32 protein-coding genes and 1 pseudogene (1 of these 33 only partly in view) are annotated in these 57,671 nt (G+C 43.6%); 11 read left to right on the forward strand and 22 right to left on the reverse strand.

The features are described 5' to 3' along the window. Positions 1–320: 320 nt before the first annotated feature. The 15 genes and pseudogenes from AACT52_RS22965 to AACT52_RS23035 all read right to left on the reverse strand — a co-directional run bounded on the left by AACT52_RS22965 (position 321) and on the right by AACT52_RS23035 (position 22,753). A complete protein-coding gene (locus AACT52_RS22965; protein WP_073627247.1) occupies positions 321–527 on the reverse strand; it encodes a hypothetical protein in 207 nt (68 codons plus the stop codon). A gap of 139 nt (positions 528–666) precedes the next feature. Then, positions 667–969 (reverse strand): hypothetical protein, encoded by a 303-nt coding sequence (locus AACT52_RS22970; RefSeq protein WP_073627249.1) that lies wholly within the window; start codon positions 967–969, stop codon positions 667–669. Between the two features lie 99 nt (positions 970–1,068). Next, a complete protein-coding gene (locus AACT52_RS22975) occupies positions 1,069–1,302 on the reverse strand; it encodes a hypothetical protein (protein WP_073627251.1) in 234 nt (77 codons plus the stop codon). 533 nt (positions 1,303–1,835) lie between these two features. After that, positions 1,836–2,618, reverse strand: a complete 783-nt coding sequence (locus AACT52_RS22980) for a peptidylprolyl isomerase (protein WP_073627252.1) — start codon at positions 2,616–2,618, stop codon at positions 1,836–1,838. Between the two features lie 40 nt (positions 2,619–2,658). Beyond that, positions 2,659–4,212 (reverse strand): HlyD family efflux transporter periplasmic adaptor subunit, encoded by a 1,554-nt coding sequence (locus tag AACT52_RS22985; protein ID WP_073627254.1) that lies wholly within the window; start codon positions 4,210–4,212, stop codon positions 2,659–2,661. Between the two features lie 92 nt (positions 4,213–4,304). Continuing rightward, positions 4,305–7,373 carry a peptidase domain-containing ABC transporter gene (locus AACT52_RS22990; RefSeq protein WP_073627256.1) on the reverse strand — a complete coding sequence of 1,023 codons (3,069 nt, stop codon included), beginning with the start codon at positions 7,371–7,373 and terminating at the stop codon, positions 4,305–4,307. Between the two features lie 2,021 nt (positions 7,374–9,394). After that, the gene (locus tag AACT52_RS22995; RefSeq protein ID WP_073627260.1) at positions 9,395–10,126 is read right to left on the reverse strand and encodes a peptidylprolyl isomerase; all 732 of its coding nucleotides are present in this window, start codon (positions 10,124–10,126) and stop codon (positions 9,395–9,397) included. A gap of 977 nt (positions 10,127–11,103) precedes the next feature. Continuing rightward, a pseudogene (locus AACT52_RS23000) lies at positions 11,104–11,600 on the reverse strand (HetP family heterocyst commitment protein). Positions 11,601–11,742: 142 nt separating this feature from the next. Continuing rightward, the gene (locus AACT52_RS23005; RefSeq protein WP_073627262.1) at positions 11,743–12,705 is read right to left on the reverse strand and encodes a hypothetical protein; all 963 of its coding nucleotides are present in this window, start codon (positions 12,703–12,705) and stop codon (positions 11,743–11,745) included. A gap of 1,239 nt (positions 12,706–13,944) precedes the next feature. Continuing rightward, entirely contained in the window at positions 13,945–17,109 is a 3,165-nt protein-coding gene (locus tag AACT52_RS23010; RefSeq protein ID WP_198940818.1) for a cysteine peptidase family C39 domain-containing protein, read from the reverse strand. A 351-nt stretch (positions 17,110–17,460) separates the two neighbouring features. Beyond that, positions 17,461–19,983, reverse strand: a complete 2,523-nt coding sequence (locus AACT52_RS23015; protein ID WP_073627264.1) for a GH116 family glycosyl hydrolase — start codon at positions 19,981–19,983, stop codon at positions 17,461–17,463. Positions 19,984–20,048: 65 nt separating this feature from the next. Next, positions 20,049–20,237 carry a hypothetical protein gene (locus AACT52_RS23020; RefSeq protein WP_073627266.1) on the reverse strand — a complete coding sequence of 63 codons (189 nt, stop codon included), beginning with the start codon at positions 20,235–20,237 and terminating at the stop codon, positions 20,049–20,051. 754 nt (positions 20,238–20,991) lie between these two features. Continuing rightward, positions 20,992–21,405, reverse strand: a complete 414-nt coding sequence (locus tag AACT52_RS23025; protein WP_143172703.1) for a hypothetical protein — start codon at positions 21,403–21,405, stop codon at positions 20,992–20,994. A 390-nt stretch (positions 21,406–21,795) separates the two neighbouring features. Next, the gene (locus AACT52_RS23030; protein WP_073627270.1) at positions 21,796–22,341 is read right to left on the reverse strand and encodes a GIY-YIG nuclease family protein; all 546 of its coding nucleotides are present in this window, start codon (positions 22,339–22,341) and stop codon (positions 21,796–21,798) included. An 82-nt stretch (positions 22,342–22,423) separates the two neighbouring features. Next, the gene (locus tag AACT52_RS23035; RefSeq protein WP_073627272.1) at positions 22,424–22,753 is read right to left on the reverse strand and encodes a hypothetical protein; all 330 of its coding nucleotides are present in this window, start codon (positions 22,751–22,753) and stop codon (positions 22,424–22,426) included. Positions 22,754–23,233: 480 nt separating this feature from the next. Here AACT52_RS23035 and AACT52_RS23040 point away from each other — a divergent pair, with 480 nt between their 5' ends. Then, complete coding sequence (locus AACT52_RS23040) at positions 23,234–24,307, forward strand: threonine aldolase family protein (protein ID WP_073627274.1); 1,074 nt, start codon at positions 23,234–23,236, stop codon at positions 24,305–24,307. 697 nt (positions 24,308–25,004) lie between these two features. Here the strand turns inward: AACT52_RS23040 and bcsA are convergent. The 5 genes from bcsA to AACT52_RS23065 all read right to left on the reverse strand — a co-directional run bounded on the left by bcsA (position 25,005) and on the right by AACT52_RS23065 (position 36,271). Next, positions 25,005–27,602, reverse strand: a complete 2,598-nt coding sequence (bcsA, locus tag AACT52_RS23045; protein ID WP_073627276.1) for a UDP-forming cellulose synthase catalytic subunit — start codon at positions 27,600–27,602, stop codon at positions 25,005–25,007. Between the two features lie 105 nt (positions 27,603–27,707). Further along, positions 27,708–30,104, reverse strand: a complete 2,397-nt coding sequence (locus AACT52_RS23050; RefSeq protein ID WP_073627278.1) for a cellulose biosynthesis cyclic di-GMP-binding regulatory protein BcsB — start codon at positions 30,102–30,104, stop codon at positions 27,708–27,710. 161 nt (positions 30,105–30,265) lie between these two features. Further along, positions 30,266–31,534 (reverse strand): glycosyl hydrolase family 8, encoded by a 1,269-nt coding sequence (locus AACT52_RS23055; RefSeq protein ID WP_073627280.1) that lies wholly within the window; start codon positions 31,532–31,534, stop codon positions 30,266–30,268. Between the two features lie 103 nt (positions 31,535–31,637). Then, on the reverse strand, positions 31,638–34,145 hold the full coding sequence (locus AACT52_RS23060; RefSeq protein WP_233153780.1) for a tetratricopeptide repeat protein: 2,508 nt from the start codon (positions 34,143–34,145) through the stop codon (positions 31,638–31,640). Then, positions 34,142–36,271: a carbohydrate porin gene (locus AACT52_RS23065; protein ID WP_073627282.1), complete on the reverse strand. Its 2,130-nt coding sequence runs from the start codon at positions 36,269–36,271 to the stop codon at positions 34,142–34,144. Before AACT52_RS23065 ends, AACT52_RS23060 begins: the two co-directional genes overlap by 4 nt. Positions 36,272–36,487: 216 nt before the next feature. Between AACT52_RS23065 and AACT52_RS23070 the strand changes: the two genes are divergently transcribed. From AACT52_RS23070 to AACT52_RS23085, 4 genes are all read left to right on the forward strand, one after another. Next, positions 36,488–37,240, forward strand: a complete 753-nt coding sequence (locus AACT52_RS23070; RefSeq protein ID WP_073627284.1) for a hypothetical protein — start codon at positions 36,488–36,490, stop codon at positions 37,238–37,240. A gap of 410 nt (positions 37,241–37,650) precedes the next feature. After that, the gene (locus AACT52_RS23075) at positions 37,651–37,791 is read left to right on the forward strand and encodes a hypothetical protein (protein WP_233153781.1); all 141 of its coding nucleotides are present in this window, start codon (positions 37,651–37,653) and stop codon (positions 37,789–37,791) included. A 623-nt stretch (positions 37,792–38,414) separates the two neighbouring features. After that, positions 38,415–38,723, forward strand: a complete 309-nt coding sequence (gene rpsT / locus AACT52_RS23080) for a 30S ribosomal protein S20 (protein ID WP_073627286.1) — start codon at positions 38,415–38,417, stop codon at positions 38,721–38,723. Positions 38,724–38,804: 81 nt separating this feature from the next. Further along, positions 38,805–39,590, forward strand: coding sequence for a TatD family hydrolase (locus AACT52_RS23085; RefSeq protein WP_073627288.1), 786 nt, complete (start codon positions 38,805–38,807; stop codon positions 39,588–39,590). Positions 39,591–39,854: 264 nt separating this feature from the next. Here AACT52_RS23085 and AACT52_RS23090 read toward each other — a convergent pair whose 3' ends face one another. Continuing rightward, on the reverse strand, positions 39,855–40,022 hold the full coding sequence (locus tag AACT52_RS23090) for a hypothetical protein (protein ID WP_158054492.1): 168 nt from the start codon (positions 40,020–40,022) through the stop codon (positions 39,855–39,857). 82 nt (positions 40,023–40,104) lie between these two features. On the opposite strand from AACT52_RS23090, the gene AACT52_RS23095 reads away from it, so the two are divergent. The 6 genes from AACT52_RS23095 (at position 40,105) to AACT52_RS23120 (ending at position 53,152) form a co-directional block, all read left to right on the forward strand. Next, complete coding sequence (locus AACT52_RS23095) at positions 40,105–40,272, forward strand: hypothetical protein (protein WP_233153782.1); 168 nt, start codon at positions 40,105–40,107, stop codon at positions 40,270–40,272. Positions 40,273–40,290: 18 nt separating this feature from the next. Further along, entirely contained in the window at positions 40,291–43,590 is a 3,300-nt protein-coding gene (rpoB, locus tag AACT52_RS23100; RefSeq protein WP_073627292.1) for a DNA-directed RNA polymerase subunit beta, read from the forward strand. Between the two features lie 147 nt (positions 43,591–43,737). After that, entirely contained in the window at positions 43,738–45,615 is a 1,878-nt protein-coding gene (locus AACT52_RS23105; RefSeq protein WP_073627294.1) for a DNA-directed RNA polymerase subunit gamma, read from the forward strand. 98 nt (positions 45,616–45,713) lie between these two features. After that, complete coding sequence (locus AACT52_RS23110; protein WP_073627296.1) at positions 45,714–49,796, forward strand: DNA-directed RNA polymerase subunit beta''; 4,083 nt, start codon at positions 45,714–45,716, stop codon at positions 49,794–49,796. A gap of 934 nt (positions 49,797–50,730) precedes the next feature. Then, a complete protein-coding gene (locus tag AACT52_RS23115; protein ID WP_073627298.1) occupies positions 50,731–51,444 on the forward strand; it encodes a hypothetical protein in 714 nt (237 codons plus the stop codon). Between the two features lie 130 nt (positions 51,445–51,574). After that, positions 51,575–53,152, forward strand: coding sequence for an NAD(P)-binding domain-containing protein (locus tag AACT52_RS23120; protein ID WP_073627300.1), 1,578 nt, complete (start codon positions 51,575–51,577; stop codon positions 53,150–53,152). Between the two features lie 48 nt (positions 53,153–53,200). Here AACT52_RS23120 and AACT52_RS23125 read toward each other — a convergent pair whose 3' ends face one another. Beyond that, positions 53,201–57,671, reverse strand: partial view of a trifunctional serine/threonine-protein kinase/ATP-binding protein/sensor histidine kinase gene (locus AACT52_RS23125; RefSeq protein ID WP_073627302.1) — the 3' portion only. It continues 1,226 nt past the right edge of the window; only the last 4,471 of its 5,697 coding nucleotides appear in the window; its start codon lies off the right edge, out of view; the stop codon is at positions 53,201–53,203.

Here is a 57,671-nt window from a genome sequence, read left to right on the forward strand (position 1 = left end):
CATTAATTTTGACATGTCGTAGGGGTCAGATCCCCGACTTCGTAAAAGTTGTCGGGGATCTTGTAACCCATTAGAATTAATGAAACAGACCACTAGGTTTCGTTGCTCAACCTAGCAAAAGACCAAATCCTACTTTTAATCCCTTGAAAGTTATATACAGCCCGCCTGCGCGCGCTTTGTTTGTTTAGCCCTAGTAGTCTATCGCACTAGTTTTGATTGGTTTGTGTATCATCCAAACCCTGTAGAGACGTTGCATGCAACGTCTCTACAACCCTTTCAGCAATTTCTACAATCTACTGAGTACGGCGTTCAACAAATCTTTAGCTATTAGAGCCAGAGATAACATTCGAGTAGGAGGATGCATTGGTATAAGTTGTGGTAAAGGTGATAGCAACATTGTTACCAGATGCATATGCATATGCATATGCATTTGCATTTGCCTGCGAAGGAGGATACTGAAATCCACCTTGAACTTCTTTTGCTTCTTCAGCAATAATTTCTAACTCAGACAGGTCATTGATAATCATGATATTGTTCTCCTGAGAATTAGTAGTTGATTTGTCTGAATTGGTGTCAACATAACAGAAAAGCTATTGAATAAAACCACGTACTTTGTCGAGGCTTATACTCAATAGCGTATTGAACTAAAACTTGTGTTACCAAGTTTTATGAAGCACTTGCATTTGTATAGGTAGTGCTGTAAGTAGGTCCATTACCAGCAGCACCAGCAGCAGCACCAGCGACAGCATATTTATATCCATAGCCAATGTTATAGCTATATGCGCCAGTAGCTGGGTTAAAGGAATAAGTTACATTGGAACCTGAACTTGAATCAGAGGCAGCAAAGGTTGAGACACTACTTGTAGGTGAGTTGACAGTAAGTCCAACTGCAAGTCCGCCATGCACTTGATTATCACTTGGAAGTTCAGTTTCAAAAAAGCTTAGGTCAACAACTTTTAATCGGCTCATAATTTCCCCCTTTTCCAAGTGGATATATCGCTGAAAGCTGTTTAACAACTTTCAGCGATTTTTACTTTCTAGTTAGTATGCCTCTTGGCAAAGTTGTGCCTATGCAGCAGTTGAGTTAGAGGATGAGCTAGAGGAAGCACTATTGGGGCTGTAGTAGTAGGGGTAGTAGTAGGGGTAGCCAGAATTAGCACTGGTATAAGTGTTGGTATTTGTGGTAGCGAAGTTGGTACCGTTAGCGTATGCACCGGAACTTGCACTTGCTGATGCAAATCCACCTTGAACTTGATTGTCTTCAGCAGCAACTTCGATGTGAGAGATATCAGAAATAATCATGGTATTGTCCTGGGAATTACTTGTTGTTTTTCGTTTTATCTTTGCAACCAAACTTATTTTTGGTTACATATATAACTATAGCATTCTATTTTAGATAATCCATATTTTTAAGATTATTTTTATTTATTATTTTTTTGAATATATGGCTATTTACGTAAGTTTTTCTTATTAAAAAAGAGCATTAAAAATCAAGCATTGCAATTGTATGAGCTATTTTCTTTTGTAGGAAAAAGCCCATAAACTTCTGCTTTAACTTCTCGTTAAAACGTCAAATTAAACTTTTTTAGAAGTATTTAATATTCAGTCAATTTTCATAAAAATGACCTCCTGTTGGTCAAAAAGTTAGTAAAAAAAGTTGGATAATTCTTGAAGCTCTAAATACAAAAATCCTTTTTAGCAATACTCACCCTGACCTAATCAGTTATCAGTTATCCTTTTTCAAAAAAATGGTTAAATCTAACCCAATTTATTTGTATGTAAATAAACAAATTTTAAAATCTCCTAACATCATGGAGACTAACTGAAAACTGAACTTAAGCCTGCATCAACACATCCTCTGATGCTTGAGGATGAGTATCGGAATCAAGCAGAGTCAATATCTCCAGTGTTTCAAATTGTTGCTGTAGCCATCCAGAAAACAATTGTTGCTGGATCGCAAGGCGCAACTCCTCATCTAATTTGGGTTGAATGATTTCTTCAACCCAAATTAGATGGACTCCTTTTGGAGTCACAATAGGCTTGAGTATTTCTGGTGGACTGGCAGCAAATACCGCAGCAGCAATATCCGGTCGAAAATCTGTGCGTCGTCGGGTTCCTTGATATCCACCAGCACGACGGAGTTCTGGCTGTTGAATGTATTGGCGGGCGATTTCTTGGAAAGTAATTTCGCCTTCTTGGAGTGCATAAAAAAGTTCCAATGCCAAGTCCCTATCTTCTAAGATGACCTCGTAAGTGACACCAGCAACATAATCAAGTTGGTGTTCGTAAAAGAACTGTTCGACCTTATTAGCAAATAGATGGTGCGCCAACTTTTGAGAAAGTATGTTGTTGTGGGCTAATTCTTCAAAATCATCCAGAGACAGGTGATGTTTCTTCAGCCATGTCCAGGTGTCTTGAGCTTTAACAAGTTTCTTAGCAACCCGCAGTTTATCTCCTTCTTGCTGTAGTTCTTCTGGTGTGACTGTAATACCTGCCTCTTGTGCTGCTTTAGTCATAATTTTTTGAAAAGCGATCGCCTCTACAACTCCAGGTATTTGGCACGAGAGTTTGATGTGGTGAATGACGTCTTCACGAAAAATAGTCAAACTGTTTGGCATGCGGCAATTCCTCCAAAGATTTTAGAGTTTGGATTTTTGACTAAAGGTCTAACCCGCTTTTTTGCAGTTTCTTAAACGGGTCTAAGATGTAATCAATCAAACGACGCTGACGGACAATCACCTCAGCAGTGGCTGTCTGTCCAGGAGTTAATGCAATACGTTTATCGCCGTTCTGGATATATGGCTGATTCAAAGCGATTTCTAACTCAAAACTTTCTATGTTGCCTTGAGGTGTTTGAGTAACTTTAGAGTCTGGAGAAATCCTATTCACTTTCCCAGCCACGATGCCATACTCCTGGAAAGGATAGGCATCAAACTTGACTTTGACCGGCATACCCACTTTCAAGAAGCCGCTTTGCTGGTTAGGCATACTAGCCTTGAGTATTAAGCCAGCACCTTGAGGTGCAATTTGAGCAACTCTCTGACCAGGTTGTAGGACGGCTCCTGGCTTGGTTATGGGCAACTCAAAAATGACACCGTTAATAGGCGATCGCACGACTCGTTGTCTTAACTGAATCTTTAAGGATGTAACCTGACTCCCCGTCTGGGCAATTTCCGATTGCAGGGATTTGATTTGTGTTTGCAGTTCTTTGAGTTGTTCGGAGGCTTTGAGTTGTGCGAGTTGACCTGTATGAATCAGGCTTTGATAGTTACGCTGTTCTTCTTGTAAGCGCAGTTGGGCTTGCTCGATTTCCGAGTTAGCCTGATGAATCGTCTTCTGGTAAGTGCTTTGTTGCTCTTTAAGCCTCGACTCAGCCTGAGAAATATCAGAGCCAGCTTGCGCAAGGCGTTCAGAGTCTTCTTTTGCCGTCTGTTCTACTTCCTTGAAGCGGTCAAGTGACATGATTCCGTCTTCATAGGCTTTTTGATAGCGTGGGACTTTTTCTTGAGAAGCTTGCAAACGAACGGATGCTAATTTATAAGCAGCCTTGCTAGACTCAAGGGCTTGCTGCATCTGGTTAACTTTAGCCAGTTTTTCCTCTTTGTTTAAGTTATAGACAGCTTTGAGAGCATCAAGATTCTGTCGCGCCTGCTGTACTTGAGACTGTTTTGCCAATTGTTGAGCCTGGTTTTGTTGCTGTTGAGTACTCACACCAAGCGTCAATTGATTTTTGAGTAGTTCTAAGGACTCGCGCCGATTCTGTAGCCCGTCGAGCTTTGTCAGAATCTGGTTGAGTTCAGTTCTTAAGACATCTGACTCTAATTCCATCAGAACCTGACCAGCCTTTACGGTTTCGCCTTCTTTGACCCTGACAACAGTGACGCCCCCGCCCACTGGACTGTCTAATTTTTGGGTAGCACCTTTCGGTTCAATACGCCCTCTAGCGCTCCCTGTCTCATCAACTTTCGAGACCATTGTCCAAGGTAAGACAATCCCTGCAAAGGCTACCAACACGTATAGCAAAGAACGCGTCCAGACTTTAGGTAAAGCATCTAGCAGTTCCTCCGTGCCGTAATACCAATCGTTTTCCTCGCTTGTCGCGTTGAGTGCTTTCTCAGTATTTTCCGTAATTATAGTGTCATCTTTATTTAGATAATCATCCGGCTCGCTTCTGGCAAGCGCAGATTGTGAATGACGAGATGGGTGTGGCATAGTATCACCTGAAATCGAGAGGTGGAGGGAGTAGGGGAAGACAAGGGGACAAGGGACAAACTGTAACCTGTACCCTATAACCGACTCCCAACTCAACCAGCTTGGGGAAGTTGTTGCTGGTTGAGGTAGTAGTAATGTCCTTTTTTGGCGATTAATTCGTCGTGTGTCCCGCTTTCTATCAAGACGCCTCGGTCTAACACCAGAATCAAGTCGGCATTCCGTACGGTGGAAAGGCGATGGGCAATAATCAGACTGGTGCGTCCAGTCAGAATGGTTTTCAGGTTGTTCTGGATGATGCGTTCTGACTCCGCATCTAGGTTGCTGGTGGCTTCATCAAAAATTAAAAATCGGGGATTCCCTAGCAATGCGCGGGCTATAGCTAGACGTTGGCGTTGTCCGCCAGAAAGCATCCCACCACCTTCACCGATTTGGGTTTCGTAACCCATTGGTAGTTGCACAATAAACTCATCCGCCCCAGCTAAACGCGCTGCCTCGATAATCTCTTCTATAGAGGCTTCTGGGTGGGCAATGCTGATATTTTCTCGAATCGTACCGCCAAACAAAAAGTTATCTTGGTCTACGACACCAATTTGAGAACGCAGTGATTTTAGAGAAATATTACTGACATCTTGACCGTCAATTAAGACTTTGCCCTCTGTCGGGGGATATAAACCTAAAATTAACTTTGACAAAGTCGTCTTTCCAGAACCACTGCGCCCGACCACTGCGACTGTTTGTTCAGGCTGGATTTCAAAGCTAAGATTTTCTAGGACATTATTCTCGCTTTCTGAGTGATAGCGGAAAGTGACATTGTCAAAGCGAATTCTCCCTTGAAGTCTCGTTAAAGACTGACGGGGTGAGGAGAGCAAGTCTTCTTCTGGTTGGGCTTCTAGGACATCGTTAATCCGTTCAACAGAAACGATGACTTCCTGCAATTGATTCCACAGCACCGCCAGTCGCTGGAAAGGATGAATGACGTTGCCTAATAACATATTGAAAGCAATTAATTGCCCAATGGTCAGCTGGTTCTGAATGACCAGCCATGCTCCGTACCACAGTAATCCTGTATTGATTAAAGTTTCAATACTTGCACTGATAATTTGCAGGCGGTTGGAAATAACTTGAGCCGTAAAACTTTTTTTGATTAATTTGTTTAAAAGTTCCTCCCAACGCCAGCGCACGGTTTGTTCAATCGCCATTGAGCGTACAGACCGAATACCTGTCAGGGATTGAATCAGGTAGCTGTTTTCTTCAGCACCAGCAGTAAAAATCTCTCGGGAGATGCGACGTAAAATACTCGTGGTAAACAGTGCTAGCAAGAAAAATGGCGGCACAATCAACAGCACGAGCAATGCCATCGAAGAGTTGTACCAGAACATTAATCCCATATAGATAAATACTGTCAACAAGTCCAAGCAAATTGACAGTGCTTCGCCAGTGAGGAAACGTTGAACTTTTTGATTCTCTTGGATGCGAGAGACAATATCGCCGACGTAACGCGACTCGAAGAACGCCAACGGCAAGCGGAAGGTATGTTTGATAAAACCCACCAGCAGTGCTACAGAGACACGATTTGCCGTGTGGTCTAGCAGATATTGCCGCACGCCGTTCATCACGATGCGGAACAGACCAAAGATCACCAATCCCAAACCGACAGCGTTGAGAGTCAGGGTACTGCCTTGGACAATGACTCGGTCCAACAGCAGCTGAGTCAAGAGTGGCGTGACTAGTCCAAAAACCTGAATCACGACTGAAGCAATAAATACTTCCAGCAGTACCTTGGAGTGAGGTTTGACTATCTCAAAAAACTGCCAAAATGATGCACTTGCTTCTTCAGCCTCTTTAAGCAGCGCTGTGGGTTGCAACAGCAATGCATACCCAGTCCACTTAGCATTGAACTGAGCATGGGTTAGGCTTAGTTGACCGATCGCGGGATCACAGACAATGACCTTATTTCTGGTAATTTCATAGACGACAATGTAGTGTTTGCCTTCCCAGTGGGCGATCGCTGGTAAAGGTTGTTGAGCAAATTTGTCAAGACTGGCTTTGACTGGACGGGTAGCAAAGCCCATGCTTTCGGCAGCAGCGGCTAAAGCACGCAGTGATGCACCAGAACGGTTAACGTTGGTTAACTCCCGCAGTCGATTGACACTCAAGCGCTTGCCCCAATAGCGCCCAATCATCACCAAGCACGTAGCACCACAGTCAGCGGCGCTTTGTTGTGCCATGAAGGGATAACTCTTACTCCACTGTCCCCACACCTGCGCCGCTTTTACCTTCGGGCTGGGAAAGTAGGGGCGTGATTTTTTTGGCTTTTGTGTTGACGTTAAGGAACGTTGGGGAAAGGGTATGACGTTTCCAGAACTGGCTATTCTTTCTGGTTTTGACTTACTAGGACGTGGCTTTTGGTCTTTAATGACGGGTGGACGTTCTTGGGGATCAACGAATTGTGCCAATTGCTGCCAGTGTTCACTAACTGCCTGCCATTGAGAATCCTGGAGAATGTAGGCGATGCTTGGTTGTGTCGCCTGCCAAATACCCTGTTGTGGGTGTGCCACAATTTTCCCTGGTGTCAGCCTGTGACCCTGAGTATGCCGCAGTTCCCCTTTGTACAGCAGCCACAAAGCATCTGGTGGTGCGGATATTTCCTCATTGGTGTCCAGGGTGTGCTGTTCAAATAGCGATAAGGCTTTGAGTATCCCTGGTACATCTGATGGCTGGCACTCTAGTTGCGAGTTTTGCCGATATATCATCACCAAATCCCACAATTGTGCTTTTTTGGAGAGGTAAGTGCGAATATTGGGATATTTCTCCATCAATGCTTGCAATATCTCTTGTTTGAGATAGCAAAGCTTGACGTTGCTTGATGCTCTAGCGGCGTATGGCACAAAGTCTTGTTGTGCAAACAGTGTTGCTTCCCCAAATGACGAGCCAGGACCAAGAGTTGTGATTAAGTTCTCCGCACTATCCAACAGTCTGACTTTGCCAGAAAGAATTATATATATTCCGGGACTATCACCTGAAAACCAGAACTGCTTTGTGGGTGCAGGCTCCACGATTTGTGCTTGTGTGAACCACTCTGCCAGTTCCTGTTGTGATGTCTCACCCAAAGCTGTAGTGAGTTGTTGATATAGCTGTTGTTGCGAAATTTTTGATGGCATTACCTTTCCTCCACCGAAACAATTCGTCTTTGGTCTCAACTCGATGTGATGACCAATGGAAATTAGTTTTCGGTTGGATTACCAGTTGCGGATAGTAATGCCCGCGTCCGTCACAACTGCCCCAAAAGCTTGCTGCTGACGAAGTTGCGGCTTTACAAATGCTTGTGTTTGACCTGATTGGTATGACATAATTGTTACCAGTTGCCGTTATATACGAATTGTGGGCATATGAATCCGCTACAGCTGTCGCAAGTTCCTGAGCAAAGGATTGACAGCTGTATATTTAATTAGCTGTGGGAAGCTAATTAAGTGAGTATATGATGTGCTGCTAACCCTGGAAGTCGCCCTCCTAGTTTTATGGGGTTTAGGGGGGTTATTCCTGGGTTAAGCGACTTCTTGGTTCCCTTATCTGAGCACGTTTATGGGGTAAACCTGAATCAATACGGTCGTCCAAGAGTTGCAGACACATCAAATTATTTTTTGTTTCTCTCATAAATCAAGAAGCTGTACATACGCATCAGCTAGCAAAAATCCGCAGAATCTTGCTAGCGAACGAATTATGCAACTTGGGTTAGATACGCGAAAAAGCATGGTGGCTGTGTCCCTGATAAACAACAGTATCTTGCTCAATTTATGTCATCTATTATACATGTTATTTCGTTTACCACTTCCATCACAGACAGGAAGTATGAAATAGGGTGGTCCTGATTTGAACCCTTATTGATTTATCGGAAGTTGGCTAGGGATTTTACGCAGCTTCTCAAGAAATTTATTTTTCTTTACATTATTCCTTGATTCAGCAACGCCCTCCCTGTAGTTCCAAGGGGTTACCTCAAATCTGCTGCAACAAAATCACTGTATTCTAACCTCTATCAAAATTTGATAGAGACGTAAGAACTCATAGGGAAATAGCGGCGTCGAGTCACGAATTCTGAGGGCTTGACTGAACTCTCTCGAAAGGATTAGCAGCTAATCTCAAAATGATTGAACTAATTAACCCTTTTAAAAAAAGTTTAAATCCTGCTTTAAGGCTGGATTGTTAAAAGTCAGTTCACACAGGCTAGATCACTACGTATACCTGTTAACTAGCTACAGCTAGTTCTTTTTATTAATCCAGGAGATTGCTATATGAGTAAAGTTTCCTAAGATACTACTCCAATACTTAATTTAACATGATCCTCTTATACAGTACCAAATCCATTAATTAGTAAATTCTCATACCTTTTGTCAAGGCTTTTTAATAAAATCTTCATTTTTTCCTCATGTTTCATAAAAACTTTACAATAGGTTTACTGAGAAAATAAATTTCATTTAATTTATGTTGAAAGCCTAGTTAGAAAAAATATAAAGCATATATATGAAATTGTTATATTAATTAATTTTTTTTATATAAAAGCGATAAGTCAAGTGAACACTACTGTAAATAAATCTGTAAAGAAGAAAAAATATAGCACCAATTTGAGTAACTGATATATAAGTATATTTTATAAAAACAATGAAGTATGAATTAATGTTAAAAATGTATTCGTGCTGACAGCGTGAGCATCTGCCCAAAAAAGTAATATGCTCCTAAGCGAGTTACCTTGTTTACCAAGAAGGGGAAATGGGTTTGCGGGAAAAGGGTAAAGGGGGAGAACAAAAAGCTTTTCCCCACGGGTAGGTTGCCCCTATCTTAATTGCGGAGAACAAAAAAAGAAGATTTTTTCGGCACTATGTGCGATAAAAATCAGCGTCCATGCTTGAAACCCCTGATGGCTGCGTGGCTGGGGTTCCCTTTCCCCTTTCCCCTTTCCCCTTTACCCCTCTTCTTCATCTAAAACTAGTGTTAAGAGAAAACGAATACTTCCATTGGGTGCTTTTTTACTATGGACAGAAATCGAAGTCGGGCGTTAGGGCAACACAGGATCATGGGGAAATGGATAAAAATTGGTTAACGAAGTTATAGTTGCTTGAACAACTACGAATAAATCTACTTCTAGGCAAAGCATTTGCTTAAAGAGGTGTCATTGCTTTATCGTTTGTTAAGAGAGAAGCATATGATCTAGCTCAGTAGCTAGCCAGTGTTTGAACATCTTATTCAAAATTTCTTGATATCTTTGGGCTGTTAACTCCGCTGGGATAAACTCTTCAACCATCAAAAGATGAAAACCTTGCTCGGTTTTAAGAGGACCCATCAACTGATTTTGTGGTGTACTAAAGACTACAGCAGCTATCTTAGGCTCTAACACCCAACGATAGATTTTTCCTTCATAACCACACTTGTGTCTGCGATCGCTATCAATATCATGAAGGTGAGCAGCATCATAAAAACTAATTTCACCTTCCTCAATTTGATAATAAAGTTCTTGAGCAAGTTTTTCATTGGCAACAACGATTTGATACAAAATGACTTGCTCAAATTCCAAACGATTTTGGACAAAAAACTTTTCTACGTCCTGAGTAAACAACACCTCAGCTAACTTTTGTGCCAGCAGATGATTCTGAATTCCGACTTCCCACTCGTGTGGAGTCATAAACTGCTCTCCCAACCATAAGAGCGTATCCGCAGCCTTTTCCAAACCCCTTTCGCGACGCTGGCGGTTCGCCTCAGCCTCAATTTCTTCTGCTGTTACAGTTATTCCTCTTTCCCTTGCAGTCTGACTTATCACTCTTTGATACAAAATTTTCTGGCATACTTCCTTATAACTCATTTCACTTTTAAGGAAGTTGATAATTTCTTCAGTTTCAATAACTATTTTTGAAAAGTCCTTCATTGGAATTTACGGACGTCTACACTGTTTCTCAATCCAAGTTACGATGGTTAAATTTTACCTATAAGTAAGCGGGCGAAAATTAAACAGAAAATACATTTCTTGCAAAAATTACCTTTTAGGGCTATTTGGAACCGCAGATGGACGAAGCACTGCGTTGCTCTAGTTACTAGCAGTGGAAGCAAATGCCGTGCAGGGAAACACACATAAATTATCTGCGCCCATATGCATCTATCTGGAGTTTCATATACAAAAGAATGAACTTATGCAAGAAGTTTAATGAGCATTTCTTTCTGCCCACGTACTTAGCACCCTCACTATTAACATCAGTGGAATTATCATTTCAGTAGTTTTTCAAACAAAAACTGGAAGCTTATTTGTTGTTTTAGCTTCCAGTCATTTATGCATAAATTGCAAGTTTACTAAGCACTCATCATCCTATTTTGGGAGGACTAGGATGACAATCATTAAGAGAGAACCGAAAGAGCTATAAGTTTTACCAGCCAAGATAACAGTTTAGCGTTGCTTTTTCATTTTCCACACTGAAAGTTCTGGAGAGCGTTGCTGCAACCTACACCGACTAGATAGCAGCCGTGGAAGTTTGGATTGGGGGAACAGACCCCTCCAATTTCTCTTTGCTCAGACTTTGTGGGAAAAAGAACCACCATAAGCAACGTTGGATCTGTCAATCTATCTATAGGAGTTCTCTACTCCAGTGGGTACTGACTGCTTCAGCAATCATCCCAATATGTTTTACACTCAAAAATAATTATTTATAGTCATTTCTTCTCTCCTTTAGAATGAACTTTAATCATCATTTTTTTGATGCTATTAATAATTTATACAAAACTATTAGTATAAAATTGCCATTTTGGCAGATTTTAAATAAAAAATATAAAATTTTTCGGAAAATAAAAAACTGCCATGCTGTAGATATGAAATCAGCATGGCAGACACTAAGCAACAAAATCAACTGTCTATCAGTATCTATTGACTCCAACGAGTTTGTAATTGAATTCACAGAATTTTAAGGAAAAATATTGATTTTTTCTGGAGCCATTTCAGGATTGGTGGATTCATACTCATGAACTTGTGTTGTTAACCACTGTTCCAAATTACCACCACGGATTTCTGTTTTTTTCTTGCCAACTACCTCAAGATAAGCTAAATCTTTAATTTTGCTCAGGCAGCTTGCTGGTGTCACATGGCTTTGGGACCTTTTGTCGGAGGGTAGCTTAGCAATTTTGATATTGTCGTTTTGCTGTTGATTTGACCTGTTAACGTGGGTATTCTCTTTGAGTAGCCGATTGTAGGTGCGGTAGGGAATGTAGTGTAGAGGATTGTAGCCAGCAAAACGTAGCATGAGAACACAAGCCCAGGAATACTTACCAGCAAGAATCGCCTCAACGACTTGGTCAAATTGTTCTGAAGGAAGTTTTTTATCTAAGTTCCTAGCGCTCGAAACATCTTGATTCATAGTGTTCATATTGTGGTGGAAATGAATGAGTTTATCAGTTTGTTAGGTTGTTTGTAGCCCAATTGACGGTTTATCAATTGTTCTCTGCATGCAAAGACGGAAATTCTCTGAAAGAAAATATCAGCGATTCGACGGTGGGGAATTATTTTGCAGTGGCTGTTTGATCTGCTTTTAATTTGATGATTTTTCTCTTATTTGTGATATCTTTACCAGCCAATCCAACTTTAAATCGATCTATCTGAGCCAATTTCTTAAGGGGTTTAGCAGTTGGAAAAATAGATACGGCTGTTTTTGAACTCGTGCTGAAATCCCGCTTTACAGATGTATCGAGATGAGTTTGCACTTTTTGAGCTTGCAAGTGAGTCATTCCCTTCGCCAATTGTTGAATCTCCCTTGGCTTTAGTCGTTCTGATGGCTGTACTGGCATTTCTGCATTTTGTGGTTCGAGCGTGTCTAATGCTCCTAAGCCAGCTTGTTTTTCTTGAGCCTTGAGTGAGGCGCTCCTTTGAGCCAGCATTCGAGTCTGAGCCATCAAATCTTTGATGTGCTTGAACTGCATTTGGTCAGCTGCTAAATGTTGCGTTTGCACTTCAACTTCTGCACCCAAGAGTCCACTGTCTAATTCTGCGACGACTTCACTCGTTTTCAACTGTTGAGCGTCTTCTACCCCAGTATTAACGACTTTACCCAAATGTTGTAGCTGAAGTTTCTGAGGCTCGCTTAATGCTACAAATTTTCCTCGAATTTGATTGACCTGTTCAATCTTTCCTGTCCACGCCCAAACGACTACAACCGTAAAAAAAGCTATGCTCTTGGGCGTGACTAGATGAGCAAGGGTTAAGGGTAGTTGCTCGAGCAATGGCTGTAAGGATGTAGACCAATACCCTGTATTCTTAGAGGCTGTTTCAGAGTTTGTAACTGTGGCGGTATGTGTATCTGTAGATGCTTTTGGTAAAGCAGCTTTTGTTGAAGCTACATGACTGGAGTAGATGAAACCCTTTTCAGAAACCAAATCACAGTAGGAATACAAGTTCTGAAAATTCATCCCTGAATTCTCTGCTTGGCTTGAGGTTTCGATTGCATTTAACCTGATGATACTGTTCATGCTCTGTCCTGATGATCCCAAACCTGACTTTCTATTCAAGTCTTTTTGCTGCTAAGCCGGAATGATGTTATCTCGCTATCAAATGCAGCAGCTAATTTGTAAAAAAGCAATGTATACAGACGGATACGATACAAGTGAGGGTGATGACTCTTATGAGTTTTCTTTGAATACCGCTCAGTTGCTGGTGACTGATCGACTGTAACTTTTGCTCAGCGTTGCCACAGGCTTAAATTTACTTTCTCTGTGTCATATGTCTGAAATGAAAAAGTCTTCGCCTGGCTTTCAGTAGATGCTTTTGTGTCTGATTCAAATTTCACTTACTCCTAATCTAATGTCTTTTTTTTTGGTAGATTTCTATTCCAATTTTATACCAAATAATTAGGAGCTATTAAGTAAAATCGCATACTTTTTAGGGTGGTGGAGAAAAATTGCTCATCCCTAATCGTTAATAACCATATTCGTATTTATACTATTTTTTTTTGTAAATGTCATCTACTCCATCTGCATTTTTTCAAGGAATTTTACTCAAGTGTTTCTATATTTACTTAAGTATTATCCCGTTTACGTTTTGTCCCTTAGTTGTTAAATATTGGGGGTTTGACCCCTCATCCATAATTGCTCTAAAGGTTTTATATTCCCAAGACTTATGGATTTTTTTACCGTTACTAAATGTCCTACTACTTTAAAAATATATCAGCAGAAGTAGCATTTAGACAATCTTTACTAAAGCCAAATCATAATAATCCTTTTTACCATTTCCGGAAAATGTCTTCTTTTCGTTATCTGAGTTAATCTGCACGCAAAGTAAGGCTTTGCTTTTCCTATGTGATTGCAAATTTACAATGAATCTGTTATGGATTTGGCACAATAATCAATTCATTCAATACTGGTATTAAGTTGTTTCATTACATTTGTGTGGTATAATTTCAAAGATTTTGCAAGTAGGGTGTTTTGAATATAACAAAACACTTCTTCAGGGTTTTTAACAAAGCAAAAGTAGCAGATTGCAACTGTGCATAATTATTTACTTTATTCGGATAAAAAAAGAAAGGTTGCCTAGGATGTTCCTAAGTAGATTTAGTAAATATTTGCGCCTATTTTCAAATCTAACTGACACAGAGCAGTAGAAATATAAGGGTATAAAGGTGTGGGGTATGAGCCTGTAGAGGCTTATACCCTGTCTTCTCGAATACTGTGGAAACAAAGCAACTTTGTATGAGGTTATAGATATAATTGCTGCTAGATGAAGTGGTTATAAAGACCGCCAATGTTCATTAACTCTTGATGGGTACCATGCTCAACAAGACTACCTTGGTCTAAAACAAGAATGCAGTCAGCATGGCGAACAGTAGAAAGACGATGGGCAATGATAAAGGTAGTGCGAGCTTCACTAGGAGCAGCAACACTGACGCGACTAAACCGAGCTATGTTTTCTAGAAATTGAGGCTCAGATTCTATATCTAGTGAACTCGTGGCTTCATCCAAAATCAAAATTCGTGGGTTTTTCAGAAGGACACGAGCAATTGCTATTCTTTGTCGCTGTCCACTCGAAAGCGTTATTCCCCCTTTTCCGACTCGGGTATTGTACTCCAGAGGTAGCGATTGGATAAAGGTGTGCGCTTCTGCTAGTTGTGCAGCGGCTATAACCTGCTCTAGGGTATATTCTGAGCTATAAAGCGTGATGTTTTCTAAAAGAGTTCCGGAAAACAAAAAACACTCTTGTGGTACCACCCCCAACTGACTTCGCAATGATTGAGGTGAAACATGAGCAATATCATGTCCATCAATCAAAATACGTCCGCTGTTGGGACGATATAAACCAGCAAGCAAGTTGACTAGAGTGCTTTTCCCTGAACCGCTGGAACCGACAATACCAATGGTTTGCCCTGCTTTGATTTTGAAGGAAACATTTTGCAGGGTGTTGGGTTGTTCATCTTGACTAAAACGGAAAGTGACATTTTCAATACAAACATCACCGCGAATTGGGGGTAGCACCAGTAGTGGTTTTTGAGGATTTTCTTCTGGCTGAGCAGTTAAGACATCGTTGAGCCGTTCCATAGAGATGAGCATTTCTTGGAACTCATCCCACAACCCTAGCAACGCTAGAACAGGGTTGATTGCACTGCCGATGAGCATATGAAAAGCGACAAATTGACCAACCGACATCTGTTGGTGAATCACCAAGGTTGTTCCATACCACAACACCGCTGTGTTCCTAAAGTGATTGATCATGCTCTTTGCAAGTTGGAACTTATGAGCCAGTTTTTGAGAGTGAAACCGCGCTTCCAGCATATCCGTGAAGCGCTGCTCCCAATGCCAACGCGATCCTTGCTCAGATGCTGCTGTTTTTATTGTGGCAATACCAGTAACTATTTCAACCAATGAGGAGTTTTGTGCTGCTGATTTGTTATAGGTTTCCCGCGACGCTGTTTTGAGAGATGGACTTATCCCCAAAGTCAAAACGATTATTGGTACAAGCAACACCAACACCAACAGAGTGAGTTGCAAGTTGTAATAAGCCATCAATCCCAGGTAGACAACTGCGATCGCACCATCCAACACAGTACTGACCGTTTGACGGGTAAGAAACAGTTGGATTTTTCGGTTTTCCTGAACGCGGGTGATAATATCCTCTACCTGACGGGATGCAAAAAATTGCAACGGTAATCGCAGGGTGTGACTAATAAAGCTACCCATCAATGTTGTGTCGATGCGGTTGGAAAAGTAGTTCAGTAGGTATTGACGTACTGCTGTTAAGGCAATGCGCCAGATACCAAAGATCAGGAAGCTGACAGCAAGGACATTGAGAGTGGCTAGGCTTTTTTGTGACATGACTTGGTCGAGAACCACCTGAGCATATATAGGTGTTGCCAACCCAAACACCTGCAGCAGCACTGAGGCGAGAATGATTTGCCCCAGTAAAATACGGTGTTGCCAAAAAACCTGCCAAAAACCCAAAAGGGAAATTTTTTCGTCTTTGAACGCCTTGAAGCGTTCGGTAGGGGATAAGCAAAGACCATATTGTGTCCAATTCTCTTCAAACTCTTGGCGAGTGAGCGATCGCTTCCCAATTGCTGGGTCACAAATCAACACGCGATCGCCTTTGACTTGCCAAACGACAACATAGTGAATTCCTTGCCAGTGAGCAATCCAGGGACGCTTTTGCAACTCCAACACATTCAAAGAAGCCCGCACTGGTAGCGCTTGATATCCCAAATTTTGGGCTGCATCTGCTAAGTCTGAAAGCGATGCACCTAGACGGTTTGTCTGAGCTAAATTCCGCAACGTGTTCAGACTAAAACGTTTACCCCAGTAGCGGCTAATCATCGCCAAACACGCCGCGCCGCAATCTGATGAACTTTGTTGTTGAATGAAGGGTCTTCGTCGCCATAACCGCGTTATTGAGCGGTGGGGAGGAATTCCTTCTTGAGAAAAGTGAATATCTGCTATGGTTTCAGCAGCTTTTAAACCCTCTAACTCTGGGTTGAGCCCAGGTGGGACTGTGGGTAGAGATTTTAGAATTTTGTTCGCGTAGCGTGTCCGCAGGACATATTTTGAATTTTGTAGACGTCCCTTGTCCTCTTCCTCGCACTGAGTAGGAGATAATTCAGGGGCAATCGCCGTTGCTGACTCCCAATGTTCTACGCTTAGCTGGTAGACTTGCAAGTCCGTTTCAGCGCTCCAAGCTGGTAACTGCGTCTCAGGATATCCCCAGCTATTTCCTACCACTGGTGGCTTTTCTGCTTCTTGAGTAGAGATTTTTCCACTCATCAGCCAAAAGCGCCCTTCTTTAGGGGGAGTCACTTCGGTTAAAGATGAGCCAGCATCTATCTTTTTTTGTACTAAATAAGGTAGGAATTGCCGCAGAGTATAATTTTTTTGCCAGGATAACTCAGTGCAAGTTTTAAAGAAAATTAACGCTTGACGCTCAAAAACGACTTGCTGTAAATGCTTTTGCAAATTAGGTATTCGCTCTAGCCAAGACACGAGGTTAGGAATGGTAACTTGCGCCACACAACCAGCACTAGCTGCAATTGCCCGATATGGTAAAGGTTGATTGCAGAATAAATGGTCTGCTCCAAAAGTTTGCTGAGCTAAAAGCAACTGAGTTGATACTTCTTTTCCAACGGTTGCGTCAAACCCAAGCAGTCGCACTCGACCTTGACAAACTAAGTAAAGAACATTGTTCGTGTCTTGGGTTTTTCTATCGAGATTATAGGTAGTTAAATCGTCACCTAGCTGAAACTCACGCACAACCCAAACTTTACTAAAATCTGATACTAGAGTCGTATCCTCGACAACTAGCCTCAAAAAGTTGAGGATACTAGGGCTTGCTGTGGGACACTGCTGTTGACTTGTGGAATTCTGCTCGGTTTGAGCTGTTAACGACGAAAAGGAGTTCATCGTTTATCAGTGGGTTTACAAAAATTTTGAATTGAAATAAACTGATTTCTTAGATTGTCAGTAGTGAACATTTCTTTTCTTTGGATTACTAGTTGTTTGTGTGTCTAAAACTAGCAGTATTTAGATTGTTCAACAAAAAATTCCTTACCCTGAGTTCAGAAAACTCAGGGCTCTTCGATATATTCTATGATGACTCCCAAATATTATTTCTGTAGTTAGTCGCTCAAGTCCGGAAAATAGACGAAAGAAATATTATATGACAGATGAAAACGACTTGAGTTATTAGGTGCAGAATCTTAATTTTACATAATAGATAGGGAACAGTTGTAGGTTGCGTTTGGAGTTTATCGATTATCCGAAGCGTGTTGGCACTGGGGGAGTAGGGGAAGATGACTCATCACTCATCACTAAATAAATTGCCCAAATTGCCATAGCCCGGAGGTAAGTACTGGCGCGGAAAGTCCCCACAGCAGTGATGGCTTCAGGTGTGCGGAATTGTAGCCCATTGTCATAAACTTGCTGCACTACAGCATCTGCCATTCTAAAAGCCTCATCTTTCATTCCCATTTGCACTAGAATTGCAGCTAAGCCAAAATTTATCCCTGTCCAAATTTCCAAAGGATGAGTTGCATTGGGGTTTTCGGGTGAACCGTCAGGACGAACACCGTTAGCCGCACCAAACTTGCCATTGTAAAACTTGAGGAAGCAAGCATCGTAAATTGTTTTTAAGGCAGAGAAGGCACACTCAACAGGTACAATATCTGGCAACGCCAAGAGACGAGCATAAAATTGCCCACATAATTGGTCTGCCATCACCACATCAGATCCACTCTCACTATCGAGTCGATAGTATTGCCCATTCCAAAGTTTTTCTTGGTAAATAGGGCGAGATTGTGCAAGCCAAGTTTCATAGATGGATTTTTGAACCGCCAAGCCTGCCCTCGAGCGAAGCGAAGGGACGCCAAGATCGCCAAGAAGAACCTTGCTGTTTTGGTGGTTATTTAGTAAAACATTACAAATCGCGATCGCCGCCTCCAACGCCGCCAACCACAAACCGCCACAATATGCACTTACTCCCAGCAAGCGCCAGTCGTCAAAAGTTTGGTCAGGCGCACCGGAATTTTCCGGAATGCCATCCCCATCTTTATCAAACCTCTTGAGGTAGTCTAGAGTTTGCACAATAGCATTCCAACACTCTGCAAGGAATTCCACATCATCAGCACCTGTCAGTAGAAAGTCTCGGTATACTTGCAACACAAAATCACAACTTAAATCTTTCCACAGGTTGCAATCTTGATAACTTGTATAATTTGTTTTTTCCCAAACGTGTTCGTTGGGTGCGCCTAAGTCGTGAGGCGTTGCGCCTGCAGCTTTACGGACTGCCATTTGGCTTTCCGCACCGTTTGTGTAATAGTAGCCAATAACACGAGGAGTTTCGTCACTTTTAGGTATTGCCCGTGCGAAGGCACGAATCACCGCCTTTTCCAGTTCTGGAAACAGCATCAGCAGGGCAAAAGAACCGTAAAGCCGCACATCCAAACTTTCATACCAGCGGTAATCTAAGCACTCTAGCACGGCGAACTGACCAACTGGGTCACGCTTTGTTGCCGCACTCCACAGAGTTCCACCACTGGTGAGGTCATAAAGTTCATTGAACAAAGCCATTTTGAACCAGTCGGGTAAGTCTTGGCGATCAAGAATCGGCTGTTGCCAAGATTGAATCTGCTGTTGCCAAGTTTGGTATTGAGCTAAAGCAGAGCATGCGATCGCCCAAGCATTCTTACCACTTCGACCAAAAAAGTCGGTATATCTGCGGTAATATGTAATCTGGGATGCAAATTCTGTAACAGGAAAATCCCAAGCAAGCGCGAAGGGGATTTCGAGAGTTTCGCCTGGTTGGAGAGTGAAACGTAAAGCAACAGCCACCCCTACCTGTTCACCCTCGCAAGAAGGAGTATCATCAACGTAATTGGGCAAAGAGCCATCTTGGGCAAAGCTTTGCCACACATCATCACCCGTACCTATAGGGTTCCACCGGGTTTGGTAAAATAACTCCACTTTGGGATGTTTGGGCGTGGCAATACACCACTGTCCCTCTCCTTCCTGCACTGGTTCAGTGACACCAACCCGAGCCAACTCAAAGCCAATAAATTCACTATTTTCAACTATCAAGTTAAAATTACCTTTACTTTCGCCTAACCGCGGTTGGTATTCATAAACTGGACTACCATCATCGCGCAAGCGAACCTCAGGAGATTTTAGAGCATTGGTGAACCAGCCCACCATATTTTCCCAGGTGAGCATGATACTAAGAGCGATCGGTGCATCAGTAGGGTTGTGTGCAGTCCATACAAACACTGCTACTGGGTAGCTCGTTTCTTGATAATTTGCCGCCCAAATAGGAGAGAACTGCTCGCAGGTTAAGTTTGCTTGAAAGACTCCTTCATAAACAAACCAGCTGCGAGGGTACAGGGCGTGATAAGTTCCCGTCAAAAATTGGGATGATGAAGTGAGATTTTTCTCCCCACCTCCACTTGCTGGATACCACTGCCATGATTTCAAGCTGCCATCTTCAGGAGGTTCAGTACACAAAGCATATGCTTGCGAGGATGAGCCAAATGATTCAAACACACTGAATTGACAGGCGGGGATGTTTTGGAAAATATGTTCACCGCCATCAATGTGCCACAAATTAAAGTCTCCCCGCGAGGAACGACCAATACAACCTGCACCAAAGCCGCCTAAAGGCATTCCATGCCAAGGACCATCATCAATATTGCTGGCATAGCGGACTGTGTAGGGTTTGTCCCAGCCTAAACCGATGGGACGACTCCAAGTGCAAGAGGGAATGACGGAAGATGGCAGTTTTGTCATCATTTAATTATACAAGGTTCAGTGTATCCGTTCCTACATTCGTAACTGATACTCAAATTTCTAGATTAATCTTGATCCATGTCAACAATGACTTGTAAATCAGCTTCTGGCATCAATCGCCGTAATATAGCAAGATGACCATCCGCATCGCTGCGACTGCGGAATCGATTAATCACAGTTCGCTCAGTGGGTGAAAACCAACGCACAACAGCCCAAGGTGCAAGTGCAGTACGGTATGTTTTAGTTTGTCGCATCAATCAGAAAACCTCGCTTTTATAACCACCACAGCAGTTGACATTGCAATCAATAGATTGATGTCTGTTTTTTTTTGGATAGATAATAGTTAGCAGATGCTTATGACTAAACATCAGCTCAATCTCTGCATTCTGCGGTAACAAGACGCAGCGCACTTCTCCAAGCTTCACTCTGCTCGCGCACTTCATAGTTGCGTGAGGCAAGCGGTTAAAATATGGCTCTAAGGCAAATATCTATGAGAGGCGTTAGCTGGTAATGCCTGCCTTACGATTATCTTTCAACTCACACGAAGAAGTGTTAATAATTTTGTATGTGAATACATCATGTGAACACTTCTGTGTTAATATATCTATGACCAATTAACTAAAATCACCAGCGAAAACTTTCAGGGGAAAGCCTTGATGTTACTCATGGAGAGTTGAGTCGTCGGCTTGATCCAAGTTTTCATATTGTTCGGTGATTGGGAAACTAAGAAGAAAGTCCCCGCACTTTGATCATTCAACTATGTTTGCTCGTGAGCTAAAAATTTCCCTTAAAACCCTTACTAAAGTTACTTGAGCTTTTCTTTGTAAATGTTAAGGGCATTTCTTACGAGCCAGTATCAAAGCGACGCTTCATAGCAAACCGCTCTGCTTAGATGTCTGCATCAAACCAAATAGAACCTTAAACCAACCAGAAAGCTACTGAGTGGCTAGCGATATACAACAGATGATTATGTAACCATTTGCAAACACAAACGCTCCGATGAACTTCTTAAATTGATTGTAGACCCAAATTGTTTGTACAAGAGAGAGGGGTTTCAACCCACATTTGTATCTGCAAAAATTCCACAACCAATGCTGAAGCACTTGAATGACCTGTAAAGGTGGCTCGGATAGCTGCTAGATTTTGTTTGACGCTTTGCCAAGCAGACAATATTATTCCCGCTTGCTTTGAGTGCAAATCATGTGGAGTGGAAATTTGCTGATTTTGCAGTCGAGGGGATGATGTTTGCTCTTTGCTAGAAATGGCGCTGACCTTAATTGCAAAACCACAATCCCAGATAGATGCTTTCTTGCTCAAGTGTTGATTAGCTAATGCCAATATCTTTGGGCAGAATCTTCCGCTGCCGCGTTCATCATTGATGCTCACACGATGCTCCCCGATTATCTGAATTCGCTTAACCACATTTACATCCCTAAAAAAGAAGAACAGGAAAAAAGGAAGTTAATCAAAAAACCAACATTCGTACTAGTGAAATTCTGTAGTAGTTAAAGCTCTCAAAGAAAGCCCCAGGTGAGAAGCCTGGGGAGGATGCAAACCACCAAGGCATAACGATGAGCGCTCTGACGGTGCGCGTGCAGTACTAGACCCAGTCGTTAGCTGGGAAGAGGAGGTTTTAGCCTTGTGATGTGTGCTTTTTGGTGCAATAACCTATTAACAGATACCATACTCCTTAGAAAATGAATAGAGTTGCCAAAATGCCAAATTAAGGGATACGGGGCGTAAGTAAAAATGTGGGTAATGACCCCTACACCCCATACCTCTAAATTCAGTTACAGTAAATGTGCAGCGGTCTTATTTCAAATCCAGTAAACCGTTTTCTTTCAATTTAGGATTGAAGCGAATTTGTGTTTGTAAACCACGTACTTCTAAAACTGCTATGATTTCAGCCTCGACTCGCCTTGCCACATTTTTAATAATTTTGGTTTGCGCCATTTCATCATTTACAGGATTGTGATAATTTGCCTGTTCTTCAGCCGTCATGACTACTTTGACATCTATCGGCTGTGTCCATTTGTCCTTGCTATCTGCATTTCCTGGAGGCACACTGCCATTTTCAGCAATCCAAGCATGCTCGATGTTTTCTAAAACCGTACGGCTGGGACGTTCAATTGTTTGAGCTTTCACCCAATAGCAGTATTGTGGTTGACGTACTAAGTGCTGCTTGAGGCTGAGATAAACATCACGGGAATATCCTACAAATTGTAGCACTTTTTCTTGGTCAAAAATTGCATATACCCCAATTTTTCCCTGTAATTGTTCGGGTAATTGACCGTTATCGTCAATGAATGGAATGTATTCCAAACTTGCTAAAGCAGGAATATTAGTTTCTGTGGTCATAACTTAAATTCACAAGCAGGAGTCTTGATAATTTTGAGGAAAATGTTAGTTGGTAGTCGTGATGTATGCTAACGAGAATCAACTAATAACTAACAAGTTTTCGATAAATTGCACAAAGGCGACTGGGTTTGAAAATCTTCGCTTGGAACATGAAATTTTGCGGTACATTAATGATGGCGTACTCATCAGAGTCATAATATTTTTCAAATTCCGCTGGCATACCTTTAGGAGTTTGCGAACTGTAAGGAACAGGTTGAAAAAGTAATTCTGTCCATTCAAGCTTTTCACACTTCAAGTGTTGATTAAGTTGGTTTAAGAAAGAAACACCTGTCAATAGTTTGAATAATGTTTCTTTGGCTTGTGGTTCGAGAGTAAAGCTCGCATCGAAATTTTCAACAATTTTTAAAGGCATTTGACTTGCAATGATTTGTTAAGATCTGAAAGATGATAGGGCATTGGAGACATTTTAATACGTCGTTAGCCTTCAATAAAAAGCCACGAGCAGACAAACAAAGTTGCTCACACAGCCTAACACTTAGGAAATCAAGCCCCTGTCTCATATCCTAAGTCCTATTTTGAGGGTCAAAAACCATATTGATGAATACTTTTAGCCAGTTTTAACCGACTCGAACCACTATCTCTGCAACTTTTTAGAGGGCTGTTGCTTGCGCTCCGGGCACGGAGTGCCCGCGCCCGGAGCGATCGCCTTGTGAGTAGCGTAGTCTGTCCGTAGAACTTACGGCGCTGCGATCGCACTCGTAGCACACTGCCCAAAGGGCGATCGCTTGCAATTGAGAAGTCGGATCAGCCTGTCACTTTGTGTGAAGTTAGCTACCATGTGGAGTATCTAGTTTTGCGAGGATTTCTCTCGTAACTTTCTGTAATCAAAGTAATGAACTTCTGTAGCGATAACGTTGTGGGTGTATCCCCAGAAATCATGGCAGCGCTTTTGGCAACAAGTCATGGGGTTGTGATGCCCTATGGAAATGATGATTGTACCCAGCGCTTGAATTCTCTGTTCTCAGAATTATTTGAAAAAGACGTTTTAGTCTTTCCTGTAGCTACGGGTACTGCTGCCAACGCCCTTGCTCTGTCAGTGATGACGCCTCCTTTCGGAGCAATTTACTGCCATCACCAATCCCATATACATACTGATGAGTGCGGTGCCCCAGAATTTTTTACAGGGGGAGCAAAACTAGTGACGCTACCAGGAGAGCATGGAAAAACTGACGCAATAGATTTAGCCGCAGCACTCGCTCGCGCAGGTGCAGGTGTTGTACATCATGTTCAACCTGCTGCTGTCAGTTTATCTCAGGCAACTGAATCTGGAACTGTTTATAGCATTGATGAAGTTTCCCAAATCGGTGAGGTGACTCACGCTCACGGGTTGAACCTGCACATGGATGGTGCGCGGTTTGCTAATGCTGTGGTTAGCTTGGGATGTTCTCCTGCTGACATCACCTGGCGTGCTGGGGTAGATGTGCTGTCTTTTGGAGCCACTAAGAACGGTGCTATGGCTGCAGAGGCAGTCATATTTTTCAATCGAGATTTAGCTCAGACATTCCGATATCGCCTAAAACGTAGTGGGCATCTGTTCTCAAAAATGCAGTTTTTGTCTGTGCAGCTAGAAGCCTACATCAAAAACGATTTGTGGCTAAAGAATGCTACCCATGCCAATAACATGGCAAGGCAGCTAGCTCAAAAGTTGACAACGTTGCCAGGAGTGACGCTTTGCAATTCAGTAGAGGCAAACGAGATATTTATTCAAATGCCTCAACAAGTCATTGTAGGTCTTTTAAATGATGGCTTTAAATTCTACAGCTGGGATGGAGAAGATTCTACAACAGTCCGGTTAGTCACTGCCTTCAACACTCAATACGAAGATGTGACAGCGTTTTTAGAAGCTGCTCAGGCACATTGTACTCGTCATCTGTCATCAAATCTTTTGCACGAGTCAATTTTGTGATATAGCGGTTCGGGAGTTGAGTGCAATACATCAAGTTAGGAGAACCACAGATGGACACAGATGGACACAGATAAATAATTATACCAAATCCGGCTCTAATACCCCCTTGATAATTTAGTCTGCGTAGGCGGTGAGACCAGTGCTGTTGGCGGAAGCCTGCCCTACGCGCATAGGCTGCGGCGGGTCTCCCAACAAGCGGCAACTGGCGTAAGTCCAGAGGATAGGCTCCGCCAACGCGCAGCGTCTCCGTGCCTCCTGCGGAGGTTGCACGGTACAGCCCTTGGCGTGCCGCAGGCATAGGAGATACCCGAAGGGACGAGCGTTTGTGTGCCCGTAAAGTCCGCGATTACGAACACCGCCTGGGCTAAAAAAGGGTTAGAAAAGCGGATTTGGTATTACTTCATCCAAACGAGAAGCGCTATATAGCCCTTCTCACTTGGATGAAATACATATTTTGTGGGGTGGGCATCCTGCCCGCCCTCAATTTAAGACCAGCGCCAATCCCATCCCACAATCCAAGGTTGTATTGCACTCAATTCCCGAACCGCTATAGTCAACCACGGATAAACACAGATGCACACAAATAATTTATCTGTGTGCATCTGTGTGCATCTGTGGTTCCAAATATCTTCTGCAGCTTCTTACCGTTCAAACGGCACACAAATCAATTGCCTTGCGCAATCAAATGTAAATCTATTTACAAAACCTGCAAAAGCTGCTTGATTTTGGGACTTTGGCGTTGCTTGAATTGTGTTGGAAAATTCAAATCAACAACAATCTTGCCATTAGTCTCTTCTTTCGCCCCAGAAATTTCAGCAAGCAACTTACTAGGTGATGGGTTCCCCTCCTCTCGACTCAAGAGCAAACCAACGAGTGGTTTGAGACTGCACATTTTGTGCAAGTCCTCCTGTCCAAGTACTCTCTCACCTGATTTAGCTTTTTTGCGCGAGATTTCCAGCTGTAAACCTGTTACCCCTAGTTCCGTAGCAATTCCAGAGAAGAAATGACCATCCCAGTAAAGTTCACCGACGGCGTTCACCTGTTTACGTACCTGTTTACGGGTAGTGGGTTTGATATCTCGAAAAGAGCGAGTCAAACTCGTGGCAAGGAACCCAAGCGAATGGAATGGTTGATCTGAGTTTTGACGCTTTTGGGAATACCATTCTCGCACATCAGAATACGAAACCAGGATTAAGTTATCGATTTGCGAGCGGCTGGGATTGACAAAGTCAATTGCCAAAAGCGTTTGCGTATCACTTACAGGCGAGAGTCGCACAACCCGCGCTGTTAGAGAGACGCGAGCAGTGGAGTCTCCCATAATCTCAACATCGATCTCATCTGGTAAATTGGGCAAAGATTCCAAAGAAACCAACGCCCCAGTTTCTGAAATGTTGACTGTTGTCCCCTGGAATGTCTGATTGGTAGTAGAAATAACAACTCTGAGGCGTCGCTGCAAACGGTGGGCGGCACGCACCTGTGGCTGCTCAAACCCCACTAATAATGCGGCTATCAGCAGAATCAAATTAAAACCTGACCATAAAGTGTTAACCAAGACCGCTTGCCAATCTTCTGGACGAAGCAGCAACCAGTAGGGAACGGCAAATAAGGAAGTGAAAACGAGTGCCGCCACGACCATAAGACCACGCATTGACCGCCAGTCAAAAGTACGTTTAGCAATGTTTACTCCTTTATCAGTGACGTTAAACGAACCAAGTCTGGGGTTAAGCAGCGCCAACATCGTCACCCACCCGGATTGGAAAGCCATCACAAATTCAAAGATTTCGTTCCAAAAAGAAAAACGGACGTTCTTGTAAATCAGGTGGTTGGTAAATAGGGCGAGGAGAATGTGAGGTACGGCGTAAGCCAGAGTTTCCAAACCTAAGCCTCGGATGGGGTTAATACCAAACAATAAGAACAGAGTCGGAACAATTGCATAAATCAGCCGAGGATATCCATACAAGAAATGCGAAGTTGCACTGAAATAACAAATCCGTTGAGGAATCGTCAGTTTCAGCCTTGGATTAAACAAGGGGTTTTCCAGTCGCAAAATCTGCGCCATACCCCTTGCCCAACGGACTTGTTGACCCATATAGGAAGAAAACGTGTCTGGCGCTAAACCAGCCACCATGATTTTGTCGTAATAGACGGACTTGTAACCGCGAGAGTGCAACCGTAGTGCTGTGTGACAATCCTCTGTTACAGTTTCGACCGCAATTCCCCCAACTTCTAAAGCGTGGGATTTGCGAATAATAGCCGCTGAACCACAGAAAAAGGCTGCATTCCAAAAATCATTGCCTTTTTGGAGCACTTTATAAAACAGTTCATTACCCGCAGGGATTCTACCGCCTGTGAGCAAATTACGCTCGAACGGGTCGGGGTTATAGAACCAGTGCGGGGTTTGGACAAACGACACCTTTGGGTCAAAGAAAAAGCCCACTGTATCTAATAGAAATTGGCGCGATGGGATGTGGTCGCAGTCCAAAATCAAAACCAAGTCGCCGTCAGTTTTGTGAAAGGCGTTGTTGATATTACCCGCCTTGGCGTGGTTGTTGTTGTCCCGCGTCATGTGGATGCAGCCAATGTCCTCACACATTTGCCGTATCTGTTCGCGTCTTCTTCGGAAACTTTCTCGGCGCGGGTCGTTTTCTTTATACCTTTCTGGACGACCATCATCTAAAACATAAACCGTTTTTTTCCCACGAGCATAATCGCAAGCTATTGCTGCTAACGCCGTCTTACGAACAATTTCAACGTCTTCGTTAAAGGTGGGGATATAAATATCAACATTAAACCATTCTTCTTGAGGAATTGTCGCAAGATCAACTGGCTGACGCTCTTTAATTCTTAGGGTTTGAAAGTATGCCAGTGCCAAGGTGAGAACAGCGTACAGCTCGGCACCGTACAGCAGTACGCAAGCAATGCTGTTGAGCAAGCCATCAAAGTTAAGAGTGTAGCTTGTGCGGTAGTATAAATACCGCAGTGTTGTTACTAAACTTAACCACACCATAAACAAGTGATAATACTGACTTATTTCAGTAGAAGACTCTTGCTCCTCGGCTTCCATAATGAATTGACCGATTATCACTAAAAACAAGGCAATGACTGCTTGCTGCCATATTCGTAACGGGGTAATGATCAGTGGAACTGACAGCAGCAGCAGCAGCAAGACAAGCCACTTAAACTGTTTCAGACCCAGATTTTGTAAAGCACGGTCAAAAAATCGGGGCGTGGTATCAGTGAGCCATCTACTTAAGCTGAAACGCCCTCTTGGAGGAGAATTTAATGAAGAAGACATTTTTGATTTGGGATTTTAGATTTTAGAATTGGGATTTTAAGCGCAGATAAACGCAGATAATCATCTGTTAGACTGACGTGTTTTTACTTGCCTGTTTAGTAAAAATTAATTCCTATCAGTAACAGCAAGGCGCTTGAGATACAACTGGACAATACCATAAAGTAAAAGTGAGATACCTAAAATACCGATAGGTAGCAGTAGCCAGTTTTCTTGTAGGAAGCGCGTTGTCTTACTCAGTAAGTTGGTATTTTCTACACGATTCCTAGCACCACTGCGGAAAAACTCTAGTTGATAAGCGTCTGGTTCGTAGGCAACTGGATTGTTCTGATCGCTGCCAATCAGGACTGTATCCTGTTTGAGTTGGAAGAACAGTGGATCTCGATTTAGCACTTGTCGCACTCGCTCTAAGCCTGTTTGTGTCTGAGCTGTTAAAGCCAGAATGGTGCGTTCGTTGCTCCAAGGAGAGATAATTTGCTTAATCAAACCTTGTGAATCCTGTGGAGTTTGAATTCTACCTTGAGCTGATACGCGGGAGAATGTTTGACTTAAATTAAAGCCAGCGGATTTAAAGACTTCTGGGAAAGGAAACTTGTCACGCGTACCAATTCCTACAAGATGCTCATTCTTACGAACTGAATCAGGAATTGATTCTGGCGTATAAACCTGGAGTTTAACGGACTCTGCTTGACTCAACCGTCCTAAGCGTTCGCTAAACGCAAGTAAAGTCAGGATATCTGTGCTAGATGGGTTTTGTGGTAAGGCGATCGCCGTTTTAGATAAATCTTGAGGTGCACCAAACGGAAAACCAAATTGCAACAAACCCAAATCTGGCAGTTGTACGGAAGTTTCCCGTTTTAAATCGAAGCTAGTGTCAGCATGAAGTGTACCTATTAATTGTTCGTCTGCTGCGCTAATACACTTTTGCCTGTCAAATGGTTCTTTGGAATTCATTCGGAAGTATATCTGGAGTTGAGAGTTGGGGCGAATCAAGTGCGGTGGTAAATCAACTCTCAAGGTTTGGCGAGTTTCTCCAGAATCTGAAGTGAAACGTGCGCCACCGATATATCTGCCGTCGAGTAACACTTCCAGAGCAGAAGTTCTCGGGTTCATCTGCGCAGCATAGCTGTAAACTAAGTTCATGGAACTGCCACGCACAAATCTATCGTCAGGTAAGGCGTGTAAATCAATTTCAATTGGCGGTGCTGCTGAACCACGTACAGTCACATCACCAAATGCCTCACCATTGAGCGAGCTTTTCAGTTCAGTCAGTCTAAAAGTATTTTCCTCTGGAATATAACGAGGCCATTCTCGAGGTCCCGGTGGTGCCACTTCCTTAACTTGATTGACAAAAACGACTGAACCTGTACCCATTTTTCGCAAGTCTGGCTGTACCAAAAACTGTACTGCCTTAGCCACACCTTTTGGTCCATTACCAGTCGCGATTAAAACGGGAGTACCACCTTCTTTTTTAGTGGTTGTCGCAATTAATACTCCTGTCTCTTCTGGTACGAGCCTTTGATTGATATCAAAAATTTCATTACCAGCAACAGAAAGGGGCAATTTTAAGGATGATAAAATCGGCTGATCACTGGGAGTACCAATAATCACCAGCCGTTGTTCAGGCTTCACACCCTTTATATCAGACACCAAGCTCGTCTCTATTGGGCGAAAATCTGCAAGTCTGCCAAATGCCGCCTGCAAACGAGCTGCTGCTGTTAGCCAATATTGACTCGCCTGAGTTGGTTGCAAGTAAACAATCCGGTTCGTTTCTAAGCCGAGTTGATCGAAAAAGGGATAGGGATAGCGGCTAAAGTTGGGGGAGATTGGCTGACGTTGGAAACTGAAAATTAATTTAGAATCTGGCAGAATCTCCGTCCACAAACTCGGATCATGAGGGTCGGTACATTCTTGTAAGCTATGATGCTGCGCTACAAGCTTGATTTCGTTGTAGTCCTGAAGCAACTTGGGATTGATATTCAACAACACTTGACCCACTTGGGACTGTTTGCGGTTGAGTGATACGCTGCCTACAGCAGTGTCATTCACAAGTACCGTCAAGTTAGAACGTTTAGCAAAAAGAGATGGTGAGTGCTGGAACCGAATTAAAGCTTGAACTTTTGCGATTTTCCAACCACGAGGACGGTTAAAGCCAAGGCGACCTTCCGCATGAATTCCTCGTAAGCGCATACGGTTGCCCACAATCGGACTGCGATTAAATTCCAGGTCGTACGTTATCAGGTTTTTCGCATCAGCAGCCTCTTCTTTGTCTTCTTTGTCTTCTTTGTCTTCTTTGTCTTCGCTATTAGCTTTCTTGTTAGTTGCTTGAGCTAAGAACAGAGTTTGCTGTTGCCCTAGATACCTAGAATTTTGCAAATCCTGGTGTTGCAAATCTTCTTCATTTTGAGCATGAGCGCTGAGCAATGAACCAGGAAACAGTAACAAGCAAGAAGTAAGAATAATTGCTTTTGTACTGATTTGGGAAAAGAGAAACAACGGCTTCATATGACAGTGTGATTATTAGGGATAGTGCGGAATATTTCACTTTTTGGTTGTAATCTTTGTGGTTTTTGCTAGCTATATTTACCAAGATTAATTTTGTTATTTTTTATAGCTCAAAAATGAACATAATTTTTCTCATTTTACAAAATATCAATAAAAACCTTTCACGGCTTTGCTTTTAGGAGTTGCGGAGGAACCACTGAAGGAGGCAACATACCTAACCAAGCCAAATTCTGTGTATAATAAGCAGATTTGTCATCCCAAATGCCCTGTTTGTATTGAGGTAGCAATTTTTTCTCAAGCAACTCCTTCGCTAGTCGTGGTTCTACCAACTCCCAAGCGGCGTAAAGCATAGCGTATTGTGCTGTCGCCTCATAACCCACCAATTCTTTGCCTTGTAGATCGATGCGTGCTGGTAAACGCGATCGCTCGCGCCACACCTTTTGCAAATATCTACTGTATGTTTGGAGATAACGCCGCGCTTCGGGTGAATTGAACCATGCCACATCCAGTGACAAGCGCCACCAAACCCGATAAGCATCAAAGCCATACAAAGTTTGAAGTTGGCTTGTCTGCGGCAAGGGTTGGTATTTTCCTGTTTTAGTATCTTGAACTACCCAATCACTAGGTAAACCTACGGCAGAAAGTGGCGCTGATTTTTCTAGAACTTCGTAGCTGGTATTAACCAAACTCAACCAATCATGTTGTGGATCGACTTGGGCAAATAGCCGAAAAGCATAAGGAGCGAAATAAGACGGGTTGAGGTAAATGGTTGAGGCATTCCCAACAAAGGCAGCCGCCGGACCAGGCAGCAAATAAAGCTTACCTCCGTGTCCTACTATGATGGAAAGATTCCATAAATCTTGCAGTTTAGCTTTCGCCAGTTCTAGGTATTCAGGACGATTCCAACGCCTTGAGGCAAGAATCAAGGCAGTAATCGCATCAATATCACCGTCACTGGCAAAATTGCTATCGATCGCACCCCACTTTCCATCTGCATTTCGTCCCCATTGCCATGCCCACAGCTTGTCTGTACGTTTACCGTTCGCTTGTCGTTGGAGGTTATTTTCTCCCCAGTTCAAGGTTAGGGCAAAAGTTGCAGCGTCATCGATCAGGACTGCTCGCAGCATCGCATATGCTTGACCCTCACTTGTAGAGCGATCGCCCGCCTCATAATCAATGACTCTGCCATCACCCTGGATAAATCTCCGACGGTACGTTTCCCAGCTTTGCGCTAGTAACTCCCGGTTAGGAACGGATTTAGGTAAAGCAGCAACAAATACTGATGTACTTTCGCTACTATCCAATGGCATAGCTTTTGCCACTGGAGTTTTGTCATCCGATGTTTCTGTCTTTGTTACTGAGTAACTTAAATTACAGGAATTGAGAACAATCATGCTAACAATAACTGCCAACTTTGCTAGGTACTGCATTCTTACAAGAAGACAAGGGAAAGTAGGGGAAGATGAGAGAGTAGGGGAAGCACGCGAGCAGGGGAGAAGGGAGAGACTCGTTATGAGCGAATTTTGAATTGATTTATCTCTCCCTCCGCTCATAGCTTTCCCAGGGGGGCTGAAAGCCACGCCGTTGCAAAAAATCTTCTTGTATTTCCTGCCTCTGACGAGAGGCTTCTGTATCGGTTGTGCCTTGGGAAATTTGTTCTAGTTCCAGTTGCTCAAGCTGTGTAAGCGCTGTTAGCGGTTGGTCAGCAATAGCACTTAAACCAGCAAGGGCGCGCCGTGCGTCTTTATCTTGCGGTTTTTGCGCTACAACTTGCGAATAAATTTGCTGTGCTGACTCAAAGCGCCGCTGTTCAAAACGAATTCCTCCTAAAGCGGCAAGAGCATCTATATTATCTGGTTGCTGTGCCAAGATATTTTCGTAAGCCTTGCCAGCCAAATCCAAATCACCTACTGCTCGTGCCAACTCTCCTTGCAACTGATACGTGTTCGCATTGTTTGGCAGGCGAGCAATCAATTGTTTCACCCGTGCTTGCGCTTCGGTAGGATTGCGTTTTGCGATAACTTGCACCAAGCGCAGTTGCAGTGGTAGGTAACTGGGGTCAACTTGAAGTAAGTAATTGTACAGAGCCTCACGCTGTGGTTCGGCAGGCAATACTCCCACTAAACTAAAGAGTTCCGGAGGTGCATTAGTGGCAGGTTGTGTGGCTAACCAATTGTTGAGAACTGCTTGCGCCTCTTGTTCAGAAATCTTCTTTGCTTGATAGGCGATACTTGTACGCCCTAACTGAATTGTCAAATTTTGCGGTTGACGGGCTATCAATTGGTCATAAGCTGCCAAAGCTTCATCAAACCGCCTTTGTTGTATGCGCACACCTGCTAGTCCACGCAAAGCACCATCCGTAACGTCATCACTTCCTGACTTTGTTGCCAATACAGCCTGAAAGCGTTGGGCGCTGGCTTCTAAATTGCCCTCCCGTCGTTCAATTTCTGCTGCTAGCAACTGAGGTGCAAGGCTTTTGGCTCCTTCAGGTGTTGCTGTATAAGCTGCTAAAGCTTGTCTTGCGCCATTCGTATCATTTAGTTGTAGATAAATCTGAGCGATTCGGAAATTTAAAAATGGTACGTTTACCTTGGGTGAAATAGTTTGATACACAGACAGGAATTGAGGATCAGGAGCATCAATGTCTGCTAGGGCAAGAGCTATCTGTTGCAATTGCACCGAATCTGAAGGTAAAGGTTCAAGTTCCGCAACCAATCGCTTTTGTAAGTCACTTTTGGCAAGCAGCCCCAGTTTATTTTCGAGGGCTAACTGGCGTATCACCAAACTTTTATCATTCGGTAACTGTGAAGCTGCTTGACGATAAAGCTGTAGTGCTGTTTGCTCTCCTTGGGGTAAGCCAGTGAAAACATCACCTGCTTCTCGCAGAAGTGCAGGCGAGGGGTTGGGAGTGTTGGTAATTGCTCGACGGTAGAGAGTCGCGACTTGCTCTGCTACGCCGGGGTTATTAGTTGAAGTGCGAATTTCATTGAGATAACGTGCTAAAGGTAAAATCGCCTCTGGTCTGTTTTGTATTGGCTCTAAGATTGCCACAGCTTGTGCTGACTGTTGATTAGCAACATACGCCTTGGCAAGTTCCGCACGCGTCTCAATAGCTAAGCGATCAAGAGTCTTGGAACGCTGCAACTGTCCTTGTAAAACCTGTACTGCTGCTGTTGGGTTGCCCGTTTCTCGCAGGCTGCTACCGTAGGCGATCGCAGCAAATCCAGTGATCGGTTTGCCAGTTGCTCGATAGCGGTTGAACAACTCCAAGGCTTTTTGGTAATTGCGGCTATAACTATAAGCTTGAGCAGCACCAAGGATAGCTTCTGACGTGGGATTCTTTTCCAAGACTATTTCGTAGTCTGCTAGCGACTCGCTTACCTTTCCTTGATAGGTGTACAGTAATGCGCGGTAAGAACGAGCTTGTATATCGTTGGGATTTGATTTTAATAAAGTATTGAGTGCTTCAATTCCCCGTACTTGCCACTCTGGGCGGTAAGTACCCATAATCCCGACAATTTTGAGCGCACTTTGGTTGTTGGGATCTTGCGCTAGCACCTGTTGATAAGTATTCCAAGCCTCGTTAATACGTCCGGCGCGGTTATAGGAGATTGCTAACCCGATCTTGGCTTGTAAAGATTGCGGATTTTGCTTGATAGCTTGCCCAAAAGCTTTGATGGCATCATTAACCCACCCTTTTTTTAGGAGATTGTAACCGCGTTGCACCGCTGACGAAGACTTCTGCGCTTGGGCGGGAGCAATGTTATTTAACAACGGGACATTGACTAGGTGAGTCAAAAGGAAAAATGAAGCAGTTATCAGAAAAAGACTAGAAAAATTTTTCGTTTTAATATAGCGGTTCTCATTTGGAAGCAGTACATTTTGACCCCTCCCCTTGGCAAGGGGAGGGGAGGTTTTGGCGTTAGCCAAAGCCGGGGTGGGGTTCCTGGTGTATTGCAACGAAGTGAGAACCACCATATCTTTGGCACTGTTTCTCAGATTTAAGCAGGGATTAATTTTGTCTTTGTAGTTTTGACTCATTGAGATCTTCTCCCTCTTGGAGTCACATCAAACTCTGAACGCACCCGAATACCGAAAACTGTTTCCTCAAAACCATCTCGTCCTTGAACCGTAAAACCGAACCGTAGATTGGGAAGAAATTTAAAATCGTAGAAAAGTTCTAACACATCTGGCGTGTCTCCACGACGCAAGCTCTCGTTTGATAAAGCACGTCCGTAGGCTAAACCCAAGCGATCATCTGGGGTGAACAAATCCAAAAAGCTCAGTCCAAATGAGTAAGTATCTGCTCCTCTGCCCAAATCGCGGTTCTCGTAGCGCCCGTAACGTCCGAAAAGACCTAAATTCAAATTAGGAATAAAAACTTCAGCATTCACACCGTATGCTTCTTCGCGGTCATTTTTTTCAGGTCCAAAGACTGTGCGTTCTGTGTTCCTTGCAATTCCAAAGCTTTCAGGGAAAGTATCGCGAATCCCAGCATCGCGATCAGTTGCATAAGTCCCGCGAATAATCGCATTCCCGTAACGGATGGCAAGTTCTCCGGCAAATCCATCCAAGGCAAAGTCGCTGATCTTATCCGACGACGAAAAAACCGCCGCTTTCGCTTCGATGTTATCCGTAACACTCCAGTTGACAAGCAAACCGGTGCGGGAAGCAATTCCTGTTGCTGATAACGCTGGGTTTGTCTGAAAAACAGGATTAAAGAATTGACTTGCCCCGTCTTTAGCAAAGCTGTTGCGATCGAAATAAGATGTTAAATCTAATTGACCCAAGACGAAACGCAGATTGGGCAATCCTCCAACAGAAGTTGCGAGAAACAGCTCGTTGATGTTCAAACCCTCTCCACGGGAATCAACAAGGAGGTTTTCTCCAGTAACCAAATCCAAAGTTGCCCCAAACAAGAGTTGGGGAGTAAGCGGATACACTCCTGAGAGTCGCGCCCGTGCTGCAGAATCATCTCCTTGAGTTATGTAAACTCCTTGAACTTGTAAAGAGGGTTCCCGTAAAGCTGTGCTTCTGAGCGAGGAGCGATTTCTATCTAGTGGTTGTGGAGTATTGGGTGGTGTTGCTGATGGTGGCGTTGGAATCGTGGGAATTGTGGAATCTTGAGTTTGTGCCGTTGGTGACGTTTGCGCAACTGGTTGTGACGATACAACTTGACAGTTTAGGAGTTGGTTGGAGGGTGATGTGGCAGTTCCAAAAGCAGATGGCGACGGTACGGCTTGACAGTTCAGGAGTTGATTGGTAATTGATGCAGAAGTGTTGGGAACTGATGACTGTGTTGCCGCCTGGCAGTTTAAGACTTGATTGAAGGTTGGTGCAGAAGTGCCTGGAACTGGTTGCGACGATACGATTTGGCAGTTTAGCAGTTGGTTGGTGGTTGATGTAGAAGTGTTGGGAACCGATGGCTGTGTTGTCAGTTGAGAGTTGATAACTTGATTGAACGGTGGTGTGGGAGTGTTGGGAACTGATGGCTGTGTTGTTGGTTGAGAGTTGATAACTTGATTGAACGGTGGTGTGGGAGTTCCTGGAAGTGGTGGTAAAGGAGCTTGTTGTGGTTGAGAGTTGAGGAACTGATTAAAGCTAGGTGCAGATGGTGCAGTGAATTCTTGCGCGATCGCACTTAGAGGTGGTGGAAGTGGGGCTGCTTGGATGTTCGGTTGTCCCACATTCAAGCCAGAAATTTGACGAATTTGTTCTTGAGCCTGTTGTCCTATGACAGTAGGACGCGGTGAAATCGAACGCGGTGGAGCTTTCGGGGCTTTTCCAGGCATTTGCTGCTGGACGAAGCCACTCTCCAACTGCTTGATATCATCTGCTGGTGCGTTCTGCACGCTTTGGGATGAAGGTTTTGCTTTCGGTGCGACTGCTACACCAGTTGCTTGCCCTGATGTCCCAGGTGGTGGAGGCACTGTTTGGGACTCGGACTTTCGTCGCTTGCTGCGTAAGGGTGATTTGGGTACTTGTAGTAATTGCCCAAACTGCAAGTCGCTCGACTGTTGATTCTGTGGGTTTTGTTGAGCTAAACACGCATCATTCACTGCCAATATCCAAAAAATTGAGATTGAGGCAGTATGAAGCAGAAAATAAGCCCTATTCCACTGTTTTGGCAGAGTAAATTTATGACAATCCAATACTGTGGGCTTCATTAGTCTAGCTGATAAACAACTAAATTCTTCCGGCATTAGATGTCGCCACTTTATCAAAAAATGTGAGTATTTTTAATGAATATCTGCAAATTTTGTGATTGTCAATTAACTTGGTTAAAAAGTGGTTAAGCTATTTCTTTTTTGACCCCATATATTAGAAAATAGCTGCGAATAGAGGTTATGCAGTCTTTTTTGGAAATAAATCTTGTTTTATCTATGATTAATCTAAATTTCCAGCTTATTTGCCAAAATTTGACAAAAAAATCTGCACCTGTTAGCTTGGCAAGTATCTTCTTACTACTGCTAAGTGTCAGTTCTGGCTGTGGTAAAAAAGCACAAACACAAGTGCAGCTAGAAATTAAAAGCGTGCAATCAACAGGAAGTAATGGTGTATACAACGTCGTAGGTAGTACCAATCTACCTGATTCCAGCCAAATTGCAGTAGCAGCAGTTCGCTACTTGCTTCCAACAGGCGGACAACAAGCAGGAGTTTTGAATGATCAAGCCAACAATAACCGCTCAATTTTGGATCGGCAAATTGTTGAAGTTAAACAGGGACAATGGCAGGCAGACCTAAATCTTTGGCAAGTAGCACCAGATGGTCGTTTTCAAGAAGTTTGGCAAGCTTATCAAGCACAAATGAAACTCCGTCCAGATAGCAACGTCATGTTCATTGCCACTTTTGAGCCTGCTGGTCAGTTAAAGAAATCAAACTTGCAGCTTGAAGGTAAACAGCTTCGCTTTACTAACGAAGGTGAAATTTACCTACAAGCACGTCAAACCATGCCGATATCCCTACCTCTAGGGAAAACAACACCTCCTGTTCCACAACCAGAAGATTTGAATAAGAACAAGGCAAATCAATCTCAAATCCAAGCGCCAATTTTGACTTCAAACACTTCGTTCCTGCGGTCAGCTAAATTCAGACAAACTAACGCACCCTTGAAACCTTCTGAATTTTTACGCTAACCGACTACACAAAGGACAGACCAACGCACCCTTGAAACCTTCTAAACTTGCATGCTGAAAAAGAGCGCCTGATTTTTACAGTCACTTGACTTCATCAGTGTTTTGAGAGTCACAGTATATCTTAAATCTATCTGGCGCTTTTTTTTCAGCAATTATTGATTGGAACATAAGTCGCACTACAACTTGTAGTAAGTATTATATTTATCTGATTATGAGTCAGTAATTTTGTTGATTAGTTTAGAATCTAATTTATTACCTTAATCAAACATTTTCAATGTCTACGCCGGAAACGTCTAAGTAAAATCATTGAAGAAGAATACAGAATGCAGAATGCAGAACTCAGAACCAAGACAATGCACTGACGCCCCTGGATTCAGACCCGCTACTGTCTTGTTGACACCTTTTTAACAGTGAACAGCTACCTACGCAGTTATCAGTTAAATACGAGTGGTCGCGCGTCCCCACCAATTGGATCAGAGAGCGTTGGTGGCGGTGAGCGCATCCCCCAAAGCGCCCGCCTGACTGACTCAGGACTCAGGACTCATAACTGATTTAAAGATTTGGTGTGGTGTTTCCCCCACGCTCCTCGCCACCCAGTCCTACAGAACAATGGTTCTGAGTTCTTTCTTGTTAAGAAACTCCTTGTCTCCTAAAATGTTAAACTTTATACTTACTTGATAAGCATGTTTCATAAAATCTAAATAATTCTCTCAGTAGATTCACGAGTTACGTTTTCTTCTTTCAAGCTCGACAAGCTTTATGTCACAAAGACTACTTAAAGTAACTGCGACTTAAGCCACTCTGGTAATTTAAATCAAAAAAACAAATTATTTCTGAAAATAAAGTTACTATTGATATGACACTGTAGAGGAATCCCCCCTAATCGATTCGTAAGATGACAATAGAAGTTTGAAATTTTTTCCCATAATAGATATAGGAATTCTCTGGCGGGTGTAGGAGTGTAGGGAAACAAATCAATATACGCACCAATCAAAATCAAAATTAAAAATATTTCTTAGCCTGTGCCCCCCTTGCCCCTTGAAAGCTCCCTTTTCCATCCCTACAGCTGTACTTGGTGAAATTTTTCTCTGGCATTTTAAGATTTGCAAAAAAGATGCTATAGTATTAAATCTAGTAGTGTGTTTATATATTAATAGTCTTTTTGGAACTGACTGTGGCGAATACAAAGTCTGCTCTCAAGCGCGCCGAAATCGCAGAACGCAACCGACTGCGTAACAAAGCATACAAATCGGCAGTGAAAACACTGATGAAGAAATACTTCGCTGCTATAGAAACGTATGCAGCTAACCCAAGCCCAGAATCAAAACAAGAAGTTCTGGCTAGGATGTCTGAAGCGTACAGCAAAATCGATCGAGCAGTAAAAAGGGGTGTACTTCATCCTAACAATGGAGCCAGAAAAAAGTCAAAATTGGCTCAAAGGCTAAAAGCTCAAACTCAACCAGCAGCAGCAACTGCACAGTAGTCAATATTACCTTAGTCCTTAGTCCTTGTGATCACAAGAAGTGAAGACTAAGGGCAAAGGGCAAAGGACAAAGGAAAAGCGATGCAGCTGATAGATAGCCATGTTCACGTCAACTTTGACGTTTTCCAGCCAGATATAGAAGCAGTGCGATCGCGCTGGCAAGAAGCAGGTGTCGTAGGTTTAGTACACTCCTGCGTCGAGCCATCCGAGTTTAAAAGCATTCAATCTCTAGCTAATCGTTTTCCGGAAATGAGCTTTGCCGTAGGATTACATCCTCTAGATGCGGAGAAATGGAAGCAACAGACAGCAGATGAAATAGTATCTTTAGCTGGATCTGACTCTAAAGTCGTAGCGATAGGGGAAACAGGGCTGGATTTTTATAAAGCAGATAACAAAGAACAACAGCGCAAGGTATTTGAGACACAGTTGGCGATCGCCACTGAGCTCAACAAACCCGTGATCATCCACTGTCGCAATGCAGCAACAGAGGTGAGGGAAGTGCTGCAAAAATGGAAGCAACTCAAGGGAGAAAGTGTGCGGGGTGTCATGCACTGCTGGGGTGGAAGCCCAGAAGAAACCCAATGGTTTGTTGATCTGGACTTCTACATCAGCTTTAGCGGAACAGTGACATTCAAAAATGCCAAACAAATCCAAGAATCAGCTGCTTGTGTTCCGAGCAATCGCCTGTTGATTGAAACAGATTGCCCTTTTTTGGCACCCGTGCCCAAACGAGGCGAACGGCGCAATGAACCCGCGTACGTTCGCTATGTAGCCGAAGGAGTGGCGAAAGTGCGCGGTGAATCTCTAGAGGCGATCGCCGACGTGACCACCCAAAATGCCTGTGAATTGTTTGGCTTAACAGTATAATACATCCCCCGAAATGGGAAAATCAGAAAATGGAAACATCAAACTTTAGGAGGGGAAAAATATGGTATTATTATTTCCTCCAAAACAGGTTTGTATAAGCCATAATGGTTAAGGAAGCAACTATTGAATTTTATTCTTGAGTAACGTTCGTAAATTGACCATCCTCAGTATCTCTACAACCGGATGCTCTTATTCCATGATGAGTATGACTTTTTCCTAAAGGTCGTCTAGACCTATTCTCTAAAAAGCGGTTTCATATTTTACCTATAGAGAATTGTTAAACAAATTACCTTGTGACCACCACCCACCAAGACAAGCCATCCATAGACAGAGTAGGCTCAGGGGATTATTCTCCTCTGAGCATAAGGATATTATCCCTCGGTCGATAAACACAGATAGTTCGGTACGAGCCACAACAGTGTAAAGCTGCATAGGTGAAGTAATGCGCTTTTTGGAGGGGGAAGTGAGAAAAGCAAAACAGATTAACAAAAAGTTACACCATTTGATTTGGCTCATGAAGTCAAGCGAATGTGGAAATTGGCAGATTTTGGCTCCACTCGGGTTAATGACCCTCTTGCCAAAATCGGTCTGCACCGTCTTGAATTGCTTTGGCGTACCGGAAGCTGCTCAATTGTCGGCGGTGTCAAAAGAAGTTCCCACACACGATTTACAAAAAACTTAGGTTGACAAAGGTAGAGGCATGACAAACGAATCAATTATGGAACCCGCCTTTTTGTTGCCCGACTTGATAGAAATCCAGCGTTCTAGCTTCCGCTGGTTTTTGGAAGAAGGGCTGATAGAAGAGCTTAACTCGTTTAGTCCTATCACAGATTACACTGGCAAACTAGAGCTACACTTTTTGGGTCAGAATTACAAGCTCAAAGAGCCAAAATATAATGTAGACGAAGCAAAACGGCGGGACAGTACGTACGCGGTACAAATGTATGTCCCCACTCGTCTGATTAACAAAGAAACCGGAGAAATCAAAGAACAAGAAGTCTTTATTGGGGATCTGCCTCTGATGACCGACCGAGGCACGTTTATTATTAACGGTGCCGAGCGAGTGATTGTCAACCAGATAGTGCGATCGCCAGGAGTCTATTACAAATCAGAAATCGACAAAAACGGGCGGCGTACTTATTCAGCTAGCTTAATTCCAAACCGGGGAGCATGGCTGAAATTTGAAACAGACCGTAACGACTTAGTCTGGGTACGTATTGATAAAACCCGCAAACTGTCGGCGCAAGTCCTCCTCAAAGCTTTGGGCTTGTCAGACAACGAAATATTTGACGCCTTGCGCCACCCAGAATACTTCCAAAAAACCATTGAAAAAGAAGGACAGTTTTCTGAAGAAGAAGCCCTGATGGAGTTGTATCGTAAACTCCGTCCTGGTGAACCCCCGACAGTGTTGGGAGGACAACAGCTCTTAGACTCGCGCTTCTTTGATCCCAAACGCTACGACCTCGGTCGTGTTGGACGTTACAAACTCAACAAGAAACTGCGCTTGCAAGTGCCAGAAACAATGCGCGTCTTGACTCCTCAAGACATTTTGGCGGCGGTGGATTACCTGATCAACCTTGAGTTTGACATTGGTAATACCGACGACATCGACCACTTAGGCAACCGCCGCGTCAGAAGCGTCGGCGAATTGCTGCAAAACCAGGTACGAGTCGGTTTAAACCGCTTAGAGCGTATTATTCGGGAAAGGATGACCGTATCCGATGCCGAAGTGCTGACCCCTGCTTCCTTGGTGAACCCTAAGCCCTTGGTAGCAGCCATTAAAGAATTCTTTGGGTCAAGCCAATTGTCGCAGTTCATGGATCAGACCAATCCTCTGGCGGAACTGACCCACAAACGTCGTTTGTCAGCACTTGGTCCTGGAGGTCTCACCCGCGAACGCGCAGGTTTTGCGGTACGGGATATTCACCCATCCCACTACGGACGCATTTGCCCGGTAGAAACTCCAGAAGGTCCCAACGCTGGTTTGATTGGTTCCTTGGCAACTCATGCGCGTGTGAACGTGTACGGCTTCCTAGAAACCCCGTATCGACCCGTAGAAAATGGACGAGTGCGGTTTGATTTAGCACCCGTGTACATGACCGCAGATGAAGAAGATGACCTGCGGGTTGCCGCTGGCGACTTGCCGATAGATGAGAATGGTGAAATCATCGGACCGCAAGTTACAGTACGCTATCGCCAGGAATTCTCTTCAACCACGCCAGAGCAAGTGGACTATGTAGCAGTTTCTCCTGTACAAATTGTGTCTGTTGCTACTAGTATGATTCCTTTCTTGGAGCATGACGACGCTAACCGTGCACTGATGGGGTCGAACATGCAACGGCAAGCAGTCCCCCTGCTGAAACCAGAGCGTCCTTTGGTGGGAACAGGCTTGGAAGCTCAGGCGGCAAGAGACTCCGGGATGGTGATCGTATCCCGCACCGACGGGGAAGTCACTTATCTAGACGCAACAGAAATTCGCGTGCGTCCCAAACCCAACGCTCCAGAAATTAGGTACAGCATTTCCAAGTACCATCGCTCGAACCAAGACACCTGTCTCAACCAAAAACCTTTGGTCTATATGGGTGAACGTGTTGTAGCAGGTCAAGTGCTGGCGGATGGCTCCTCCACCGAAGGCGGTGAATTGGCACTGGGACAAAACATCGTCGTCGCTTATATGCCTTGGGAAGGCTATAACTACGAAGACGCAATTTTGATTTCCGAGCGGTTGGTACAGGATGATATTTATACCTCAATTCACATTGAGAAATATGAAATTGAGGCAAGACAAACCAAGCTGGGACCAGAAGAAATCACCAGAGAAATTCCCAACGTCGGGGAAGACGCCTTGCGCCAGTTGGATGAACAGGGGATCATTCGCATTGGGGCATGGGTAGAATCCGGGGATATCTTGGTAGGAAAAGTAACACCAAAAGGTGAATCTGACCAGCCACCAGAAGAAAAACTGTTGCGGGCAATTTTCGGTGAAAAAGCACGAGATGTGCGAGACAACTCGCTGCGAGTCCCGAACGGAGAAAAAGGACGCGTTGTCGATGTGCGGCTGTTTACCCGTGAACAAGGCGATGAACTCCCACCCGGGGCAAATATGGTCGTCCGGGTGTACGTAGCGCAAAAGCGCAAAATCCAAGTCGGCGACAAAATGGCAGGACGCCACGGAAATAAAGGAATTATTTCCAAAATCTTACCAATGGAAGATATGCCGTACTTGCCAGATGGTTCACCAGTAGACATCGTCCTCAATCCCTTGGGCGTACCTAGCCGGATGAACGTCGGACAAGTGTTTGAGTGTCTGTTGGGTTGGGCTGGTCATACCTTGGGAGTCCGGTTTAAGCTGACTCCATTTGACGAAATGTATGGCGAGGAGTCATCTCGAAGCATAGTGCATGGCAAGTTGCAAGAAGCACGGGACGAAACAGGCAAAGACTGGGTCTATAACCCGGAGGACCCTGGAAAAATCATGGTGTACGACGGTCGTACCGGCGAACCCTTTGACAGAGCAGTCACTGTAGGTGTGGCTTATATGCTGAAGCTGGTGCATTTGGTGGACGACAAGATCCACGCCCGTTCTACAGGTCCATACTCACTCGTTACCCAGCAGCCCTTGGGTGGTAAAGCACAGCAAGGTGGTCAGCGGTTCGGTGAAATGGAGGTGTGGGCATTGGAAGCCTTTGGTGCTGCTTACACCTTGCAAGAGTTGCTCACCGTGAAATCAGACGATATGCAAGGACGAAATGAAGCTCTTAATGCGATCGTCAAAGGTAAGGCAATTCCCAGACCTGGAACACCAGAATCCTTCAAAGTGTTGATGCGAGAACTGCAATCTCTAGGCTTAGATATTGCGGTACACAAGGTAGAGACACAGGCAGACGGGAGTTCTTTAGATGTGGAAGTCGATTTGATGGCAGACCAAGGAAACCGTCGCACGCCTCCACGTCCAACCTATGAATCCTTGTCCCGTGAGTCACTCGACGAAGAAGAGTAAATAATTAAAAATTAAAAATTAAAAATACCCTTTTTTAATTTTTAATTTTTAATAATTAGCTGAAAACTGAATACTCCTCACACCACCACGGTTTTTACAGCCCGTGTTGTTCAGAAGTCATAACTTAGAACACAGTATTAGGCAAAGATGAGATCAGCCCAAAATAATCAGTTTGACTACGTTAAAATCGGCTTGGCATCACCAGAACGCATTCGGGTCTGGGGTGAGAGAACTTTACCTAACGGTCAGGTAGTCGGTGAAGTCACAAAGCCAGAGACGATAAATTACCGTACTTTAAAACCAGAGATGGATGGCTTGTTCTGCGAGCGCATCTTTGGACCGGCTAAAGATTGGGAATGCCATTGTGGCAAGTATAAGAGAGTACGTCATAGAGGCATTGTGTGCGAGCGCTGTGGTGTAGAAGTCACTGAATCGCGAGTACGCCGCCACCGCATGGGCTACATTAAACTCGCCGCACCAGTCGCTCACGTTTGGTATCTCAAGGGCATTCCCAGCTATATCTCCATCCTGTTGGATATGCCTTTGCGGGATGTGGAGCAAATTGTTTATTTCAATTCCTATGTTGTTCTTAGTCCTGGCAATGCTGAAACCTTAACTTACAAACAGTTGCTGAGTGAAGACCAGTGGCTGGAAATCGAAGACCAAATTTATAGCGAAGATTCTACCCTTCAAGGGGTAGAGGTCGGGATTGGTGCAGAAGCCTTGTTGCGGTTACTTGCTGATATCAACTTAGAGCAAGAAGCCGAATCTTTGCGGGAAGAAATTACAACCGCCAAAGGTCAAAAGCGGGCAAAGCTGATTAAGCGGTTGCGGGTGATTGACAACTTCGTCGCCACCGGTTCTAAACCAGAATGGATGGTGATGACGGTGATTCCCGTCATTCCCCCAGACTTGCGCCCGATGGTGCAGTTAGACGGTGGACGATTTGCCACAAGCGATTTGAATGATTTGTATCGCCGGGTGATTAACCGCAACAACCGTCTTGCCCGCTTGCAAGAAATTTTGGCTCCCGAGATTATTGTTCGTAACGAAAAGCGGATGCTGCAAGAAGCGGTGGATGCTTTGATTGACAACGGTCGTCGGGGACGAACCGTAGTGGGAGCAAATAACCGCCCGCTCAAGTCTTTGTCAGACATTATTGAAGGGAAACAAGGACGTTTCCGGCAAAACTTGTTGGGTAAACGGGTTGACTACTCCGGACGTTCCGTGATTGTGGTGGGACCAAAGCTGAAGATCCACCAATGCGGTTTGCCACGAGAAATGGCAATTGAGCTATTTCAACCGTTTGTCATCAACCGACTCATTCGCAGCGGCATGGTGAATAATATCAAAGCCGCGAAAAAGCTGATATCCCGCTCTGATCCGAGTGTCTGGGATGTTCTGGAAGAAGTGATTGAAGGACACCCAGTTTTGCTCAACCGTGCGCCGACGCTACACCGTTTGGGTATTCAATCTTTTGAGCCAATTTTGGTGGAAGGTAGAGCAATTCAGCTGCACCCACTCGTTTGTCCAGCATTTAACGCTGACTTTGACGGCGACCAAATGGCGGTACACGTACCGTTATCTTTGGAATCTCAAGCGGAAGCGCGGTTACTGATGCTGGCGTCTAACAACATTTTGTCACCAGCGACTGGTAGACCAATTATTACACCCAGTCAAGACATGGTGTTAGGGGCGTATTACTTAACAGCAGAAAATCCCAATGCTACAAAAGGCGCAGGGCGGTACTTTGCTTCTCTTGATGACGTGATTATGGCTTACGAGCAGCAGCAAATCGACCTACACGCTTATATCTACGTGCGCTACGACGGCGAAGTCGAGTCACCTGAACCAGATACAGAACCGGTTGAAGTGATACCAAATGACGATGGTACCCGGACTTTGCTGTATAAGTTCCGCCGAGTCAGAGAAGATGCTCAGGGAAACATGGTGTCTCAGTATATACGTACAACTCCAGGTCGCGTGATTTACAATAACGCGATTCAAGAAGCGATCGCCAGTTAAAGAGAGAAGAAAAAAGAAACAAGAAAGAAGAAATAAAAATCTTCTTTCTTCATTCTTCACTCTTTGTTCTTCCCCTATTGACTAAGGACTGTTGACTAATGACTAATGAGAAAATGATTTTTAGGAACCGCATTGTTGACAAAGGTCAACTGAGGAACCTAATTTCTTGGTCGTTCACGCATTATGGAACGGCGCGGACAGCAGTGATGGCGGACAAATTAAAAGAGCTGGGATTCCGCTACGCTACTAAAGCAGGGGTTTCTATCAGCGTTGATGATTTGATGGTTCCTCCTTCCAAACGAGCATTGCTAGAAGCTGCGGAAGCAGAAATTCGTGCCACTGAAGAACGCTACCAACGGGGAGAAATTACCGAAGTTGAGCGATTCCAAAAAGTGATTGATACTTGGAACGGAACTTCTGAAGCCCTGAAAGACGAAGTAGTTAACCACTTCAAGAAGACTAACCCCCTCAACTCCGTGTACATGATGGCATTCTCTGGGGCAAGGGGTAACATCTCCCAGGTGCGCCAATTGGTCGGAATGCGAGGACTGATGGCAGATCCCCAAGGGGAAATTATTGACCAGCCGATCAAAACAAACTTCCGCGAAGGACTCACCGTAACAGAATACATTATTTCGTCTTACGGTGCGAGAAAAGGTCTAGTAGACACAGCCTTGCGGACGGCTGACTCTGGTTATCTCACCCGCCGTTTGGTGGACGTATCGCAGGATGTGATTATTCGCGAATTTGACTGCGGTACCACCAGAGGAATTCCCCTGCAGGCAATGACAGAAGGTGAGAAAACCTTGATTAAGCTGGGCACAAGGTTGCTGGGACGAGCGATCGCAGAGGATGTCGTGCATCCAAAGACAGGAGAAGTTATAGCAGTACGTAATACCCCTGTTTCCGATGACCTGGCAAAGGAGATTGAAAAGTCGGGAGTCCAAGAAGTTGTCGTGCGATCGCCGCTAACTTGTGAAGCCGCACGATCTGTCTGCCAACACTGCTATGGCTGGAGTTTGGCACACGCCAAGATGGTCGATTTGGGCGAAGCTGTGGGGATCATTGCAGCACAAAGTATCGGTGAACCAGGTACCCAGCTGACGATGCGTACGTTCCACACAGGTGGTGTCTTTTCTGGTGAAGTCGCAAGACAAGTACGCGCCGAATCCGATGGTACCGTTCGTTTGCCACGTAAATTGCGGACAAGGGCTTACCGCACCCGCCACGGGGAAGACGCCTTGTATGTAGAAGCCAATGGCAGCATTACTTTAGAAATCGCAACAGATAACGCTGATCCAACGACTCAAGAAATTCCTGTTACCCAAGGTTCAACACTATACGTTGTCGATGGGCAAAAGATTAAGACAGGTCAGCTAGTGGCTGAGGTTGCTATTGGTGGACGAACAACTCGTGTCAATACAGAAAAAGCGGTTAAAGATGTCGCCTCTGACTTGGCAGGAGAAGTCAGGTTTGCCGATGTCGTGCCAGAACAAAAAACCGACCGTCAAGGTAACACCACGACAACAGCAGCCCGGGGTGGATTGATTTGGATTCTGTCAGGGGAAGTTTATAACTTACCCCCAGGAGCAGAATTGGTGGTCAACAATGGTGACACTATAGACGCCAACGGTGTTTTAGCAGAAACCAAGTTAACGACTTTGCACGGCGGTGTTGTCCGCTTACCCGAAGCGACCCCAGGCAAAGGGACGCGGGAAATTGAGATTATCACTGCTTCTGTGGTCTTAGACCAAGCAACAGTGACAGCGCAAACTGCTCAAGGTCGCAACAACTACTTAGTCACCACTGGAAATAACCAAGTCTTCAACCTCAGAGCAACCCCAGGCACAAAAGTGCAAAATGGTCAAGTGGTAGCTGAGTTGATTGATGACCGGTATCGCACAACCACTGGTGGATTGCTGAAATACGCTGCTGTCGAAGTCCAGAAAAAAGGTAAGGCAAAGCAGGGTTACGAGGTGGTACAGGGAGGTACCCTGCTGTGGATTCCTGAAGAAACCCACGAAGTGAATAAAGATATCTCCCTGCTGATGGTAGAAGACGGTCAGTTTGTCGAAGCTGGCACTGAAGTCGTCAAGGATATCTTCTGCCAAAACAGCGGCGTCATAGAAGTCACCCAGAAAAACGACATCCTGCGGGAAGTGGTGATTAAGCCTGGAGATCTGCTGATGGTGGACGATCCAGAAGCAGTGATGGGCAAAGATGGCACCTTTGTTCAACCAGGTGAGGAATTGTTAGGGCAAGTCATGACAGAGTTGCGCTACATCGAGTATGTGGAATCACCAGAAGGTCCAGCACTGTTGACCCGTCCGGTCGTTGAGTTTGCTGTACCTAACAATCCTGATGTGCCATCAACCACATCAGTTAGTCAACAAACAGGTCGTTCTATTCAACTGCGGGCAGTGCAGCGTCTGCCTTACAAAGACTCAGAACGCGTTAAGACCGTCGAAGGTGTGGAACTGCTGCGAACCCAACTGGTGTTGGAAATTGAGCAGGAAGGCGAACAAGACCACAATGCTTCCCCCTTGGCAGCGGATATTGAATTGGTACCCGATGACAATGATCCAGAAGTTCAGCGCTTGCAACTGGTCATTTTGGAATCGTTAGTGCTGCGTCGGGATATAGCCGCAGACGCCACCCAAGGCAGTACCCAAACAAGCCTGGAAGTAGAGGATGGACAAACAATTGCCCCAGGTGCCGTAATCGCACGTACCCAAATCTTATGTAAAGAAGGGGGTATCGTGCGGGGCGTGCAAAAAGGAACTGAGGCAGTTCGCCGCTGCTTAGTATTGCGTCATAATGACGTCGTTAAGATGAATCTAAGCGCTCCACCCAAGGTCAAAGTTGGTAACTTGATAGTAGAAGGTGTCGAAATTGCCCCTGGAGTCTTTGCCGAGGAATCTGGGCAAGTTGTGGCAGTCCAGAAAGGCGAAGGAAAAGTGGAGAAGGCACAAGGAGAAGTTCCGCCTACTGAGGAATCAGCACTCGCTACTGTGAACTACTCTGTCACACTCCGTGTCGGTCGTCCCTATCGCGTCAGTGCAGGCGCTGTGTTGCAGGTAGACGATGGCGATTTGGTACAGCGTGGTGATAACTTGGTGTTGCTAGTATTTGAACGCGCCAAAACTGGAGACATCATTCAAGGTTTGCCCAGGATTGAGGAACTCCTTGAGGCTCGTAAGCCAAAAGAAGCGTGTATTTTAGCACGTCGTTCAGGAGAAGTCAAGGTTGTTTACGGCGATGGGGATGAAGCGATCGCACTCAAAGTCATCGAGTCCAATGGCGTAGTCACAGATTATCCCCTCGGACCAGGACAAAACTTGATAGTCCCAGATGGAGCGCAAATCACAGCAGGACAAACATTAACTGATGGTCCTTCTAATCCCCATGAAATTCTGGAAATCTTCTTCAACCTAGGTTCTGAAGAAGGAGTTTATGCCTGTGCTAGCCATGCCTTGCAGAAGGTGCAGACGTTCTTGGTGAACGAAGTGCAATCGGTGTATCAGTCCCAAGGTATTGATATTGCTGATAAACACATCGAAGTGATTGTCCGTCAGATGACCAATAAAGTCCGGATAGATGATGGTGGTGACACCACCATGCTCCCTGGAGAATTGGTAGAGTTGCGCCAAGTCGAGCAAGTTAATGAAGCAATGGCAATCACTGGTGGTGCCCGGGCGCAGTACACCCCAGTCCTGTTGGGTATTACCAAAGCATCGTTGAACACCGATAGCTTTATTTCCGCTGCATCCTTCCAAGAAACAACGCGCGTCTTGACTGAGGCTGCAATTGAAGGTAAATCCGACTGGTTGCGCGGCTTGAAGGAAAACGTCATTATCGGACGACTGATTCCCGCCGGCACTGGGTTTAATGCTTATGAAGAAACTGGTCCCATCGATGACTATGCTGTTGATGTCACAAGCAGTGTCTTGGATGAAGTTGACGATCCACTCGATATGGTGCTGGATGACCGCACAGCCCGGAGTTACCAATTAGATACTCCGACGCTTGGGGCGGATGGATTTGGTACCAGACGTAGTTCAGATAAGTCGATTTTGGATGAGGATGATTTTATTCTTCCTTCTGCTGGTGACAGTGACATCGATGACCTCGTAGAAGACGAATACGAGGAAGATGACGATTACGACGAAGACGATGAGTAATATCTAGTCCGCTAAATTACCTATAATCAGTTCCCTCACCCCCTACCCCTCTCCCGAATACAGGAGAGGGATACCTTAAGCGGGGTGAGGTTTTTTTATACCTTGGATAATTTGTTGAAAACCTTGAAAAGCTCTAGTTTTTCCTGATAAAGAGCATAGTTGGGTGGAATTCGCTATCAGCATCAGACTTTTACTCTTCATCTTTTATAAAGTCATCTGTGATTAAATACATATTTCAGTATTTTTTAACTATTTTATTTTTTACCTAAGATTTGTGCCAAAACTTGCATTTCCTTTGCAAGGGAAAATGCGGTTAGGTAGTGGGTGATTTGTCCCAAACGAGGCAAGGAAGATATTCTATGACGTAACAATTGTCAGGAAACCATAACTTTTCAGTAAACATACTGAAAAGTTATGGTTTTAGAGAATACTTCAATATATGAAGAAATTTAACATTTTTTTTACAATAAATTAATCAAAACTTAACAGCTATATCTTTCATTACTATCATTGGTATATAAAACCTTGGAAATTTGATGTAAGGCTGAGTACATCAAAGTAATAAGCTGTTCCTCTGTTTTATACTGTCAATTACTAAGATATCCCCAATAAACGGGCTAAAAGGTGTCCTACTCTCTGTGCATTGTTTAGTAGTTAAAGTAACTATGTCTTTTTTCTTTTAGTCAATATTTATAAATCCAAATATTTACGGATACGTTTTTTTATTACAAGAGGCAATAATCATCACTAATAATAAACTCTGAAAAAATAAAAATTGTTTTCTACACTACAAAGACAGGCATAAAATCTTATGTCAACACTATGTAGTTGATTTCAAAACTACATAAGTTGGTTTGATTGTCTCAGTTTTTTAACAGTGGTGTAACAGCCAATTTTGTCCACAAATTCAATTATTAAGTGTGGGTTCCCGAAAATGAAAGAAGTCCTTGCGTTGATTGAAAAAAGAAAGCAAGAATTTGCCCAGTTGCCATTCTTCAAATTTATGCAAGATAAAAGTATAGACCCAAGGCAAAGGCTAGCTTGGGCACCCTGTGTCGCTCCTTTTGCAATCGGTTTTGGACAGCTGAATAGATTTGACTTCCGAAAAGAGCCAACTGATGAACCGATTCAGAAACTAATTAACAGACATACTTATGAAGATGACCATCACTGGGTGTGGTTTCTAGAAGACCTAGAGAAACTAGGGTTGAACCATTTAATGAAGTTCAGTGATGCTATGAGGTTTTATTGGGGTGAAGAAACTTATAAAACACGCCAAGTGTGCCATCAAATTGCACTATATACGTTCCGCTCAGAACCTATTGTAGTAGTAGCAGCAATTGAGGCGATAGAGGCAACAGGAAATGTTGCGTTAGCTGTGACTGCACAAGTAGCGCAGGAACTCGAACAAATTACTAGGCAAAAGTACCGCTATTTTGGAGAGGACCATTTTTGTGTGGAAACTGGTCATACTACAGGAACTGATGATATAGAAAAATTGCTTGAAAGCATACAACTGACGCACGAGCAAAGAGCTAAAGCTTTTGAGGTGGTTGAGAAAGTATTTGAAGTTTTCACGGAAGCCACGAATGAGATGAGGGCGTATGCAGAAAAGCATCCTATCGTTCAACCGTTGAAAGCCTCATAAAGAAAATTACTGTAGATTTTTGTGTTCCTGGAATTGTAGAAGTGCTAAATCACTTGCTTCTAGATACTTTGTTATCTCTGGCAGATTGACAATATCTAGTTCAATTGATTGATGTTCGAGAAGTGAAAAAATGAACCTAACGCCAGAATTTGAATACTTGATTATTGGTGCTGGTCCAGCAGGACTTCAGCTTGGCTATTTTCTGGAAAAAGCCAATCGTAGTTACCTGATATTAGAAGCAGGCGATACTCCTGGAACTTTCTTCAAGAAATTTCCTCGACATAAGAGATTAATTTCAATTAACAAAGTTTATACAGGTTACGATGACCCAGAAATCAACCTTAGATGGGATTGGAACTCTCTGCTAAGTGATAGTGAAGAAATGCGGTTTAAGAATTACAGCAGAGAGTATTTCCCACATTCAGAAGACCTAGTTAGATATCTCAACGATTTTGCTGACCAGTTTCATTTAAAAGTTAAATATAATTGCAAAGTTGTCAGAATTGCCAAAAAAGACAAATTCATGGTAATAGATAGCAATGACAATGTTTACTCCACAGCACGTCTCATCATTGCTACGGGTTTTTCCAAACCCTATATCCCACCAATTCCCGGAATCGAATTAGCAGAAAATTACACAGATGTATCTATAGATCCAGAAGACTTTACCAATCAAAGGGTGTTGATTATCGGCAAAGGTAATTCAGGGTTTGAAACCGCTGATAATTTAATTGGGACAGCAGCACTGCTCCACATAGCCAGTCCAACTCCTATATCTATGGCATGGAAGACTAAGTATGTAGGAAATCTGCGAGCAGTTAATAATAATTTTCTCGATACTTACCAGCTAAAGTCACAGAACGGAGTTTTGGATACAACCATTAACAAAATAGAGCGTCAAGACGGTAAATATCTGGTATCTTTTTCCTACACGCACGCCTATGAAGAACAAGAAGACCTGGTTTATGACCGCGTAATCGTATGTACTGGATTCCGCTTTGACAATTCTATCTTTGACGAATCATGTAAACCTGAGCTAGCTATCAACAACCGCTTTCCAGCTCAAACTAGTGAATGGGAATCAACTAACGTCAAGGGCTTGTATTTTGTCGGGGTACTAATGCATGTTCGGGATTATAAGAAGAAGCAATCTGGCTTCATCCACGGCTTTCGTTACAATATTCAGGCACTGCACCATATCTTAAAGTGTAAGTACTACAATCAGGAGTTACCCTATCAGTTAATAGCTCCCACTCCTTCTAATTTAACGGAGGTAATTCTTAAACGGGTGAATCAAAGCTCAGGGTTATGGCAGCAAACAGGTTTTCTGTGCGATCTGATTGTCATTTCAAATGAGGGCAAACAGGCTCGCTACTATCAGGAATTACCAACGGACTATGTACATGACAGTGAGTTAGGTGAGCATACTCACTACTACATAGTGACGTTAGAGTTTGGGTACGATGCTGACAAAATGCCTGATCCTTTCGCAATTGAGCGCATCCACCGAGATAACGCTGACAACGCCTCACATAGTGCCTTCATCCATCCGATTATTCGTCGCTTTTGTGGCGATAGGCTAATTTGCGAGCACCATATCATCGAGGATCTAGCAGCGGAATGGAAGGAGGATGTGCATATTAAGCCATTGCTAGAATTCTTGCGTAATCAGCTTAATAGGCAGCTATCTATAATACCAGTAAGCTAGTTGTTGGGTGTGCTTTGCGATAGGTAACGCTTTCTATTACAGGGTTTACTAACCTGATTGCTGTTGCATCGGTATTTCAATAATAAACTCAGTCCCCTTTGCTGGAGTAGAATCACAAATCAACTGTCCCTTGTGTTTGTCCACCACAATTTGATAGCTAATAGATAACCCCAACCCCGTACCACTTCCTATCGGCTTAGTGGTAAAAAATGGGTCAAAGATTTTTTGCCGCACTTCCTGAGTCATCCCAGAACCGTTATCAGCAATCCGAATCCTCACTGTATTGGAGTCTGCTAGTTCAGTGCGAATGCGAATATGTGCTTTGTCCTTCCTTTGTCCTTTATTTTCTATAAATGACGTAGACGCTTTTTGGGCGGCTTTCGGCAGGGTATGACTATTAATAAATGACTCTTGGAGTGCATCAATTGCATTACTTAGGATATTCATGAACACCTGATTCATTTGACCAGCATAACAAGTAATTTTAGGCAATTTTCCGTATTCTTTGATGATTTCAATCTCAAAGCACTTGTCCTTGCTTTTGAGTCGATGCTGCAAAATCATCAAGGTATTCTCGATTCCCTCATGAATATCTACAGGCTTCATTTCAGCTTGTTCAAAATGAGAGAAGTTGCGTAAGCCCAGAATAATATTCCGAACACGCGTGGTTCCGACGTTCATGGAATCCAAAAGCTTTGGCAGGTCTATTAGCAGGAAATCCAAGTCAATTTCAAAAGCTTTTTCCTGCACTTGAGGAGAGGGATTGGGGTATTCCTGCTGATAAACAGCGACCAAATCTAGCAAGTCGTTTACATATTGATAAGCATGAATGGCATTGCCATGAATAAAGTTAATAGGGTTATTGATTTCATGAGCAATTCCCGCTACCATTTGCCCCAAACTCGACATTTTTTCACTTTGAATTAATTGGATTTGGGTGTTTTGCAATTCTTCTAGGGCTTGCTTCAAACGTTGATTTTTTTCCTTGAGTTCCTGCGTTCTTTGGTCAACTTTTGCCTCTAGAGTACGGCTGTATTCTTCCAAGCGTTCATTTGCCTGTGCTAAATTTTGGTAAAGCATTGCATTTTCTAGAGAAATTGCCGCTTGGGTGGTAATGAGTTTGAGGAGTTCTATGCGATCGCGTGTAAATGCTGCCGTCGTGAGATTATTTTCTAGGTAAAGAATGCCGAGCAATTTGCCTTGATTGAGAATTGGGATACACAACAGGCTCTTGGGTTGCTGACGAACAATGTAACTATCGGCTGCTAGAACGGGTTTATCCTTTAGATCATCGATTACTAAGATTTCCTGCGTGCGCTTGATGTAGTTAATCAAAGTTATCGGAACATCTTCGCTTGACTCTAGGGGAATTGATGCCAACGCTGTGCAAGTGGGCGTACTATATAAACCGGAACTAGCGGCGGTAACAGCTAGGTGTAAATTCTCGTCTAGCGTCAAAATCAGAGCGCACTTAGAGGCTCCGGCGTTTTCCATCACAACTTGCATTAAGGTGGAAAGCAGTTGCTCAAGCTGAATTTCCCCAGATAGTGCTTGAGAGGCTTTGATTGCAGATGCCAAATCTAGAGATTCTGAAATGCTCGTACTACAGCCAATGACAGTTTCGTTGGTGCTATTAATAGATGAAGATGCGCTATTGTCAGGGGTGCTATTCTCACTGGGATGAGGGGTAGCTTGTTCTCGCTCGACAATAGGGGCAAGTAATTGAGGATAGCGTTTTTCCAAGTCCTCAACTTTGGCTGATGCTCCCCAGTGAACGTAGCCGTTGTAGGCATCAGTAAGGTAGGTTTGAGCAATCTTCGGTTTGCCCCATTCTAGATAAAACTTAGCAGCAAGTTCGTTAGCAAGAGCTTCTTCATTGATGTACTCGTGTTCTTTGGCTAGGGTAATGGCGCGATCGTACAATTCCATTGCCTCTACATTGTTACCCACAACTCGATGTCGCTCTGCCTCTACCAAATAATATTTGTGCAAAAAATTCATCGGGGCGTAATGCGCCCATTTCTGCATCTTTTCCTGATTGGCTTGTACCTTATACAGAATGTGTTCTTGCTCTGGCTGATCTTCCTCAAAATACAGCGCCAACCTTGCTAGTGAATCGTAAAAATGGAACATTGGAGTCACTAGCTGTCCTATCCCTCCTTCTAAATACTTTTCTCCCAGGATTGCGTTTTCAACTGCTTGAGGGAATGCCTGAAATAGGTAACACAAATGTAACTTGCTAAAATATAAAGACAAAAGCCCAATTCTATCATTAGCTTCAAGGTGAATCCCCAGCATTTTCTCCTCGTCATAGGATTCATCGCTTAAATGATAGGGATTTTCCACAACCCCTAGCAAGTTTAAAACCATTTGCCGATAGATCTCATTCCAATGAAAAACCCTTTCCTGCTTAATTTGCTGTATGGCATTGCAGTTGTTCGCCATCTCTTGTTTGAGCTTTGTAAGTTCTTCACCCATAAAATATGCAGTATAGGAGTAAGCATAAAGAGCGTACGCTGCAAATTCTAAATCTCCCGTTTCCAGACCAACAGAGTAAACTTCTACGAGAGGCTTTAATGTTTCCTTGATATGCTCCTTCCAAGGTCTCACAAGTTGATTAAATGTCTCTAGAACCTTCACAGAGACTTCTTTCGTCTCAAACCTAGACAAAAGATTTTCCGCCAGTTTGCCAAATTGATATCCAGACTCGATGTCTCCTATTAACCCGCACAGCATTACTCCATAACTAACGTATCCAAAGGCAGATAAGGGAGCATTTCCACCTTTTAGCGATAAATCGATTTGTTTAAGTACAAACAGCAAATATAGTTCAGGAACAGCTTGATAGGCGAAAACAATTGCGCTAGATAGGATACGCATAGCTGCTAGCGATTGCTCTTCCGTCATCTCTGGCAGGTTAATTAAATTTTGAATTTGCTTACTAGTCAGATTTGAAGCTGTTTTCTCCAGTTCACTTTGAATATACGACTGACTGAGATTTTTAGGAAAATCTAAACCCAGTTGCTTCAAAAGGCTTAGTGCTGTATTGACCGCTTCTAGTGCTTTGTTGTGCGCCCCATAAGCTTGAATTTTGACTTCATAAACTTTTACTTTTTCCAGCAGTGTTTTTGCACTTGCCAACACCACCTCTGCTAATTTCTCTGTCTGCTCAAAGTCGCCAACTAGGTACGCCGCCTCTGCTGCTTTTTCATACAAAGCTAACGTTAGGTTATAGTTCGTCTCCCAACTATCACTAGAGAGAAATTGAATGCCAGTTGTTAAATATTTAGCTGCCGTTGCATAAGCTGTTGATGCCAAAGCTCTACGTCCAGCAATCAAATTCATCGTTGCTAGTTCATCGCACTCACTTTGATCAGTGATTAATTCCACTGCCATGTTGAACTGATTAACCAAATCAAAAATCTTTTCTTCCCGTTCTTCAACTGGAGTATGACTTAACAGCAGTTTTCCAATTTTTAGGTGAATTGACTGTTTTTGTGATTCAGGTATCAGAGAATAAGCGGCTTGTTGTACTCGGTCATGTACAAATTTGTATTGGGGTAATGTTGAATTAAAATTTGGTATTTTTTTAGGTTCTTTACTAGAGATATTTATAAATAATTTTTCATTGTCAATTTCTTGTAAAACTAGCCCTTCAACTAACGCAGTCCATAAGTTAGCTGCTGTATCTACCACAGAGTTTTGATGCACAATACTTAGATTCTTTAAATCAAAAGAGTTACCAATACAGGCAGCAAGTTTTAATGCTTCTTGAGTATGTTTTGGCAATTTCTCTATTTGAATTGCCATTAAGTCTACTACATCATCTGTTAAAGCTAATGCCTTTACCTTAGCAATGTCACACTGCCAATGACCAACATCAAAGTTAAATTGAATGAGTCCTTCTTCATGTAAATATTTAAGGAACTCACGAGTAAAAAAGGGGTTGCCTTTGGTTTTAGCAAATACCATTTGGTTAAGAGGAATAGCAACCGCTTCTGGGCAACGGAGGGTATCAGCAATGAGACGGTTTGAATCAGCTTGGTTTAAAGCTTCTATGCTAATAGTATTTATGATTACTTTTGTTTTTTCAATTTCATTTAGAACCAGAGATAGCGAATGTGTTCTTGAAACTTCATTATTCCGATAAGCACCAATAAGTAGTAACCCACCCTGATTTCCGCTATCGCTCTTCGTTTCTGCTAAATGGTGAGAAGACAATGTAAGATTTTTGATGCTAACATTGTTTTGACTCATTAATAATTGAATAAAATTTAAAGAAGCTGCATCTGCCCATTGCAAGTCATCCAGAAAGATAACCAAGGGATGCTCAACAGCTGTGAATACTTTGAGAAATCTTTTGAATAAAAAATTGAAACGATTTTGGGCAGCGGTGCCAGAGAGTTCAGCAACGTTTGGTTGTTTGCCAATAATAAGTTCAAGTTTGGGAATAACATCAATAATGACTTGAGCTTGTTCACCTAATGCTGATAAAATCTTGGCTTTCCACTGTTGAATT

Origin of the sequence: Scytonema sp. HK-05, assembly GCF_963872035.1 — a bacterium.
GTDB lineage: Bacteria > Cyanobacteriota > Cyanobacteriia > Cyanobacteriales > Nostocaceae > Kalymmatonema.

Bases quoted from the DNA above. Each gene is read 5' to 3' on its own strand.
- AACT52_RS22985 (WP_073627254.1), bottom strand. From the start codon at position 4,212: ATGCCACACCCATCTCGTCATTCACAATCTGCGCTTGCCAGAAGCGAG.
- AACT52_RS22980 (WP_073627252.1), bottom strand. From the start codon at position 2,618: ATGCCAAACAGTTTGACTATTTTTCGTGAAGACGTCATTCACCACATC.
- AACT52_RS23010 (WP_198940818.1), bottom strand. From the start codon at position 17,109: ATGAACTCCTTTTCGTCGTTAACAGCTCAAACCGAGCAGAATTCCACA.
- AACT52_RS23055 (WP_073627280.1), bottom strand. From the start codon at position 31,534: ATGCAGTACCTAGCAAAGTTGGCAGTTATTGTTAGCATGATTGTTCTC.
- AACT52_RS23020 (WP_073627266.1), bottom strand. From the start codon at position 20,237: ATGCGACAAACTAAAACATACCGTACTGCACTTGCACCTTGGGCTGTT.
- AACT52_RS23050 (WP_073627278.1), bottom strand. From the start codon at position 30,104: ATGAAGCCGTTGTTTCTCTTTTCCCAAATCAGTACAAAAGCAATTATT.
- AACT52_RS23095 (WP_233153782.1), top strand. From the start codon at position 40,105: ATGAAGTCAAGCGAATGTGGAAATTGGCAGATTTTGGCTCCACTCGGG.
- AACT52_RS22990 (WP_073627256.1), bottom strand. From the start codon at position 7,373: ATGCCATCAAAAATTTCGCAACAACAGCTATATCAACAACTCACTACA.
- AACT52_RS23070 (WP_073627284.1), top strand. From the start codon at position 36,488: ATGATTAATCTAAATTTCCAGCTTATTTGCCAAAATTTGACAAAAAAA.
- AACT52_RS23015 (WP_073627264.1), bottom strand. From the start codon at position 19,983: ATGACAAAACTGCCATCTTCCGTCATTCCCTCTTGCACTTGGAGTCGT.
- AACT52_RS23115 (WP_073627298.1), top strand. From the start codon at position 50,731: ATGAAAGAAGTCCTTGCGTTGATTGAAAAAAGAAAGCAAGAATTTGCC.
- bcsA (WP_073627276.1), bottom strand. From the start codon at position 27,602: ATGTCTTCTTCATTAAATTCTCCTCCAAGAGGGCGTTTCAGCTTAAGT.
- AACT52_RS23105 (WP_073627294.1), top strand. From the start codon at position 43,738: ATGAGATCAGCCCAAAATAATCAGTTTGACTACGTTAAAATCGGCTTG.
- AACT52_RS22965 (WP_073627247.1), bottom strand. From the start codon at position 527: ATGATTATCAATGACCTGTCTGAGTTAGAAATTATTGCTGAAGAAGCA.
- AACT52_RS23110 (WP_073627296.1), top strand. From the start codon at position 45,714: ATGACTAATGAGAAAATGATTTTTAGGAACCGCATTGTTGACAAAGGT.
- AACT52_RS23035 (WP_073627272.1), bottom strand. From the start codon at position 22,753: ATGCCTTTAAAAATTGTTGAAAATTTCGATGCGAGCTTTACTCTCGAA.
- AACT52_RS23040 (WP_073627274.1), top strand. From the start codon at position 23,234: ATGAACTTCTGTAGCGATAACGTTGTGGGTGTATCCCCAGAAATCATG.
- AACT52_RS22975 (WP_073627251.1), bottom strand. From the start codon at position 1,302: ATGATTATTTCTGATATCTCTCACATCGAAGTTGCTGCTGAAGACAAT.
- AACT52_RS22995 (WP_073627260.1), bottom strand. From the start codon at position 10,126: ATGAAGGACTTTTCAAAAATAGTTATTGAAACTGAAGAAATTATCAAC.
- AACT52_RS23065 (WP_073627282.1), bottom strand. From the start codon at position 36,271: ATGAAGCCCACAGTATTGGATTGTCATAAATTTACTCTGCCAAAACAG.
- AACT52_RS23030 (WP_073627270.1), bottom strand. From the start codon at position 22,341: ATGACCACAGAAACTAATATTCCTGCTTTAGCAAGTTTGGAATACATT.
- AACT52_RS23060 (WP_233153780.1), bottom strand. From the start codon at position 34,145: ATGAGTCAAAACTACAAAGACAAAATTAATCCCTGCTTAAATCTGAGA.
- AACT52_RS23090 (WP_158054492.1), bottom strand. From the start codon at position 40,022: ATGCAGCTTTACACTGTTGTGGCTCGTACCGAACTATCTGTGTTTATC.
- AACT52_RS23120 (WP_073627300.1), top strand. From the start codon at position 51,575: ATGAACCTAACGCCAGAATTTGAATACTTGATTATTGGTGCTGGTCCA.
- AACT52_RS23005 (WP_073627262.1), bottom strand. From the start codon at position 12,705: ATGAACAGTATCATCAGGTTAAATGCAATCGAAACCTCAAGCCAAGCA.
- rpoB (WP_073627292.1), top strand. From the start codon at position 40,291: ATGACAAACGAATCAATTATGGAACCCGCCTTTTTGTTGCCCGACTTG.
- AACT52_RS22970 (WP_073627249.1), bottom strand. From the start codon at position 969: ATGAGCCGATTAAAAGTTGTTGACCTAAGCTTTTTTGAAACTGAACTT.
- AACT52_RS23085 (WP_073627288.1), top strand. From the start codon at position 38,805: ATGCAGCTGATAGATAGCCATGTTCACGTCAACTTTGACGTTTTCCAG.